This window comes from Pseudomonas coronafaciens pv. oryzae str. 1_6, from assembly GCF_000156995.2.
GTDB lineage: Bacteria > Pseudomonadota > Gammaproteobacteria > Pseudomonadales > Pseudomonadaceae > Aquipseudomonas > Aquipseudomonas tremae.
In genome coordinates this window covers 3,283,300-3,340,395 of sequence record NZ_CP046035.1, presented here as the reverse complement: position 1 = coordinate 3,340,395, position 57,096 = coordinate 3,283,300, and the positions used below count along the sequence as shown (strand labels likewise).

Here is a 57,096-nt window from a genome sequence, read left to right as displayed (position 1 = left end):
CATTCTGCATCAGCCTTGATCGTGAGCTGGAGCGGCGTCAGGCCAGTCCCGGGCACAACCCCAGCCTGGAAGAGCTGCTCGAAATCCTCGTCGAGCAGGCACTCGTCGTGCAGCCGCGCAGTGGTAATGACCTGTCGATTTTCATGCGTTTGCTGGGGCTTGCCTTCAGCCAGAGCCAGGGCCACTTGCGCCGCTACCTGGAAGACATGTATGGCAAGGTATTCCGTCGCTACATGACACTGGTCAATGAAGCGGCTCCGCGGATCCCTCCGATCGAGCTGTTCTGGCGCGTGCATTTCATGCTTGGGGCTGCTGCGTTCAGCATGTCCGGCATCAAGGCCCTGCGCGCTATCGCCGAGACTGATTTTGGCGTCAACACCTCCATAGAACAGGTCATGCGCTTGATGGTGCCGTTTCTGGCAGCAGGGATGCGCGCCGACACCGGCGTCAGCGACCCCGCTATGATTGCCGCCCAGCTCAAGCCGCGTATCAAGAGCAGCGCCAACGCTCCTGCGCCTGCCAAGGCCTGAACCGCTACTGCCCGGCTGCATTGCGTCAGGCCTCAGGATCAAGCACCATGCGCGGATTGAAAACAGGCACTGGTGTGTAAGGGTTTTTCTATGAGTTCTGGCCTGCAAGGCTCCCTGATGGTTGATGTCGCCGGCACATGGCTGACCAGCGAAGACCGTCAGTTTCTGCGCCAGCCCGAAGTGGGCGGCTTGATCATTTTTGCTCGCAATATTGAGCATCCACGTCAGGTTCGGGAGCTGAGCGCAGCCATACGCGCCGTTCGCCCCGACCTTCTGCTGGCAGTGGATCAAGAGGGCGGTCGGGTCCAGCGGCTGCGTCAAGGCTTTGTGCGTCTGCCGCCGATGCGTACCATTGCCGAAAAGCCCGATGCTGTCACGCTGGCTGAGCACTGTGGCTGGGTAATGGCGACCGAAGTGCTGGCGGTCGGGCTCGACCTGAGCTTTGCGCCGGTGCTGGACCTGGATTACCAGCGCAGTGCTGTCGTGGGCACGCGTTCCTTCGAAGGCGATCCCGAGCGTGCGGCGTTGCTGGCAGGTGCCTTCATTCGTGGCATGAACTCGGCAGGCATGGCGGCGACTGGCAAGCATTTTCCCGGTCATGGCTGGGCCGAAGCTGATTCTCATGTGGCCATTCCGACTGACGAGCGCAGTCTGGAGCAGATTCGCGCCAATGATCTGCTGCCGTTTGCGCGCTTGAGCCAGCAACTGGCGGCGGTGATGCCAGCCCACGTCATCTACCCGAAGGTCGATTCGCAGCCCGCCGGTTTTTCAAGGCGCTGGCTGCAGGACATCCTGCGCGACGAACTGAAATTCGACGGTGTTATCTTCAGCGACGACCTGTCGATGGCCGGTGCTCACGTCGTTGGCGATGCTGCCAGCCGTATTGAGGCAGCGCTAACGGCCGGCTGCGACATGGGCCTGGTCTGCAATGATCGTGCGGCCGCAGAACTCGCGCTTGGCGCGGCGCAACGCATGAAGGTCAAACCGTCGCCGCGCATTGCCCGCATGCGTGGGCAGGCAACCGCCGGCACCGATTATCGACAACACCCGCGCTGGCTGGCGGCGCTTCAGGCGCTGCGCGCTGCTCAACTGATCGATTAAGGATTTGCGATGACTGTTTACGCGATTATTGGCGGTACCGGCCTGACCCAACTGGAAGGTCTGAACATTCGGCAGTCATTGCCGACCAACACGCCATACGGCGCGCCTTTCGGTGAGATCCAGATCGGCGACTATGCTGGCCGTGAGGTCATGTTTTTGGCGCGTCATGGCCATCCGCACCGTCTGCCGCCGCATCAGGTCAACTACCGGGCCAACATCTGGGCCTTGAAGCAGGCGGGCGCCGAAGCGATTCTGGCGGTCAATGCGGTGGGCGGTATCCACCCGGAAATGGGCACCGGGCATTTTTGTGTGCCACATGATCTGGTCGACTACACCAGCGGTCGCCAGCACACGTTCTTTGCCGATGACCTGGAAACGGTTACCCACATCGATTTCAGCTACCCCTACAGCGAAGCACTGCGCGCGCGACTGATTGCAGCGCTGGCGGCAGAAGGTTGCGCATTCTCGGACCGGGGTGTCTACGCCTGCACTCAGGGACCACGCCTGGAAACCGTTGCAGAGATCATCCGCCTTGAGCGCGATGGCTGCGATATCGTCGGCATGACCGGCATGCCGGAGGCTGCGCTGGCACGTGAACTGGAGCTTAAATATGCCTGCCTGGCGCTGGTGGTGAACCCGGCGGCAGGAAAGTCGACCACGGTCATTACCATGGCTGAGATCGAACAGGCTCTGCGGGACGGCATGGGCAAGGTGAAAGCAACACTTGCCCGGGTTCTTTCCGCGTCCTGATTCACAGCATGCGTTTGAGGGTGTTGTCCTTGCGCACCAAGTGATGCCAGACCGCGGCAATCACATGCAGCCCGATGACATAGTAGAAGATCGAGCCCAGCAACTTGTGCAGGTCTTCGAACGTCTCGGCGGTGCGGTCAGAGGTCGGCAGCGGCCAGGGAATCTGCAGGTCGGTCAGCGGAACAGGCAGCGCGCCTTTTTCCACCATGACCGTCAACAGGCCAAGCACCGGTTGCGCGAACAGAAACGCATACAGTGCGTAATGTGAAAGGGAGGCTGCCAGGCGCAGCACACCTTCCAGCGGTGGTGTAATGCCGGGCGGACGATGGCGTCGACGCTCGGCGACACGAAAGAACGCCATGACCAGAATCAGAATGCCTACCCAGAAATGGCTTTGTACGACCAGCAGGCGGTACTCGGAGCCTTTGCCGAACTGGGTGCGGCTCAGAATCAGCGTGTACGCAAGCACAATCAGGACCGCCATGATCCAGTGCAGCCATCGTGCTCTAGGGCTGTAACGTTGAGAAGTCGGTGCATCCACGGTTGAATTCCTTGTTGCTTTTACAGGCTTGGTAGACAGCTTAGGCCGCAGGTCGGGGCATGCGTTGCATTATGGCCCGATTTATTGCAGCTCCGCTGCGTGATGCATTGAATGTTGAATATGGCAATTAAGCAGCAGGGGCGTGACGGGATGGAACCTGTGCTCATGGGTGGCTTCATATAACGTGACTATTCACCCAGGAGCGAGTCTTGACCAGTGCCAATACGCCCTTCGGCCCGGCGACGCCGGTGTCGGCAAGTGTTTCATTGAATGTACTGACCATGAATATGCACATGGGCTTTGGCATTTTCAATCGCCGCTTCATTCTTCCGGAGTTGCGCGAAGCTGTGCGCAGTGTATCGGCCGATATCGTATTTCTTCAGGAAGTACATGGTGAACAACAGAGCCATGCCCGCAGTGTCAAAGGCTGGCCAACGATTTCGCAATACGAGTTTCTCGCCGACGCCATGTGGAGCGATTTTGCCTACGGCCGCAATGCGGTGTATCCGGACGGCGATCACGGTAACGCGCTGTTATCCAAATACCCGATCATCCAGCACGAAAACCTCGACATATCCATCGATGGCACCGAGCAGCGAGGCTTGCTGCACTGCATTCTGGATGTGCCGAACCATGGCCACGTGCATGCTGTCTGCGTCCATCTAGGGCTGTTTGAAAGCCATCGGCGCCAGCAATTGAAACTGCTCGCCGAGCTGATGGCACGTCTCCCAGAGGGCGAACCGGTGATTGTGGCCGGAGACTTCAATGACTGGCGCCAGCGCGCCGATGCACTTCTGCACGGCACGGGGTTGCATGAAGTGTTTGTAGAGCGCTTCGGCGCGCCAGCGAAAAGCTTTCCGGCGCGCTGGCCGTTACTTCGGCTTGACCGGATTTACGTCCGCAATGCGACGTCCCACAGCCCGAAAGTGCTGTCCAGCCGGCCGTGGTCTCATCTTTCCGATCATGCACCCCTGGCAGTGGAGTTGACCTTATGACCAACAAGACAGGGCAGTGGCGCGACGGCAACTCCGTGGAGTTGCTGATTAACGGCGAAGACTTTTATGCCCGCGTATTCGAGTGTATCCGCGCTGCTCGCAAAGAAGTGTTGATCGAGACGTTCATTATTTTTGAAGACCGGATCGGCGAGGGGTTGCAGCAGGCATTGCTCGAAGCTGCCGGCAATGGTGCGAAAGTGGTGGTCACGGTTGATGATTACGGTACTTCGGACCTGAGTTCGACGTTTGTCAGAACCATGATCGATGCCGGTATCCAGATTCAGCTGTTCGACCCGCGCCCGCGTTTCATGGGTATGCGTACCAACCTGTTCCGGCGTCTGCACCGCAAGGTAGTGGTTATTGATGGCGAACTGGGTTTTATCGGCGGCATCAACTACAGCGTCGATCACATGACCGACACCGGCCTTACCGCCAAACAGGACTACGCCGTTCTGGTGCGCGGTCCGATTGTCGGCGACATCCACAAGAGCGCCATGAGCATGCTCAGTGACGCGGTCCGGTCGAAGCTGACGCCGATACCGCTCAAGCTGGATCGTGCAGGCAATGCCAGTATGCTGCTTGCCGAACGCGACAATGGCGAGCACACCACTGACATCGAAGAGCAGTACCTCGAGGCGATTCGTGGCGCGACCCAGCGGATTACCCTCGCCAACGCCTATTTCTTCCCAAGCTATCGGTTTTTGCGCGAGCTGCGCAATGCCTCGCGACGCGGCGTGAAGGTCACGCTGATTCTGCAAGGTCAGCCGGACATGCCGTTCGTGCGGGTCTGCTCGCGTCTGACCTACACCTATCTGTTGCGCGACGGGGTGGTCATTCACGAGTACAAGCAGCGTGCGCTGCACGGCAAGGTCGCGTTGATCGACGGAGAATGGCTGACGGTGGGTTCCAGCAACCTCGACCCGTTGAGCCTGGCGTTGAACCTGGAGGCCAATCTGGTCATCCGTGACCCTGAGCTCAATCAGCGTCTGCAGGATCATCTGATGGAGCTTGCCGCAGCGCACAGCACCCAGATGAGCCTGAAAGGGGCTGCTCGTGGCCAGTGGTGGCGTGCGCCGATGATCGTGCTGAGCTTCTTTTTCCTGCGCCGTTTTCCGGCGATTGCCGGGCTGTTTCCGGTTCACGGGTTACGTCTCAAACCGCTGCGCGCTGGCGATGTAGTGCCTGAGGCCAAGGCTATCGAACAGCATCAGAACCTTCATGAACTGGATCAGGAGAAAACGTCATGACCCAGGCCGCAAGCGCTGCGCCGCAGAGCGCGCAGAAGACCAAATGGAAATGGGCAAAACGGATCTTCAATCTGTTTTTCTTCATTGCGGTGCCGGTATTGCTGTTCATGCTGGTCAGGAACCTCGACTGGCAAGAGGTCAAGAAAGCGCTGGCATCCTACAAGGCCAGCACCCTGGTCATCGCCTCTGTCGTCGCGTTTGCCAGCTACGCCACCTATTGCGGGTTTGACATACTGGCGCGTTACTACACGCGGCATAAATTGTCGATCAAACAGATCGTCCCGGTCACGTTCGTCTGCTATGCGTTCAATCTTAACCTCAGCTCATGGGTGGGCGGGATTGCCTTGCGTTATCGGCTGTATTCCCGACTGGGGCTGGAAGTTTCGACCATTACCCGAATTCTGAGTCTTAGCCTGATTACCAACTGGCTGGGTTACATGCTGCTGGCCGGTTTTGTGTTTTCAATGGGCTTTCTGGAATTGCCCAAAGAATGGTCCGTCGGTTCCACGACCTTGCAACTGATCGGCTTTGGGCTGTTGGCAGTGTGCTTTGCCTACTTGCTGGCTTGCCGGTTTTCCAGGCGGCGCTCGTGGACGATCCGTAAACAGGAATTCAATCTGCCTTCGTTGAAGCAGGCGTTGATGCAAGCCAGCCTGGGTGCCCTGAACTGGTCGTTGATGGCCGCGGTGATCTACACCCTGTTACCCGACAGCGCGTTTTACCCCGCCGTCCTTGGGGTACTGTTGATCAGCAGCATTGCAGGTGTCATTACTCACATCCCGGCCGGGCTCGGGGTGCTGGAGACAGTGTTCATCACCTTGCTGGCGCACCAGTTTTCCAAGGGCAGCATGCTGGCCGCACTGATCGGCTACCGCGCTATCTACTTCCTGCTGCCTTTGTTGCTGGCGCTGGTGGTTTATCTGGTGCTGGAAAAACGTGCGAAGAAAATGGGCGAGAAGAACCAGCAACGCATGGGCGAAGAAGCCAAGTCCCAAAGTTGAAGTCAGGCTTCTGCCCGGAAGGTGTGGGCATTGCGGTTAGCTGTCGTGGTTACTTCCTTCCGGGCCTGTATTCAGGCGGATCCCAGCCCTCAATCGTCAAACCCGACCTGCTCGTGGATTTCGTCCACCTTCAGCTCCAGGCGATACGCCACTGCGATGAACAGCGCCTGACACAGGCACAGGGTTGCGCTCAGTGATCGGAAGGCAAACGAGCTGCCTTCGTTGACCAGCAACACCGAATTGGCGCGTTTGGCCAGTGGCGACAGATTGCTGTCGGTGATGATCAGTGTCTTGGCCTGGTGATGCTGGGCGATGCGCAGGCAATGCTGGGTTTCCTTGCCGTAGGGCGTGAAACTGATCGCAATCACCAGATCATTGGCGCGCACGCTGCGCATCTGCTCGCGGTAGCTGCCGCCCAGGCCTGAAATCAGGTGAATACGCTTGTTGGTGTGCTGCAGGTTGTAGACCAGGTAGTCCGCCACCGCAAATGAACGCCTTACTCCCACCACATAGATGTTGTCGGCATTGACCACCAGGTCTACGGCCTTTTCGAACTCGACGTCATCCAACTCTGCGCTCAGGCGTTCGAGCCCGGACAGCGTTGCATCGACGCATTCACGTGCCAGGTCGCCCGCGCTGGCTTTTTGCGACTTGTTGGCAATCATGCTGCGAATACGCTGCTGGTAGTTCTGCACCGGCGTGGTCTTGTGGGTGTAGGCCTCACGAAACAGCGCCTGCATTTCACTGAAGCCACTGAACCCGAAACGCTGGGAAAAGCGCACGATGGCTGAAGGATGAACCTCACATTCACGCGCGATATCGCTTATGCGGTCGACCATGATGCGGTCGCTCTGCTGGCTCATGTAGCTGGCAATGCGCTTTAGCTGGCGAGGCAGACCGTCGTACTCATCGGTAATCATGCGCAGCAGGGCTTCGGCGCTGGTCGGCGGAACGTCGACGCTCGTCTCGGACAGAGTGGGCTGGTCGGCGCTGGTCATAGTCACATCCTTTCTGCTTGTTCGTTCAGAGCACCGGGTCGAGACCGCGCCCTGCTGATGGAGCTGCTTCTGGCAGGCAACAGCGACTATATCCTACCTGTCCTTACACCGCGCCAGCAGTTGCGCCAACCTATAGAAAAAATATTCCACAAAAAATAAATATAGAATAAATATTGATTGATGCCCCGCGACGTTTTAGGCTGCATTCACACAGGCAGATCGTGCATCCCATGCATGCGCTGCAGGCTGATAAAAATAACAGGAGTCACCATGGGCCAGACTCGCTTTGCCACCGGGCGTCAGTTGGATCTGATCTGCCTTGGACGCCTGGGCGTCGATCTCTATGCGCAGCAAGTGGGCGCACGACTTGAAGATGTCTCCAGTTTTGCCAAATACCTCGGTGGTTCGTCCGCCAATATCGCGTTTGGCACCGCCAGACTTGGCCTCAAGTCAGCAATGCTCAGCCGGGTAGGCGATGACCACATGGGTCGTTTTCTGGTCGAGTCGCTGGCGCGGGAAGGCTGTGACGTCAGCGCCATCAAATGCGACCCCGAGCGTCTCACCGCGATGGTGCTGCTTGGCTTGAAGGACCGCGAAACCTTTCCGCTGGTGTTCTACCGCGAAAATTGCGCCGACATGGCCCTGCGCGCCGAAGACATAGACGAGCAGCAAATAGCATCTAGCAAGGCGTTGCTGATTACCGGCACGCATTTTTCAACTGATCAGGTGTTCCAGGCCAGCAGCCAGGCGCTGGATTATGCCGAGAAACACAACGTCAGACGGGTTCTGGATATCGACTATCGGCCGGTACTCTGGGGGCTTGCAGGCAAAGCCGATGGCGAGACGCGGTTCGTCGCCGACAACAGGGTCAGCCAGCATGTGCAGCGTATCCTGCCGCGTTTCGACCTCATCGTCGGCACCGAAGAAGAGTTTTTGATTGCCGGTGGCTCGACCGATTTGCTCGGCGCACTGCGCACCGTGCGTGAATTGACTGCTGCAACGCTGGTGGTCAAGCTCGGCCCGCAAGGTTGCACGGTCATTCACGGAGCCATTCCAGCACGTCTCGAAGACGGCGCGATTTATCCCGGTGTGCGAGTGGAGGTGCTCAATGTCCTGGGTGCCGGTGACGCGTTCATGTCCGGTTTTCTGAGTGGCTGGCTCAAGGACGCCAGCGATGAGCGTTGCTGCCAGTTGGCCAATGCCTGCGGCGGGCTGGTGGTCTCGCGCCATGCCTGCGCCCCGGCAATGCCCACGCTTGCCGAACTCGACTACCTGTTCAGCAGCACTGAACCCGTTACCCGCCCTGATCAGGACGTCGTTCTGCAGCGCCTGCACCGGGTCAGCGTGCCGCGCAGGCAGTGGAAACAACTGTTCATCTTCGCTTTTGATCATCGCGGTCAGTTGGTCGAACTGGCGCAGCAGGCCGGGCGTGACCTGGACAGTATCAGTCAGCTCAAGCAACTGTTTGTGCAATCGGTCGCACACGTCGAGGCGGATCTGCGCAAGCGCGGTATCGAAGCCGATGTCGGGCTGCTTGCCGATCAGCGCTTTGGCCAGGACTCGCTCAACGCCGCCACCGGTCGTGGCTGGTGGCTGGCGCGCCCGGTGGAGGTGCAGGGCTCAAGACCGCTGGCATTCGAGCACGGCCGCTCCATCGGCAGCAATCTGATCAACTGGCCGCAGGAACAGATCATCAAGTGCCTGGTGCAATACCATCCAGATGACGAACCCATGCTGCGTCTGGAACAGGAAGCGCAGATCAAGGCGCTGTATGACGCATCGAACGTCAGCGGCCATGAGCTGCTGCTTGAAATCATTCCGCCCAAGGAGCACCCGTCGCCTCATCCGGATGTGATGGTCCGAGCGATGAAGCGCTTGTACAACTTGGGCATTTATCCGGCGTGGTGGAAAATCGAGGCGCAGAGTGCCGCTGTCTGGCAGCAGCTGGACGAATTGATTGAGCAGCGTGATCCGTACTGTCGCGGCATCGTGCTGCTCGGGCTCAATGCCCCGGTCGAAGAACTGGCGGCCGGCTTTGCCCAGGCTCGCAACAGCCGCGTCTGCAAGGGGTTTGCCGTTGGCCGGACGATCTTTCGTGAGCCAAGCCGGGCCTGGATGGCTGGGGAAATCGACGATGCAACGCTGGTCAGCCGGGTGCAGAGTACTTTCAACTGGTTGATCGAGTCCTGGCGCGAAAGCCGCGCCTGAATTTATTGATGCAGCGATAACAACAAGAAAGGTGCAGCCATGCCTGTTTCAGTTTCCACGCCCAAGATCCGCATTGGTATCAACCCGATCTCCTGGAGCAACGATGATTTGCCGGCCTTGGGGGGAGAAACGCCCTTGAGTACCGCGCTGAGCGAAGGTAAAGACATCGGCTACGAAGGTTTTGAGCTCAACGGCAAGTTCCCGAAGGACGCCAAGGGCGTCGGTGATGTGCTGCGGCCCTACGACCTGGCGCTGGTGTCCGGCTGGTATTCGAGTCGTCTGGCACAGCGTTCTGTGGCTGAAGAAATCGAGGCCATCAGCCCGCATGTGCACTTGCTCGCCGAAAACGGCGCGTCGGTGCTGGTGTACGGCGAGGTGGCCGATTCCATTCAGGGGCAACGCATCCCGCTGGTCGAACGACCGCGCTTTCACACCGATCAGGCCTGGCGCGAATACGCTGACAAGCTTACCGAGCTGGCGCGCTACACGCTCTCCCGAGGAGTGCGTCTGGCCTATCACCACCACATGGGGGCCTACGTCGAATCGCCTCAGGATATCGACAAGCTGATGGCGCTGACCGGCAGCGAAGTCGGCCTGCTGTTCGATTCGGGGCATTGCTATATGGGCGGTGGCGAGCCTTTGCAGGTGCTGAGCAAGCACATAAAACGGGTCTGCCACGTGCATTTCAAGGACGTGCGCAAACCGGTCGTGCAACTGGCCCGCAACAACCTCTGGAGCTTTCCGGACTGCATCATCAACGGCACGTTTACTGTGCCAGGTGACGGCGACATCGATTTTGCGGCACTGCTCGACGTGTTATTGCAGGCCGGCTATAGCGGCTGGCTGGTCGTCGAGGCTGAACAGGATCCGGCGGTTGCGCCCAGTTACGCGTATGCCAAAAAAGGTTATGACACCTTGCGCCAATTGCTGGCCGATGCCTGATAAGGAGGATTGATTCATGAGTCTGCTGACCAAAAGCAAACCTGCCGGCCGAGACATTGTTGCACTTGCGCCGGGCACCCTCGAATACGTGGGCTTCAAGGCTTACCGTCTGGAGAGTGGAGAACGCCTGCCGTTGAACACCGAACAGCATGAAGTGTGCGTGGTAGTGCTTGCCGGGCACGTCAGTGTGAGCGGCGAGGCGCCGGGGCAGGGCGCGTTCAATTGGGAAGATATCGGCGACAGGCAGTCAGTGTTCGAAGAGAAATCACCGTTTGCGGTCTACCTGCCGCCGCACAGCCGGGCCGAATTCGTCGCCCGTGGGTCGGTTCATCTGGCTGTGTGCAGCGCCCCTGGCGATGCCGGCAAGCAGCTTGCGGCCCGGTTGATTCAGCCTGCCAGCATGAAACGCAGCGTGCGCGGCAAAGGGGCCAATACCCGATACGTGTGCGACATTCTGCCCGACAGCGAGCCGGCCCATTCGCTGCTGGTGGTCGAGGTGCGCACGCCTTCGGGGCATTCCTCCAGCTACCCGCCGCACAAGCACGATAAAGACAACCTGCCGCACGAGAGTTTTCTCGAAGAAACCTATTACCACATGGTCAACCCGCCGCAGGGCTTCGTCTTCCAGCGCGTCTATACCGACGACCGCAGTATTGATCAGGCCATGGCCGTGGAAAACAACGACCTGGTGACAGTGCCCAAGGGCTATCACCCGGTGTCCGTGCCTTACGGTTATGAATCGTATTACCTGAACGTGATGGCCGGCCCGACGCGTGCCTGGCAGTTCCATAACGATCCGCAGCACAGCTGGCTGCTGGATCTTTAATCCCCCTTTTCTTTGGAGTCATGCAGATGAGCGAGTCACCGGTGATCGGCCATTACATCAACGGGCACGTGAATGACGGCGATGGCGAGCGTTTCAGCGACGTCTTCAACCCGGCAGTCGGCACGGTTCAGTCGCGCGTCGCGCTGGCCAGTGTCAAGACAGTGGATGAAGCAGTTACAGCAGCCAGGGCGGCGTTTCCGGGCTGGGCCGATCAGTCTTCTTTGCGCCGAGCGCGGGTGATGTTCAAGTTCAAGGAATTGCTCGATCGACACCACGACGAGCTGGCGCAGATAATCTGCCGGGAACACGGCAAGGTGCTCTCCGATGCGCGCGGTGAAGTGGTGCGCGGCATCGAAATCGTCGAATTTGCCTGCGGCGCGCCGAGCCTGCTCAAGAGTGACTTCAGTGACAACATCGGTGGCGGTATCGATAACTGGAACCTGCGCCAACCTCTGGGCGTCTGCGCCGGGGTCACGCCGTTCAACTTCCCGGTCATGGTGCCGCTGTGGATGATCCCCATGGCGCTGGTGACTGGCAACTGCTTTATTCTCAAACCGTCCGAGCGTGACCCTTCAGCCAGTCTGTTGATGGCGCGGCTATTGAAAGAGGCCGGGTTGCCCGACGGCGTGTTCAATGTGGTGCAGGGTGACAAGGTGGCGGTCGATGCCTTGCTCCAGCACCCTGATATCGAGGCGATTTCGTTCGTCGGTTCTACCCCGATTGCCGAATACATCTATCAACAGGGCACTGCCCGCGGCAAGCGCGTGCAGGCGCTTGGCGGGGCCAAGAATCACATGATCGTGATGCCCGATGCCGATCTGGATCAGGCCGCCGATGCCTTGATCGGCGCTGCCTATGGTTCGGCTGGCGAGCGATGCATGGCCATTTCCGTTGCCGTGGTAGTGGGCGACGTGGGCCAGCGTCTGATCGACAAGCTGCTGCCACGCATCGAACGGCTCAAGGTCGGCAACGGCATGCAGGCCGATTCGGATATGGGGCCGCTGGTCACCGCCGTACACAAGGCCAAGGTCGAGGGTTTCATCGATCAGGGTGTGAAAGAAGGTGCCACGCTGATTGTCGATGGTCGCAATTTCAGTGTGCCGGGCGCCGAGCAGGGCTTCTTTGTCGGGGCAACGCTGTTCGACAACGTCACGCCGCAAATGCAGATCTACAAGGAAGAAATCTTTGGCCCGGTGCTGGGCATCGTGCATGTAGCGGATTTCGCCAGCGCAGTAGAGCTGATCAACGCGCATGAGTTCGGCAATGGCGTGTCGTGCTTCACTAGCGATGGCGGCGTGGCCCGTGCATTTGCCAGGACCATCAAGGTCGGCATGGTCGGGATCAACGTGCCGATTCCGGTACCTATGGCCTGGCATTCGTTTGGAGGCTGGAAGCGTTCGCTGTTCGGCGATCACCATGCCTACGGCGAAGAAGGGCTGCGCTTCTACAGCCGCTACAAAAGCGTCATGCAGCGCTGGCCGGACAGCATCGCCAAAGGGCCGGAGTTCAGCATGCCGACCGCCAAATAGTTTTCACCCATCAATGGAATGTGCGGAGAACAATAACAATGAGTCATCCACTGCGTTTCGCCCTCAATAGAATGGTCGCACCGCGCCTGTCGCTTGAGGCATTCGTCGATCTGGCTGTAAAGCTGGGTGCCGACGCCATCGAGATCCGCAACGACCTTAAGGGCGTCGAGATCGAGGACGGCACTGCGCCAGAGGTCGTTGCTGATCTTTGTGCTGCCAAAGGCGTACAGGTTCTTTCGATCAATGCGCTGTACCCGTTCGATGTCTGGAATGACGAGCGCAGTGCCCAGGCGACAAAACTGGCGCAGTACGCTCGCGCCTGCGGTGCGAAGGGGCTGGTGTTGTGCCCGCTCAACGACCATGCCGACACGCGCAACGGGGCGCAGCGTGCTTCCGGGTTGCGCACCGCGCTGACCGCGCTGGCGCCGATTCTTCGTGAGTACGGAGTTCTGGGTTTCGTCGAGCCGCTGGGCTTCGAGGAGTGCTCGCTGCGCTTCAAGCGTCAGGCAGTGGATGCAATCAAGGCCGTTGGCGGGCTGGATGTCTACCGTCTGGTTCACGACACCTTTCATCACCATCTGGCGGGTGAGGTCGAGCTGTTTCCGGAGCTGACCGGGTTGGTGCATATCTCCGGTGTCGAGGACGCGCAGGCACCGCTCAACAGCATTCGCGACGGTCACCGCGTGCTGGTTGGCGAGGCTGACATTCTTGGCAACGTTGCACAGATCGAAAGGTTGCTGGACAGCGGCTATTCAGGACATCTGTCGTTTGAACCGTTCGCCGAAAGCGTTCATGCGCTGGACGATATTCCCCAGGCGATCTCGGTAAGCATGGCGCATTTGTCACAAGCCGTTTCCCAGCGCCATTGATTTTCTGCCTATTCAGGCCACCTCAAACAAGAACAAGGTGCCAACATGAGTACAACCCGACTGACCATGGCCCAGGCCCTGGTGAAGTTTCTAGATAATCAGTATGTCGAAGTCGACGGCGTACAGAGCAAGTTCGTCGCGGGCATTTTTACCATCTTCGGCCACGGCAATGTGTTGGGCCTCGGCCAGGCGCTGGAGCAGGACAGCGGTGATCTGGTGGTGCATCAAGGCCGTAACGAGCAGGGCATGTGCCACGCTGCCATCGGTTTTGCCAAACAGCATCTGCGTCGCAAAATCTACGCCTGCAGCTCTTCGGTAGGGCCGGGGGCGGCCAACATGATCACTGCGGCTGCAACGGCGTCTGCCAACCGGATTCCGCTGCTGCTGTTGCCCGGCGATGTCTACGCCAGCCGCCAGCCTGACCCGGTGCTGCAACAGATCGAGCAATTTCACGACCTGAGCATCAGCACCAACGATGCCTTCAAGGCCGTGAGCAAGTACTGGGACCGTATCAACCGCCCCGAGCAACTTATGAGCGCCGCGCTCAACGCCATGCGCGTGCTGACCGACCCGGCCGAGACAGGTGCAGTGACCCTGGCTCTGCCCCAGGACGTTCAGGCCGAAGCCTACGATTACCCGGACAGCTTTCTGCAAAAACGCGTACACCGTATTGATCGTCGTCCGCCAAGCAAGGCGATGCTCGACGATGCGCTGGCCTTGCTCGGCAGCAAGCGCAAGCCCTTGCTGATCTGCGGTGGCGGGGTGCGTTATTCAGGCGCAGCTGCAGCGTTGCAAGCCTTTGCAGAGCGCTTCGACATCCCGTTTGCGGAAACCCAGGCAGGTAAAAGCGCCATCGTCTCGGCGCACCCGTTGAACATGGGTGGGATCGGCGAAACCGGCACGGTGGCGGCCAATCAACTGGCAAAGGAAGCCGATCTGATCATCGGCGTAGGCACCCGCTACAGCGATTTCACCACCGCGTCGAAATGGCTGTTCCAGAACCCGGATGTACAGTTTCTCAACCTCAATGTTGGCGCTTTCGATGTACAGAAACTGGACGGCGTGCAGTTGTTGGCCGATGCGCAGGTGGCCTTGCAGGCACTGACCGAAAGCCTGCAGGCCAGCGGTTATCGTGCTGCGTGGGGCGATGCGCCGCGGACCGCGCGTGCGCAACTGGATGCCGAAGTGGATCGGCTGTATGCGGTGGAGTATCAGAGCGAAGGCTTCGTGCCTGAAATCAACGACCACATGGACCCGGCCGTGCTGCGCGACTTCATTGAGCTGACCGGTTCGTGCCTGACCCAGAGCGGCGTGCTGGGCATTCTCAACCGCAACCTGCCGGCCGACGCGGTAATCGTTGCCGCCGCGGGCAGCCTGCCGGGGGACTTGCAACGCGCCTGGCGCAGCACCGGGGTCGATACCTATCACGTTGAATACGGCTACTCGTGCATGGGCTATGAGGTCAATGCTGCGCTCGGCGTCAAGCTCGCCGAGCCGCACCGGGAAGTCTTCGCACTGGTCGGCGATGGTTCTTACATGATGCTCCATTCGGAGCTGGCGACCTCGATTCAGGAGCGCCGCAAGATCAACGTTGTGTTGCTCGACAACATGACCTTCGGTTGCATCAACAATTTGCAGATGGAACACGGAATGAACAGTTTCGGCACCGAGTTCCGTTTCCGCAACCCGGAGACCGGCAAGCTCGATGGCGACTTCGTACCGGTGGATTTTGCCATGAGCGCGGCGGCTTATGGCTGCAAGACCTACAAGGTGAGCACTGCCGAGCAGTTGCATCAGGCGCTCGCCGATGCCCGGCTCCAGACGGTCTCGACGCTGATCGATATCAAGGTGCTGCCCAAGACCATGATTCACAAGTACCTGTCGTGGTGGCGGGTCGGTGTCGCCGAAGTATCCACCACAGGTACCACCGCTCAGGTGTACGAAAAACTCAACCGCGAGCTGGCCAAGGCGCGCCAGTACTGATCACTTTTTAGCGTTCATGGCCCGTGACCTGCTCACGGCAACATCCAATAACAAAAAGGAATACGAACATGGCATTGAAACTCGGCGTGATTGGTACAGGCGCAATCGGTCAGGATCATATCCGCCGTTGCAGCAAGACATTGGTCGGCAGTCAGGTGGTGGCCGTCACCGACATCAATCTGGAGCAGGCTGCAAAAGTTGTGCGCGACCTCGACATCAGCGCCGAAGTGTATGCCGACGGGCACGCTTTGATCGCGGCGCCCGATGTCGAGGCAGTGCTGGTTTGCTCGTGGGGGCCTAGCCATGAAGAGTACGTGCTGGCGGCCATCGCTGCAGGTAAGCCGGTGTTCTGCGAAAAGCCGCTGGCAGTGACGGCTCAAGGCTGCCGGCATATTGTCGAAGCCGAGATCGCCAGTGGCAGGCGTCTGGTGCAAGTGGGTTTCATGCGGCCTTATGATCAGGGCTATCGCGCCCTCAAGGCGGTGATCGACAGCGGCCAGATCGGCGAGCCGCTGATGCTCCATTGCGCCCACCGCAACCCGCGCGTAGGCGAGAATTACAAGACCGATATGGCCATCACTGACACCCTTATTCACGAACTCAATGTGCTGCGCTGGCTGCTCGACGATGATTATGTGTCTGCACAGGTGGTTTTTCCGCGCAAGACCGGCAAGGCCCTGGCGCACATGAAAGACCCGCAGATCGTGATGCTGGAGACCGCCAGAGGCACGCGCATCGACGTCGAGGTCTTCGTCAACTGCCAGTATGGCTACGACATCCAGTGCGAGGTGGTCGGCGAGAGCGGCATCGCCAGACTGCCCGAGCCTTCTCAGGTGCAGATGCGCAGTGAAGCCAAATTGTCCAACGCGATTCTGATGGACTGGAAAGACCGGTTCATTGCTGCCTATGACGTCGAGCTGCAGGACTTCATCGACGGCGTCAAGGCAGGAACGATCTACGGCCCTTCTGCCTGGGACGGCTATGCGGCTGCCGTAGCGGCCGATGCCTGCGTGCTGGCGCAGAACAACGGCGCAGTTGTGCCGATTGCCCTTGAAGTACGTCCGGCGTTCTACGCCTGACAGATTTTTCAGCCACGGGAACATCTCTCGTCAAAAGTAACAGGGAGGCATCATGCGGATCGCACTGGACCCATACATGTACCGCCATCTGCCCTTGGGGGCGATGGTCGATAAAACCGCGGAGCTGGGTTACGACTATATAGAACTGTCGCCGCGTGAAGATTTCATGCCGTTTTACAAGTATCCCCGCGTGGATCGCGCACGCATCAGGGAGTTTCGCAAAGCCCTTAGCGATGCAGGTGTGAAACTTTCTTCGCTGTTGCCGCTGTATCACTGGGCAGCGCCCGACGAAGACTTGCGTATTGCTGCAGTGCGCAACTGGAAACGTGCCATTCAGGTTGCGGTGGAAATGGACTGTGACCTTATGAATACCGAGTTCAGCGGGCAGTCGGATCATGCGCTGATCTGCGAGAACCAGTTCATGAAGTCGATGGACGAGCTTATGCCGCATTTCGAGCGCGAAGGCATCAAGCTCGATATTCAGGCGCATCCTTATGACTTCTGTGAGCGCAACAACGAGTCGGTGGACATCATTCGCGGGCTTGATCGTGACTGGATCAACTACCTGTATGCCGCGCCCCATACGTTTTTCTACGATGACGGCGTGGGAGATATCGCCTCCATGCTGCGCTATGCCGGCGACAGGCTCACCCACCTGATCATTGCCGACACCTATAATCACCGCGCCTCTTCCAGCCTGCGTTACATCGTCAACCCGCCCGGCGTGACGGCGACGGTGCATCAGCACCTTGATATCGGTCAGGGCGAGGTGAACTGGGAGGCGTTTTTCTCGACGTTGAGAGACATGAAGTTCGACGGCATCGCCACGGTGGCCGTATTTGCCTGGGAAGAGCGCGCCGACGAGTCGAGCCGGTTCATGCTCGAGCGGGTCAAAAGCGAGTTGCTGCGCTGATACGGTTGCACCGAACACACAACCGATGGCTGCGGCCTGAGGATCATGGACCACAGGAGATATCCATGCGAGCAGGGCTGGTGGGCTACGGCAAAGGGGGGCGTTACTTTCACGCGACGCTGATTTCAAGTGTGCCCGGTGCCACGTTTGCAGGCGTCGTTACCCGTTCGCCTGAACGAAAGCAGGGCGTGGCCAAGGATCATCCCGGCGTGGCGACGTTCGACACGCTTGCCGAACTGGTGACCGCCGGGGTCGATGTGGTGGTTATTTCAACACCGCTGGCATCGCGGCGAGCGCTGATTCTGGAGGCTATAGAGCTGGGCGTGGCGGTGGTCAGCGATAAGCCTTTCGCCGCCGATGCCGCGCAAGCGCGTGAGCTGGTGGAGGCTGCCGAAAGGCGTGGAGTATTGCTCAGCGTTTATCAGAACCGGCGTTGGGATTCCGACTTCCTCACGGTGCGTAAATTGATCGACAGCGGCGCGCTGGGCGAGATCAGCCGGTTCGAGTCAAGTATCGAGCGCTATTCGCCGCGCTCCGTCGGCAAGGCCAGCGGTGGTGGCATGTTGCGCGACCTGGGCAGTCATCTGGTGGATCAGGCGCTGGTGCTGTTCGGGCCGGTCGAGCGGGTATATGGCGAATTGCGCTTCGCCAGCGCGGACGACGAGCTGGATCACACGTTTTTCGTCGTACTGACCCATGCCAACGGCGTGGTTTCGCACCTTTCCGGGAGTTGCCTGCAAAGCAGCCCGAAGCCGCGTTTTCGAGTTAGCGGATCGAAAGGCTGCTACAGCGTCGACGGCCTTGACGGTCAGGAGGAGGCGGCGTTTGCCGGTCTGACGCCGCGCTCCGAGGGCGAGCGCTGGGGCGTTGAAGAGCACAGGCGTTGGGGCTGGTTCGAACACGGTGATCATCGTGAACGAGTGCCCTCGGAGCGCGGCTGCTGGCTCGAGTTCTACCAGCAATTGCAGCGTGCAATAGACGAGCAGGGTGCCAACCCGGTCGATCCTCATGACGCGATAGCATCAGCGCGGGTAATGGACGCCGCACGCCTGAGCGCAAAGGAGGGACGGATTGTGGCGCTGTAGCAACTGCGATGGTAATAGCTATGGACTCGCCTGCTGTCGCGCAATCCCGCCACTGAAATTTCCGCTCACGAAAGCCTGACGCCTGATACCCGTCAGGCTTTGTCATTTTCGGCCCGACAATAAATGAAATGGAATAAAATTCTAAAATTGGTTGAATTGGAAAATATTTTCCAATAGAGTCTTTTTCAGGTTACCGACTATCGAATCACCCGGGTCTGAAATCATTTTCAGGCCATGGGAAACACGCCAACAAAAACAAAACAAAAGATAGGTACTGTCGATGAAAACCCCTGCCTCTGGCCTCACCGCCAAGCGTTCTGCCACCCCGTCATGCTGGATTCGGACCATGGAGCACTTTCTTACGATCGTTGCCCGTGGCATGTGCGTGCAGCACAAGGACGCGCAATTGTTCTGCATTCCCGGTGCGACCGGAGTTCGCCTGCCCCGTTGACGGGTTGCACCGTTCTACGTCTTTGCCAAGCCCCGACAACAACAAGAATTTGGAGATAGACCCTTATGAATACCAAGGTTCGCTTTACCTCCCTCGCGCTGGCCCTGATGCTCGGCAGCAGTGCGGCACTGGCTGATATCAAGGTCGGGGTTGCCATGTCGCAGTTTGACGACACCTGGCTGACCTACCTGCGCGAGGACATGGGCGCCAAGGCCAAAACCATGCCCGGAGGCGTGACGCTGCAATTTGTCGATGCCCGTGCGGACGTCAACAAGCAGCTCGATCAGGTCAAGGAACTCATCAACAAGAAGGTCGATGCCCTGATCGTCAACCCGGTGGACACGGCAGCGACCGCCAGCATCACCAAGGCTGCAGTCGCTGCCGGTATTCCGCTGGTCTACGTTAACCGCCGCCCTGATCAGGTGAAACTGCCTGAAGGCGTCGCAACGGTCACCTCGGACGATACCGAGGCGGGCCGACTGCAAGCGCAGTTCATCGCCGACAAAATGGGTGGCAAGGGTAGCGTCGTGATTCTGTTGGGTGATCTGGCCAACAATTCCACGCTGAACCGTACCAAAGGCGTTAAGGAAGTGCTGGCGAAATACCCGGATATCAAGATAGATCAGGAGCAGACCGGCACGTGGCTGCGTCAGAAGGGTATGGACCTGACCAATGACTGGCTCACTCAAGGCCGCAAGTTCAATGCGGTACTGGCCAACAACGACGAAATGGCCATTGGTGCCGCGCTGGCGCTGAAGCAGGCGGGTGTCAAGCAGGGCACTGTATTTGTCGCCGGAGTCGACGGTACGCCAGACGGGATCAGCGCCATCGAAAAAGGCGACCTGACAGCGTCCGTTTTTCAGGACGCCAAGGGCCAGGCCGATGGTGCAATCGATGCAGCGGTGAAAATGGCCAGGAAGGAAAAGGTCGAGCCCCAGGCAATTGTCATTCTTTATCGCCTGATTACGCCTGAAAACGTCGCCACCTTCAAATAACAACAGCCGGCAGGCCAGGGAGGCGCTTGAAATGCCCTCCCGCAGGCTGCCGCTTGAGGAGTTGTGATCATGTTCGGTTCTGCCACTGTCAGTCCGCCTGCGTCCGGCGACCTGCCGTCCATCGATGTGCATGGCGCCACGCCGGATACCCAGCACCCTTATCTGCTGGAAATCAGCCATATCAGCAAGGCTTTCCCCGGCGTCATTGCGCTCGATGACGTGCAATTGCGAGTGCGCCCTGGCAGCGTGCTGGCGCTGATGGGCGAGAACGGAGCCGGAAAGTCGACGCTGATGAAAATCATCGCGGGCATCTACCAGCCGGACTCGGGCGAGATCCGCTTGCGTGGCGAGCCGGTTAGCTTTGAAACGCCACTTTCGGCCCTGCAGGCCGGCATTGCCATGATCCATCAGGAGCTCAACCTGATGCCGTTCATGAGTATTGCCGAGAATATCTGGATAGGCCGCGAGCAGCTTAACAGCCTGCACATGGTCGATCACCGGGAGATGCACCGCTGCACTGCCCAATTGCTGGAGCGCCTGCGCATCAAGCTTGATCCCGAAGAGCTGGTGGGCAACCTGAGCATCGCCGAGCGGCAGATGGTGGAGATTGCCAAGGCGGTTTCCTACAACTCGGACGTGCTGATCATGGACGAGCCGACCTCGGCCATTACTGAAACCGAAGTGGCTCACCTTTTTTCGATCATTGCCGACCTGCGCTCGCAGGGTAAAGGCATCATCTATATCACTCACAAGATGAGCGAAGTGTTCAAGATCGCCGATGAGGTTGCCGTGTTTCGCGACGGGGCCTACATCGGACTGCAGCGCGCCGACAGCATGGACGGCGACAGCCTGATCTCGATGATGGTCGGTCGTGAATTGACCCAACTGTTCCCCCAGCGTGACCAGCCGGCAGGCGATGTAAGGCTTTCTGTCAAGGGCCTGGGTTTGAAAGGCATCTTCCAGGGCGTAAGTTTCGACCTGCGCGCCGGTGAAATCCTTGGCATTGCCGGCCTGATGGGGTCGGGACGAACCAATGTGGCCGAGACCTTGTTCGGTATATCCCCCGCCGACAGCGGCGAGATTCTCTTCGAGGGCAAGACCGTGCGAATTGGCGATCCGCACCAGGCCATCGAACTGGGGTTTGCCCTGCTGACTGAGGATCGCAAGTTGACTGGCCTGTTTCCGTGCCTGTCGGTGATGGAAAACATGGAGATGGCGGTGCTGGCCAACTACGCAGGCAATGGCTTCGTGCAGCAAAAGGCCTTGCGTACCCTGTGCGAAGAGATGTGCAGGAAGCTGCGGGTAAAAACCCCTTCGCTGGAGCAGTGCATCGACACGCTCTCCGGCGGCAACCAGCAGAAAGCGTTGCTGGCGCGCTGGCTGATGACCAATCCCAAAGTCTTGATTCTCGACGAGCCCACACGCGGCATCGACGTAGGAGCCAAGGCGGAAATCTATCGGCTGATCTCGCTGCTGGCCAGCGAGGGGATGGCGGTGATCATGATCTCTTCGGAGCTGCCAGAAGTGCTGGGCATGAGTGACCGGGTCATGGTGATGCATGAGGGAGAGATGATGGGGATCCTTGATCGCAATGAGGCAACCCAGGAAAAAGTCATGCACCTGGCCTCTGGGCATCGGGTTCATTGAGTTCGCGATATGGCGCTCGGTAAAAGAAGAACAAGAGGGTAACGAACATGAGCAACGCGATTCTGCAAAATAAACCAGCTCTGGCGCCTGCCAGAGGCAAACGACGTCTGCCGACGGAGCTCAGTATCTTTCTGGTATTGATCGGCATCGGGCTGGTTTTCGAGATGTTTGGCTGGATCGTCCGCGACCAGAGTTTTCTGCTCAATTCCCAGCGCCTGGTACTGATGATTCTTCAGGTTTCGATCATCGGGTTGCTGGCCATCGGCGTGACCCAAGTGATCATCACGACAGGCATCGATCTGTCTTCCGGCTCGGTGCTGGCGCTGTCGGCGATGATTGCCGCGAGCCTGGCACAAACCTCGGATTATACCCGCGCAGTCTTTCCGTCGCTGACCGACCTGCCAGTGTGGATACCGGTGGTGGTCGGGCTGGGGGTGGGGCTGTTGGCTGGCGCGATCAACGGCAGCATCATTGCGATTACCGGGATCCCGCCATTCATCGCCACGCTGGGCATGATGGTCTCCGCGCGCGGCCTGGCGCGCTTCTATACCGAAGGCCAGCCGGTCAGCATGCTCTCTGATTCCTACACGGCCATCGGGCAGGGCGCGATGCCGGTGCTTATCTTTCTGGTGGTCGCCGTGATCTTTCACATTGCCCTGCGCTACACCAAGTACGGCAAATACACCTATGCCATCGGCGGCAACATGCAGGCGGCTCGGACTTCCGGAATCAACGTCAAGCGACACCTGATCATTGTCTACAGCATCGCCGGGCTTCTGGCCGGACTGGCGGGAGTCGTTGCTTCTGCGCGTGCTGCCACAGGGCAGGCGGGGATGGGGATGTCCTATGAGCTGGATGCGATCGCCGCAGCGGTCATCGGCGGTACCAGCCTTGCCGGCGGGGTGGGCAGAATCACTGGCACGGTGATTGGCGCACTGATTCTGGGAGTGATGGCCAGCGGTTTCACTTTTGTTGGCGTGGACGCCTATGTTCAGGACATTATCAAAGGCCTGATCATTGTAGCGGCGGTAGTAATCGATCAATATCGCAACAAGCGCAAGACCAAGCGCTGAGCTCCGATGCTGTATGAAAAGGCCTGTTTCAGGCCTTTTTTTGCTTTGAATATTGCCGGAACCGATGAGTCGTCCACGGGTCAGAGCCTCGTCAGGGCGCGTGCGCGGCAAGGTTTGTACCCGCATTTAAAGGGGGGTTCGTACGATTGTTGTACGAAAACCCTTCAATTGTGTTGCCGAGCCCGCTAGCCGGCCTTAGACTGCCGCCCCTCGTAAATTGAGTGCCAGGTGGCGCTTGGAGATTATTGGCTTGCACGGCAACGTCGAGCTGCTCCTCAATGCACGTTTTTTTATAGAGAAATAAATGACAAAGGAAAAGTTGCTGGCCATGCCGGCCGATGACTACATGAACGCCGAGCAGCACGCTTTCTTCGTCGAGCTGTTGCAGGGCATGAAGGTCGAGATCCACGAGCGAATCGAGCAGAGCCGTATTGCCATCGAGAGCCTGGACACGCCTGCGGATCCGGCTGACGCTGCTTCTGTCGAAGAAGAGCGCCACTGGCTGGTCAATGTAATTGACCGCGATCAGCGCATGCTGCCTCAGCTGGAAATGGCCCTCTCGCGCATTGCCGATGACACATTCGGCTGGTGCGATGACAGCGGCGAGCCTATTGGCCTCAAGCGTCTGCTGATCAGCCCGACCACCAAGTACTGCATCGAGGCGCAAGAGCGCCACGAGCAGATCGACAAGCACCAGCGCCAGGCCTGATACGCAGGCAACCGCAGCTGAGTGAAAACACCGGGAGGCAAGAAATTGCCTCCCGGTTTTGTTGTGCCCGGAATTTGTCGAAAGCCTCACGCTGTTCGCTACGACCAACAGCGCATGGCACTTAGCCGTTATCTAGCGTTTAATGGATCCCATAACGATAAATAGCGATGGGGTGACGAAGTATGGCCGAGAACCTTTCAATGGCAGCCGGACTGCCGCTGTCCGACGCACCTGATGCACAGTCGGGGGTGTGGGTGCCGGCGGCGCAGACCGTTGCAATGTGTCTGCTACTGACCGCCATGAGCGCTACTGGTCTGTCTCTCTATATTGTGGTTCCGATAACGCTGCTGGTGGTCTGGCTGCCCCGCCTGATGCGCGGGCGGAGGCCGGTTTTGCAAGCCGAAGCAGGGGCCAGCGATATTGTGTCTCTGGCTCGCGACCTGTCTCGCACCACCAGTCACAACGCGCTGTCGGCTGCTCAGGTAGCGTTTTCCGTCGGCCAACTGGCAGGCAAGGTGCAGTCGCAGTTGAGTGCTGCCGAGCAGATCGTCAGCAGCGCCGATCAGATGATCGCGACCGAACAGCAGACTGCGCAGTTGAGCCAGCAAGCCCTGGTGGCTGCCAGCGAGGCGCGTCAGCGCAGTGAGTCGGGCAGCAGCGTTCTGAACGAGTCCATCGAGCGCATGCACCAGTTGAGCACCCGTGCCATTAACAGCCGCCAGTTGATCGAGGCCCTCAGCCAGCGCAGTGAAGAGATCCAGAGGGTGACGCTGGTCATTCAGTCGATTGCCAGCCAGACCAACCTGCTGGCGCTCAATGCCGCTATCGAAGCCGCTCGGGCTGGCGAGTACGGGCGCGGCTTTGCGGTGGTGGCTGATGAGGTTCGCGGGCTTGCGGGGCGCACGGCCAGCGCTACGGGGGAAGTCGGTCAGATGGTGGCCGATATCCAGCAGCGTACTGCGCAGGTGGTCGAGCAGATTCGTGAATTGTCGTCCGGGCTGGACGCCGGGGTCGGGCAGGTCGAGCTGGCTGGTCAGCATCTGGGCAACATTGCACGTCTGGCCGTCGAAGTGGAGAGTCAGGTCAGCGAAATCGCTCAGGGCGCCAGAAGCAATCAGGATCAATTGGCGAGCCTGTTCGACGCCGTCGAAAACATGCGCAGCGATCTGGCGGTCAGTGATGAGCAGACTCGGCAACTGGCGAAGTCCGCGGTGCAGATGGAGGGCCAGGCAGAGACCATCAGTCAGCGGCTGGCCCAGGTCGGCCTGGATGACTATCACCAGCGTGTCTACGATCTGGCGCGCGAAGGTGCACGGCTCATCGGCGAAAAGTTCGAAGCTGATATCGACCAGGGACGGGTCAGTCTGGATGACTTGTTCGATCGCACCTACAAGCCGGTTCCCGATACCTCGCCCACCCGCTTCACGACGCGGTTTGATCGCTACACCGATCAGACATTGCCGGGGCTGCAGGAACCTTTGCTGCCCCGCCATGAAGGCCTGGTGTTTGCCATCGCCTGTACGCAACAGGGCTATGTGCCGACTCACAACAACGCCTTCAGCCTGCCGTTGACTGGCGACCGGGCGGTGGACAACGCGCGCAATCGCAGCAAGCGCAAGTTTGATGATCGAACCGGCATTCGTTGCGGCAGCCATCAGCAGCCCGTATTGCTGCAGACCTACACCCGAGACACCGGCGAACTGATGCATGATCTTTCGGTGCCAATCATGGTCAAGGGACGGCATTGGGGTGGCCTGCGTCTGGGCTACAAACCGCAAGGGCGTTCATGACTGTAAGGACGTATATACGACGCGTTTCGGCCGGCTGATCAAGATGTTTATCAAAGCGTGTACAACTATAAGATACTGAACGCCAACTGTCGGTACTTATTGATCGTTTGCTGGTTTATAGCGACTGGGCGTGTAGGGGGTTTCTGAAAAGATCGTGTATGACTTGACTGTTCGGTGCCGTTGAGCAAGCTGTTTAAATCAACTTTATTTAAAGCTGGTTTAAATGCAGCCTTTTTGATGGGCTGCCTCTACGGACGGAAAAGTTATGAACCATGAATGGAATGTTCAACCCGCAACGCCAACGCCCTACGCAGTTTCCCGCCGGCTGACCGCCCGCATAGGGGTTTTCTTTGATGGCACGGGAAACAATCGCGTCAACAGTCAGATCGGGGCTGATTGCCAGGCGTTGATTGAAGTCAATAATGGGCAGCACATAAAAGAGTGTGCAGGGCGTCATGTTCATCCTGGCAGTAGTTACAGTAACGAGTTGAGCAATATAGCCAGGCTGGTCGGTTTATATCGACAACAAACGCTGGCCGACAATGACGGCACCGGTCTGATGGTGTACTGCCCGATCTATATCAGCGGTGCTGGCACGACCTCTGGCGGGCGCGATTCGGTATGGCCCGGACAGAGTTTTGGCCGAGGGACGACCGGCGTTATATCCAAAGTCGAAAACGCGTTCAGGAAACTGGAATCGGCGTTAAAGAAACTCCCTCGGGACAATCCGGATTGCGTGTTGGAAACGCTCGAACTGGATGTGTTCGGCTTCAGTCGCGGCGCAGCTTCTGCCAGGCATTTTGCCAATGAAATCCTGAAGCAGGGCGCGGGTATGCTCGCCCCGATACTTGAAAGCCGCAAAGTACGTCTTGGAGAGGGGTTCGCGTGGAAGAACGACAGCGTGCGGCTCAAGGTGATCGGCCTGTTCGACACGGTCGCAGCAATCGGCAGCTTCAAGGACTTGGGTAATACCAGAGATGCGAGTAACCGGCGGGTGAACCTGTACCTGCCGCCCGGATGCGCCCAGCAGGTGTTGCATCTGGTGGCGCGTGACGAGTCCCGGCGCAATTTTGCGCTCAACAGTGTGCAGCCGGCATGGCCCAGGGAGATTATTCTGCCTGGCGCGCATTCCGACATTGGCGGTGGTTACCCACCGCAGATGGAAGAAAGCGTGATGCTGACCCGGCCTCGCATCAGCACCATAAGCCGCTGCAGTCCGGCTGAAACAGCGGCGAGCTGGCTGGAGGCGCAACTCGAGTTGGACAACCTGGACCCTGAGCGGTGGATCGATCCGTCTGACACTCAGGCATCACTGCAGGTCCAGGCACGCGAAAGCGGAGGGTGTCCGCGTGCGCATTCGATGAAAGGCATGAGGGCGATTACCGCAGCCGTCTGCATGAACCGCCAGGTGTTCGGGCATCTGGCGCGCGTGTCGCTGAGGATCATGCACATTCTGGCGTGTGACGAAGGCGTGCCGTTCGATGCAATACCGCCAGGCCCTGAATTCCAGATTCCTCCCGAGCTTGAAGGCATTGCCCTCAAGCTGATCGATTATGCAAGAGGTGGCCCTTATAGGCTGAGCACACAGGAAGAACAGATATTGCGCTGGCGCTACATACATCAGTCAGCACACTGGAGCGCGGTGGTGGGCAGACTGGGCACCTTCGGCGACGCTGTCTTCGTTCACGCTCCGCAACCGGGTGGTCGCATACTGCATCCCAACGTTGGTCAGCCCGGTTATCCGCAGTAATGCCCGACGTCCGAGTGGCTTACTCGGGCTTTTTGTGCAACCGCACATTGAGTTCGTCCACCACGATTGCCCATTCGGCGTCCTCATGCAGCTGTTCTTTGAGAAAGTCAGCCTGGCGCGGTGTCCAGAAATCCGCATCGATCAGCTTCACGTCGTCAGGCAGCTGGTGGCTGATGATGAACGTTTCGATGCTCTCATCGTCCGAATCCAGCGCCAGTTGAGCAAACAGGTCGTTGATGGTCGTTGTAGTCTGTTCCATGTCATCTCCTCAACGAGGGATATCCCCGTTTTCATCAGTTCTTTATGGGAGTGACCGAGGGACACAAGAGTTCGATGCATTTGGACCGGTAGAAAAGATGGCCTTTTGTACCATGACGACAAGTGATATGTTTCAAGCATCGCTCGATGCGCACTGATCGTCAGGGCCGAAGCCCGTCCGGCGTCTGATTCGTGTTCTGGCTGCCGGTTTACCGGCAGCGACGCCTCTGTGACACTGCAGTGTACAAAAGGTATATATCCCGTGGCCGCCCTGTACCGGTAGAATCCGCCACCCGCCTGCACACGATTTGCGGCAGCGCTGCCCAGCGCTCTTGCGTGCAGCGTGCCGGAAGCTTTCCGGTCGCTCCGCGCGGTCTATGGGTTAATCACTTTCTTGACTGCTCTGATATCGGGCAGTCTCGTTTTCATGTTTGAGGGTTTGTACTTTGGCTGTAAGTAATCTGGATACCCATGCTTTATTCGTGCTCGGCGACCTCCGCGCACAGTTGGTCAAGCAGTTTCAATCCCGTTTTGTCTACATCACCGAACAATCAGCCGAAGGCATTTATATCGCTGAAATCGACACCGAAAGCGCATTGGTGGTCGACGACAAGCCGCGTCTTGAACTCAAGGTCGGCGATCACTTCCGGGCGTCTGTTCTGCCCAGCCGTGAAGGCGGCAAGCTTGAATTGAAATTTCGCGACATCAAGATGACCGTGTATGGACTGGGCGAATATGCGTTCGTCGACGTCCCTGAAGGCCACGGCATCGTCTTCAAGGAAGGTCAGGCCGTGTTCATGGTCTTTGCTGCGAAAGAGCAGTTGCAGACCGGCATGAGCAAGCTTCTGAAGGGCGCCGTCGGCAAGGCCGCCAAATGGCGCAAGGGCGAACTGAGTTTCAAGGCCAGCGAGTAACACTGGCCTGGCACTTGGGTCAGCCTCCGCTCGACTCTCCGTCGGCGAGGCCGCTGCTGACCTCCGCAGGAACATCGTCACCGGCCATGCGCTTGCGAAACAATGCCGTGCGCGCCAGCAGCAGGGTGGTTACGGGCACGGTGATCGCCAGCAGCACCGGAATCAGCCATGCGTGAATCACTGGCTCTGATTTCAGCGCAGAGAAGTAAATGATAGAGGCCAGCGCCACGCACCAGGCGCCCAGTGTCGAAGCCAGGGCCGGTGGATGCATACGCTGGAAAAAGTCTTTCAGGCGCAGCAGCCCGAGCGCCCCGGTCAAGGCAAACAGGCTGCTGGCGATCAGCAGCCCGGCGGTGAGTATTTCAGCCCAGAAGGGCACAGTGTTCGGCAGTCCGGTCATTCGATCACCTCTCCGCGCAGCAGGAATTTTGCCAGTGCAAACGAGCCGACGAAGCCGAACAGTGCAATCAGCATTGCCGCTTCGAAATACGTGTCACTGGCATAACGGATACCCAGTACCAGCATCATCAGCATGGCGATGATGTACAGGTAGTCCAGCGCCAGTACCCGATCCTGAGCTGACGGCCCCTTGATCAGGCGCAGGAGGGTGATCACCATTGCCAGGGCAAAGATCAGCAGGCTGATCAGAATCGCGTTGTCGAGCAATGCACTCATTGGAAAATCTCCATCAACGGTCGCTCATAGGTGGTCTTGAAGTGCTCGATGAACTGCGCTTCGTCCTCCAGATCGAAGACGTGCATCAGCAGTACGCTGCGATCCAGCGCCAGCTCTGACCAGACCGTGCCGGGCACGACCGTTGTAACCATCGCCAGCGCGGCGAGGCCGTGGGCGTCGTGCAGTTCCAGCGGGATGAGTACAAATGCCGAACGTGGCGGGCGGCCTTCGAGTCGCCACACGCTGAGGCCGACCTGAAAGTTGGAAATGACCACGTCCCTTCCTACCCGCCATAGAAACTTCAGGATGGTGCCTGGTTTGCGGATGCGCACCGGCAAGGGCCGCAATGGCGCCATTAGGATCGGTGCAAGGAAACCCAGTACTGCGCCCAGCAAGATATGGCCAGGGCTGATCGACAGGTTCAGCACCAGCCACAGTACCCAGAGTGCCAGCGAGAGAATCGGGGCTGGAAGCAGACGCTTCATGGTTGCGCCTCCGAACTCACTTCCCGGCTGGTCGGGCCGGGTATCGGCCGTGTGGCGAGTACCGATTGCACGTACTGTTTGGGCTCATGCAGCGCAGCAGCGGTATCCTGGGTATAGCGCAGCAATGGCTCAGCCTTGAAGGTCAGCGCGATGCACAAGCCCAGCAGAATGATGATCGGCAGGCATTCATTGCGTCTCAGCAGTGGCGAAGGGCGCTCGTGAGGCGTCCAGAAACGCTGGGTGCCCAGTCGGGAAAATGCAATCAGTGAAGCCAGTCCGGAAAAGATCAGCAGGCCGATGAGCATCCAGGATTTGGTCGACAGCGCTTCATCCTGCGCGACATCCAGCCCCAGCGGATTCATGAGGGCACTCAGCAGGGTGAGCTTGCCGATGAACCCTGACAAGGGCGGCATGCCGATGATCAGCAGGGCGCAAGCGATGAAGCTCAGGCCCAGGAACGCCATTGTCATGGGGATCACCTGACCTACCACGGCTTTCTGCTCGTCATCCAGGTTGGTGCCGGGCGGTGGATGCAGTGATTCGAGAGTGCGTGGTAGCTGATCCAGGTCATCTTCCAGCGGGATCTCGTTGGCCGAACGAGAACGTTCGATCAGTTCGCCCAGCAAAAACATCGCGCTCAGCGCCAGGGTCGAGCTGACCAGATAGAACAGTGCGCCCGATGTCAGGCTTGGCTGCGCAAAACCGATGGCCGACAAAAGTATGCCTGCCGATACCAGAATGCTCAGGCTGGCGAGCCGCTCCAGACGCTGGGCTGCAATGATCGCGATGGCTGCGGTGAAAATCGTCGCCATGCCGCCGTATATCAGCCACTCGCCACCAAAGAATGCAGATGCGCCCGCCTGGCCGGAAAACAGCAGCGTCCATAGTCGCAGCAGGGTGTAGATGCCTACTTTTGTCATGATCGCAAACATCGCCGCTACCGGCGCGCTGGCGGCAGAGTAGGCCGGGACCAGCCAGAAGTTCAGTGGCCACATGCCCGCCTTGGCGAGAAAGGCCGTGGCCAGAATGGCGGCGCCTGCGTGCAGCAGTCCCAGATCGGCTTCCGATACCTGCGGAATCTTGATCGCAAGGTCGGCGAAGTTGAGCGTACCGGTTACCCCGTAGATCAGCGCGGCACCGATCAGGAATAGCGACGAAGCCAGCAGGTTGATCGAAATGTAGTGCAGGCCGGTGGACACTCTCGCCCGACCGGAGCCGTGCAGCATCAGGCCATAGGAGGCTGCGAGCAGCACCTCGAAAAACACGAACAGATTGAACAGGTCGGCTGTCAGGAATGCGCCGTACAGGCCCATTAGCTGAATCTGGAACAGTGCATGAAAGCTGGCACCGGCCCGGTCCCAGCGTGCCAGCGCGAACAGCAGGGCGCAGACGCCGACGATGCCGGTCAGTACCAGCATCAAGGCCGACAGGTGATCGACTACCAGCACTATGCCGAAGGGAACGCCCCAGTTGCCCGGCAGGTAGACGCCGATGGAACCGCTGCTGCCGGTCTGTTGCACCCAGAAAAACAGCACCACCGAGATGCCCAGCCCGAGCATGCTGGAAAACAGATTGATGCGTCCCTTGAGCGGCCGATGCTTTTCGCCCAGCCAGAGCATCAATCCGGCCGTCAGCAGCGGCAGCAGAATCGGCGCGATGATCAGTTGATTGATCCAGCTCATGCCTTGGGCTCCCGGCCATCTACATGGTCGGTGCCGGTCAGGCCCCTGGAGGCCAGCAATACCACCAGAAACAAAGCCGTCATGGCGAAACTGATCACGATGGCCGTCAATACCAGCGCTTGCGGCAGCGGGTCAGTGTAATTGAGCAGGTCCTGCGGAATGCCGTCCTTGATGATCGGCTCTCTGCCAATGAACAGGCTGCCCATGCTGAAGATGAACAGATTGACGCCGTAGGACAGCAGACACAGCCCCATGACCACCTGAAAGGTCCGCGGGCGCAGAATCAGCCAGACACCCGAGGCGGCCAGCACGCCGATGGCGGTTGCAATGACTTCTTCCATCAGAGGACTCCTTGCGGGTTGGCAACAGGCTTGGGCAGTTGAGTCGGACGATGGCTGCGCACCGACTGGTGGGCCAGCGCGGTGAGAATCAGCAGCGTCGACCCGACCACCACGGCATACACGCCGACGTCGAAGAACAGCGCGCTGGCGATGTGGATGTCACCCAGAATCGGTAAATCGACATGCGCGGTATGGGTGGTCATGAAGGGATAGCCCAGCAACATCGAACCGGCCCCGGTCAATACGGCACAGAGCAGACCGGTGCCCATCCAGCGTAACGGTCGCAGGCTCATCTGCGCCTCGACCCACTGAGTACCGGCGACCATGTATTGCAGAATGAATGCCACCGACATCACCAGACCTGCCACAAAACCGCCGCCCGGCTGGTTATGACCGCGAATGAACAGGTACATCGAAATGATGAAAGCAATCGGCAACAGCAACCTTACCAAGGCTGCCGGAACCATCATGAAGCCAAGCGCGGTGTCACTGGCACCACGCGGGTTGACCAGATCAGTCACCACGTCGCGAGCGAGCAGGCGCTGTTGTGCTGGCAGCAGAATGCTTTCCTTCGGTGGACGGAAGCGTCGCAGCAGAGCGAATACGGTCAGCGCGACCGCCCCCAGCACGGTTATTTCGCCGAACGTGTCGAAGCCACGGAAGTCCACCAGCATGACGTTGACGACGTTGCTACCGCCGCCCTGGGGCAGCGCGCGGCTCAGGTAAAAGGACGAGATGGCGTTGGGCGTCTGACGGGTCAGCATGGCGTAGGAAAGCGTCGCCATCCCCAAGCCGACCAGAACCGCGAGCCCGAAGTCGCGGAACCGCCTTGTGCGAGCACGCAGACGGGCGCTGAGAGGTGCGACATCTTCATTGCGGCGCGGCAGCCAGCGCAGGCCGAGCAGAATCAGCACGGTGGTCACCACTTCTACCGCCAGTTGGGTCAGCGCCAGGTCAGGGGCCGAGAACCAGACGAAGGTGATGCAGGTCATCAGCCCGCAGACGCTGACCATGACCAATGCCGCCAGGCGGTGATATTTACCCTGCCATGCAGCGCCTATCGCGCAGGCAATTGCGATCAGCCATAAGGTGACAAACACCCCGGAGCCCGGAATTTTCGGTCGGTCGCCCCAGGTCAGGCCACTGAAATACATCGGAATGAAGCCGCTCAGTACTGCGGCCAGCACCAGTAGAAACAGCTGAGGCTGCAAGCGGCGAGTGCTGACCTTGCGCTCGAAGCGCCTTGCCCAGTGCATCATCACCACCTGGCTGCGCTCGAAGAAACGCTTGCCGTTGAGTCGTCCCACCAGCGGCGGGGCAGTGATGCGCTCCTGTTTTAGTGGCTTGCGCAGCAATAGATACAGAATGATACCGCCAGCCATCGCGACCAGGCTCATCACCATCGGCAGGTTCCAGCCATGCCATATCGCCAGGCTGTACTCGGGCAACGTCCCGCCGACCACCGGACGCGCAGCCGCTGCCAGCAATGGGGCAACCGACTGCGCGGGGAAAATACCCACCACCAGGCACGTCAGCACCAACAACTCGACGGGCGCGCGCATCCAGCGCGGCGGTTCATGCGGCAAGTGCGGCAGATCCTTGGCTGCCGGTCCAAAAAACACGTCGACGGTGAAACGCAACGAATAGGCGACACTGAATATCCCGGCGATGGTCGCGATCACGGGGAGCGCGATTTCTACCCAGGCGGTGGCCGAGATGAATACGGTTTCGGCGAAGAACATTTCCTTGGACAGGAACCCGTTGAGCAATGGCACGCCAGCCATCGACGCGCTGGCGACCATCGCCAGGGTCGCGGTATAGGGCAGCAGCTTCACCAGCCCGCTGAGCCGCCGGATATCCCGGGTTCCGCTTTCATGATCGATGATGCCGGCGGCCATGAACAACGAGGCCTTGAAGGTGGCGTGATTGAGAATGTGAAACACCGCGGCGACTGCCGCCAGCGGGCTATTCAGGCCCAACAGCAGGGTGATCAGGCCGAGGTGGCTGATGGTCGAGTAGGCCAGCAAGCCTTTAAGGTCATTCTGAAAAATCGCGGCGTAGGCGCCCAGTATCAGTGTGCAGGCACCCGCACCGCTGACAATCCAGAACCACTGCTCGGTGCCGGACAGCGCGGGCCACATCCGCGCCATGAGAAAGACCCCTGCCTTGACCATGGTCGCCGAATGCAGATAGGCCGAAACCGGCGTCGGCGCGGCCATGGCGTGCGGCAGCCAGAAATGGAACGGGAACTGAGCGCTTTTAGTCAGCGCGCCAATCAGGATCAGGGTCAGCAACACAGGGTAAAGGGCGTGGGCGCGGATCGCCTCACCGGAGGCCAATACGCGGTCCAGGTCATAGCTGCCCGCCACATGCCCGAGAATCATCATGCCTGCTAGCAGCGCAAGGCCGCCCGCGCCTGTGACCATCAGTGCCATGTAGGCGCCGCGTCGAGCGTCGGCACGATGGTGCCAGTAGCCGATCAGCAGGAACGAGAACAGGCTGGTCAGCTCCCAGAAAAATACGATCTGAATCAGGTTGCCGGACATCACCAGGCCGAGCATGGCGCCCATGAATGCCAGGAAAAATGCGAAGAAGCGCGGTACCGGGTCGTCGGGCGACATGTAATAGCGTGCGTAAAGCGAGACCAGCGCACCGATGCCCAGCACCAGCATCGAGAACAGCCAGGCGAAGCCGTCGATGCGTAAAACAAAGTTCATTCCCAGACTTGGCAGCCAAAAATACTCCTCGCGTATAACGCCGCCGTCGGCAATCTGCGGGAACCACAAAGCCATCTGAACAGCGCCGATCAAGGCAACTGCGCCGGCCAGAAGAGATTCTGCATTACGCGCGTTATGCGGCAAAAAGGCCGCCAGACAGCTGCCGATAAAAGGCAGAAGCAGGAGAACTATCAGGGACATAGGCTTCTAATCTGCAGGGGAATGTCAAGCATCATACGTGCCAGACATCCCGATACCAAAGAAAGGGTTTCCGAAATTTCCTACAAAAAGTGTCTGCTGATTTCACGTCTTCACCGGGCTGCTGAAACCAGTGTGCGTGGCAGCAAGCATCACGTACCAGTCATTCGGCGGCCCGTACGCCTTTTTCATCGAGGCCTGCCTGCTCATCGGAGACGGGGCGACGTTTCATTTCGCTGACGATCACCCCGATCACGATCAGTGCCGCCCCCAGCAGGGCAATGCCTGGCAGGCGCTCACCAGCCAGTCTTCCGACAATCCCGGCCCACACCGGTTCACCTGCATAGATGACCGTTGCGCGCGTGGGCGAGACGCTCTTCTGTGCCCAGTTCATGGCGATCTGGATGGCCGCGCTCATTGCGCCCAGCCCGACCGCGCTGGCTGTCAGTAACCATGAGAACTCCGGCAGAGGTTCCTGGGTGGGCACGATCATCAGAAACGCCAGGATAGACGCCGTTGCCAGTTGCACGACGGTGACCCTGCGCACGTCGACTTTGCCAGCATAGGCGCTGATCATGATGATTTCGGCGGCGATGGCCACGGTGCTGATCAGCGTCACAATCTCGCCGGTGCTCAGATTCAGGGAAGCACCTTGCGGTCCTGACACCAGCATCAGGCCAAGAAAGGCGAGGATGATGCCCAAAGTTGGCATCAGCCCAGGCCGTTGCCCCAGCACCAACCATTGCAACAGCGGCACGCACGGCACGTACAGTGCCGTGATGAATGCGGACTGGCTGCTGGGGATGGTCTGCAGTCCTACAGTTTGCAGGCCATAACCGAGCATGATCGCGGTGCCGATGAAAACACCGGCCCTGAGCTCAAGAAAGGTCAGTCCGCGCAGCACCTTGATTGAAAACAGCGCTACGATGAGCGCCGCAGCGGCAAAGCGAAGCCCGACGAAAAACATCGGCCCGCTGACCGTCATGGCATGCTGCACCAGCAGAAACGTGCCTCCCCAGAGCATGGTGATCAGGATCAGAACGGCCTCTGCCTTGCTGATACGGGGTATGCGGCTGATAGACTTCATGTCAGCTCCGGGCTCCTGTGAATTGCGCTGTGGCGACGATGAATGCGACGTAAAGATGAGTACGCCAGGAGCGTCCTCGAAGTGGGCAGTATAATGCGCAACGGTTTGATGTGAGCACTACCATGCACAAAGAAAATTCCGGGCGCCCGCCCGTGCTGCAGCACGTGAGCCAGAATGTACGGCGTTTGCGTAACGCCGCAGACCTCAGTCAGACGGCTCTGGCCGACAAGTCGGGGGTCAGCCGCCGCATGCTGGTGGCGATTGAGGCGGGCGAGAAAAATGTCAGCCTGGCGACCCTGGACCGAGTGGCCGAGGCGCTGGAAGTGGCGTTCAGCGACCTGATTCAGGCCCCTGAAAACCGCGATCACAGCCGTATCAACGAACTCGCCTGGGCGGGTGCGATTGTCGGCAGCAAGGCGGTGCTGCTGGCCAAGGCGGTGGCACGTCGCGAGGTCGAACTATGGGAATTCTGTCTGGAACCCGGCGACGCCTACGCTTCTGAAGCCGATCCCGATGGCTGGAGCGAGCAGGTCTATGTCGTGGAAGGGCATTTGACGCTGCGTTTTTCCGAGCCTGTTGCCGAACAGCAAATCGGCCCGGGCGAGTTCTTCATGTTCCCCAGCAATCAGCCGCATCGTTACTGCAATGAAGCAGGCATGACCCTGCGCTTTGTGCGTAACGTGGTGCTCTGAGATTTTTTATTACCCCCTTTCTGCAACCTGCCGAGGCGCTGTTCGATGACTGACAACCCTGACCGGAGCGCTGACATTCTTATCATTGGTGGCGGTTTGAGCGGCACCCTGCTGGCCGCGCAGTTAGTGCGCAGGCCGGGCCGGCGGCGCATCCGGATCATCGAAACCCGCAGCGAGCTGGGCAGGGGCGAGGCTTACAGCGCTACAGAACAAGGGCATACGCTCAATGGCAACGCGGCGCGCATGAGTGTCGACCCTGACAACCCGGATGACCTGACCCAGTGGCTGGCGGGTTATCTGGCCGAAGGCGGCTGGCCTGAAGCGGCAGAGCAAAAAGTACCGGTTGCCGAACTGTTCCCGCCGCGCGGTGTGTTCGGGCTCTATGCACAGCAGCGCTTGCGCGAAGCTTGTGCCGCTGGCAAAACCTTTGGCTCGACGGTCGAGCACGTACAGGGGGAGGCGGTGGACATCCAGATCAATGAGCAAGGCGCGCGCGTTACGCTGGCCGATGGTCGTGAGCTGCTTGGCAACCAGGCTGTGCTGGCGACCGGCATGTACGCCGCATCACGTACACCGCAGCGCGAGTCGAACGGGCTGAATGCTGCAGCGCTGGACCCTTGGGATGTGAGCGTCATGCGTCAGCTCGAGCCTCATGCCAGGGTCTTGATCATCGGCTCCGGGCTAACGATGGTCGATGCGGTGGTTTCTCTGGAGAAGTCCGGGCATCGCGGGCCGATTCAGGTATTTTCCCGTCACGGCTTGTTGCCGCACGTGCGTCGTCAACCCCCGGAGTGGGCTGACTTTCTGGCGCAAAACCCAGGCATTCGCAGCCCGTTGCAACTGTTGCGCAAGGTACGCGAGCAATGTGAACTGGCCATCGAAAGCGCTATTGACTGGCAGGCCCCGCTGGACACCGTGCGCGCCAACGTCGGCAGGCTGTGGAGTCAAGCCACCGACAGGCAGCGACGTCAGTTTGTGCGCCATGTGCGACCGTGGTGGGAAAGCCACCACCATCGTTCACCACCGCTGGGTGCAGCCTTGCTGGCGCGACTGGTCAAGCAGGGGCGGCTGAGTATCGCTGCAGCTTCGTTGCAAGGTGTTGAACGCCTGGTTTCAGATGAGGTGCAGATCAGCGTACGTCGGCGTGGCGACAGTGAGACTACCCATATCGTGGGGGATGCCTTGATCAACTCCACTGGCATTCAGTACGACTGGCGCCGTGTTGACCGCCCGTTGCCCCGCCAGTTGCTGGCACGCGGGCTGATCCAGCCCGGACCATTGGCGTTGGGTATCGCCGCCGACGTCGATGGCGCGGTGCTCGACGCACAAGGCCAACGTTCCCCATGCCTGTTCGCCATGGGGCCGCCGTTGCGCGGCATGTGGTGGGAAAGCACTGCAGTGACCGACGTGGCTATTCAGGCCAAGGCGCTGGCGCTGCGTCTGGCCTCGCTGAAAAGCTGAGGCCACAAGGCCGGACACGCAGCGAACACGAGCGCCAGACGCCGTTTCACACCGACAAATGCAACATCCTGTCACCCTGTACGTTCTCGCCCGGTCTGCGTTTGTTGACCGCCAGTTCGCCGATTCTGATCAGCCGGGTGCGAGTGACGTTGCGTGTCAGGCCCAGCAGGCTGGCAGTGTGAACCTGATTGTGATGGCAGAAGCGATAAGCCGCTCTCAGCAATGTGTCCTCGACCTTCTCGTGCAGTGCCCCGGCCTGTTCCTCGAACAGCTTTTGAAACGCGCGGTTGAGCAACTGCTCGGCGGACTCGTCCGATGGGCTCTGTTCGTCAGACCTCTCGATCCGCAGGTTGGACATGCGCAGGTCATCACGCTGGATGACGCCATCGCGGCAGACCAGCAGCGTGTGGTGAATGACGTTCTCCAGTTCACGGATATTGCCTGGCCAACTGTAGGTCTTGAGCTTGTGCTCGGCTTCGGCGCTGACCCGCACCGGGGCGTGCCGCAGTCGCTGGCTGTAGACGTCGATGAAATGCCGGACCAGCGGCAGGATGTCGCCGGGACGGTCGCGCAGCGGGCTCAATTCCAGGTTGACCACGTCCAGTCGGTAATAAAGGTCTTCGCGGAAATGCCCGGCGTTGATGGCCTTTTCCAACTGCACATTGGTGGCTGCCAGAACCCGCACATCGATCGCAATACTCTTGCGCGAGCCCAGTCGGACCACTTCGCGCTCCTGAAGCACGCGCAGCAGTTTGACCTGCAAGGTCATGGGCAGGTCGCCGATTTCATCGAGAAACAGCGTGCCGCCGTTGGCCTCTTCGAACCAGCCAGCCTTGGCGCTGATCGCTCCGGTGAAAGCGCCTTTCTCATGGCCGAACAACTCGGCCTCGATCAGGTTCTCGGAGAACGCACCGCAGTTGACTGCCAAAAACGGCTTGTCGCGGCGGGCGCTCAACTCATGCACATGCCTTGCAACCAATTCCTTGCCGGTACCGGTTTCTCCGATGATCAGTACGCTCGCGTCACTGGGCGCAACCTGACGCACGTGGGCCAGCAAGGCTTTGGACCTGGGGTCTTCGAAAACCTGCGCGGTGGCTCTGATCGATGTCGCCAGTGCAGGCGAGTGGGGTAGAGTCAGCAGTTGCCCTGACATCACTTGGCCTGCGGGGGCAGATCGTTGGCGATCATTTCGCCGAACGGCCCTGTCAGATTGGTGATGCCGCGCCCGGCCAGGCTGGCGTAAGGTTCAGGCAGCAGCGGAAAGACCAGTTCGGCAAAGCGGTAGGCTTCTTCCAGATGCGGATAGCCCGAAAAAATGAAGCTTTCGATGCCCAGGTCTGCGTATTCCTTGATGCGTTCAGCCACTTCCTGCGGGTTGCCGACCAGCGCTGTGCCTGCGCCACCGCGAACCAGGCCGACGCCTGCCCACAGGTTGGGGGCGATTTCCAGATTGTCGCGACGCCCGTCGTGCAGGGCGGCCATGCGCCGCTGGCCTTCTGAATCGAAGCGCGAGAAAGATTTCTGCGCAGCGGCGATGGTGTCATCGCTGATGTGTTCTATCAGGGTACTGGCGGCTTTCCAGGCCTCTTCGCTGGTTTCGCGCACGATGACATGCAGGCGAATGCCGAACTTCACGATACGACCCTTGCGCGCTGCACGCTCACGTATATCGGCCAGCTTTTGGGCAACGGCTGCGGGAGGCTCGCCCCAGGTCAGGTAGACGTCCACCTGATCGGCAGCCAGATCGTGTGCCGCGTTAGAAGAGCCTCCGAAATACAGCGGTGGGTAGGGTTTCTGAATGGGCGGATAAAGCGCTTTGGCGTTTTGCACGCGCAAATGCTTGCCTTCAAAGTCGACAGCTTCGCCTTGCAGCACGCGACGCCAGATTTGCAGAAACTCATCAGTGACTTCATAGCGCTCGCTGTGGTCGAGAAAGCTGCCATCGCCACGATTTTCGTCGGGATCGCCACCAGTCACTACGTTGATCAACAGGCGGCCGCCGGAGAGCCGATCCAGCGTGGCAGCCATGCGTGCCGAGACGGTAGGGGAAATGATGCCGGGGCGGATCGCCACCAGGTATTTCAAACGCTCAGTCAATGGCACCAGTGCAGAAGCGATCACCCACGAGTCCTCGCAGGAGCGGCCGGTAGGGATCAATACCCCGTAATAGCCCAGATCGTCGGCGGCCTGTGCCACCTGCTTGAGGTAGTTGAGCGTGACCGGACGTGCGCCCTTCGTCGTGCCCAGATAATGGCCGTCGCCGTGAGTCGGAAGAAACCAGAAAACGTTCATGACAAATCCTTGGGAGTGATCAGCGATCAGCGCTGACGGGACCCGCTGTTGCGTCATAGACAACCCGCCAACAGCGTACGAGGTGAGCCATTTATAGAACGTCTGGTTTATTCCGTAAAAGAACGTTAAACCATATTTTTAGATCCTAAAAGAATATGTGTATTGTTCTGCTCTGCGTGTGTGGGGCAAAAGGTCTTCATATGCGGTTGCAAAAGCGCTCGTCAGGCTGTCGAAACTTTTACTCGGCCTGCCCGGTCACCTGTTGACGATCATCAGGAGTCAGACCATGGCAAGGGCAATCTGGAAAGGCGCGATCAGCTTCGGGCTGGTACACATCCCCGTGGCACTGGTTTCCGCGACCACGTCAAACAGCGTTGACTTTGACTGGCTCGACAAGCGCAGCATGGAGCCGGTCGGCTACAAACGGATCAACAAGGTCACGGGTAAGGAAGTCACCAAGGAAAATATCGTCAAGGGCGTGCTGTACGAGAAGGACCGTTACGTGGTGCTCAGCGAGCAGGAAATTCGTTCCTCGCACCCCAAGTCGACCCAGACCATCGATATCTTCGCTTTTGTCGACAGCCAGCAGATTCCGTTACAAAACATCGACACGCCCTATTTTCTGACCCCTGACAAGCGCGGCGAGAAGGTCTACGCGCTGTTACGCGAAACCCTGATCGATACCAAAAAAGTCGCACTGGCCAACGTCGTGCTGCACACCCGCGAGCACCTGGCAGCGGTGGTGCCGCTGGAGTCGGCACTGGTCATGGTTATCCTGCGCTGGCCCGCCGATGTGCGTGAGCTTGACGCACTGGAACTGGGCGAGGCGGTGACTGACGCGCAGTTGAACAAGAGTGAACGCGACATGGCCAAGCGACTGGTCAAGGACATGAGTGCCGACTGGGAACCTGAAAAGTACCGTGACACGTTCCAGGACAAGATCATGAAACTGGTTGAGACCAAGGCCAGTGAAGGCAAGATCGAGGATGTCGAGACTGATCCGGCCGAAGAAGAGCGCAAGAGTGCTGACGTGATCGACCTTACCGACCTGCTGCGTCGCAGCCTGGCGGGCAAGGGCGGGGCAGGCAAGGCCAGAACAGGCAAGCCTTCGACGAAAGCCGCTGACAAGCCTGCTGCCAAGGATGAACCCAGACCCGAGCGGCCCGCTGCGCGCAAAAAGACCAGCAAAGCCTCTTGAGTCAAAAGCCTCTTGATCCATAGGGAGAACACCGGCCATGGCCAAGCCAGCCAGTGAGTACACGCGCAAGCGCAATTTTGACGTTACCTCTGAACCCGCCGAGAGCCAGCGCAAAGGCAAGACGAAGCCCGGCGCGCTGAGTTTCGTGGTTCAAAAACATGACGCGCGCAACCTGCACTATGACTTTCGACTGGAGCTGGATGGCACGCTCAAAAGCTGGGCAGTGCCTAAAGGTCCGAGTCTGGATCCGAAGCAAAAACGTCTGGCTGTGCATGTCGAAGATCACCCGCTGGATTACGCAGGTTTCGAGGGCAGCATTCCAAAAGGTCAATATGGCGGAGGTGACGTCATCGTCTGGGACAGGGGCATCTGGCAGCCTCATGGCGATCCGCAAAAGACCTATTCGGAAGGCAAACTCAAATTCACGCTGGTCGGTGAAAAGCTCACTGGCGAATGGGCCTTGGTGCGCACTCGCCTCAAGGGCAGCGGCAGCAAGGAGCAATGGCTGCTGATCAAGGAAAAGGACGCGATCGCCCGCCCTGCTGACGAGTACGACATTACACAGGAGCAACCGCAAAGCGTGATCAGCGGCGCGCATGTCGGAGCAGGTCGTTCAACGCCTGACCCTGCGAAAGGTAAAGCCAAGGCTGCTGCACCGAAGGCCGCAACGAAGAAGAAACCAGTCAAATCGAAAACGGTTTTCCCGGACGCGCTTTCTCCTCAGCTTGCGACATTGGTGGACGCCCCGCCTGCAGGTGAATGGCTGTACGAGATCAAGTTCGACGGCTACCGCATGTTGACGCGAATCCAGAAGGGTGAAGTGTGTTTGTTCACCCGTAACGGCAACGACTGGACCGAGCGTCTGCCAGAACTGGTCAAGGCGCTCGGTGCCTTAAAGTTGCAGGACAGCTGGTTCGATGGTGAGGCTGTGGTTCTGGACGAGCAAGGGCTGCCTGACTTTCAAGGCCTGCAGAATGCCTTCGACGAAGGGCACAGTAAAAAGATCCTGTATTACCTTTTCGACATGCCGTTTCTGAGTGGCGAAGACTTGCGCGAGTTGCCGCTGGAGCAGCGTCGTGATGCGCTGAAACAAGTGCTCGATAGCCAGCGCAGCCGCTTGTTGCGTTACTCGGATGACTTTCAGGCCGGGCATCAGGACATTGTGGCCAGCGCCGCCGCGATGGGGCTTGAGGGCGTGATTGGCAAGCGTGCCGGCAGTGCGTATGTCGGCAAGCGCAATGCCGACTGGATCAAGCTCAAGTGCCGCTTGCGTCAGGAGTTCGTGATCGTTGGCTATACCGCGCCCCAGGGCAGTCGCTCGGCGTTCGGCGCTTTGCTGCTGGCAGTCAACGACGATAAACAGGGTCTGGTATACGCCGGGCGTGTAGGCACCGGTTTCACTGAGCAAACCCTGAAGCAGTTGCAAAAAAAGCTGCAACCGCTGCAGCGCGAAGGTTCGCCACTGGGCAGCAAGCTGAGCTCGGCGCAGGCGCGCGGGGTGCAATGGGTGGAGCCGCAGCAGGTCTGTGAAGTTGAATTCGCTCAGTGGACGCGTGAGGGTATATTGCGTCAGGCCGCTTTTATCGGTTTGCGCAGTGACAAGCCAGCCAGCGACGTGGTGCGCGAAGAGGCGCAGCCGGCGAAGGTCGCCGATCACACCAAGGCTGCATCCACTGCGCCACGCACCGGAAAAAAAACTGCCAAGGGCAGGGTGGACGTGGCGGGCACGGGTATCAGCCATCCGGATCGTGTTATCGACAGCAAGACCGGCACGAAGAAGGTTGAGCTTGCGCAGTTTTACCAGTCCATTGCCGAGTGGATTCTGCCGCACCTGAACAAGCGTCCGGTGGCCCTGTTGCGTTGTCCGGAAGGCATCGACGGCGAGCAGTTTTTTCAAAAACACGCCGAACACCTGGCCATCCCGCACATCCGGCAACTGGATCGCACCCTCGACCCCGGCCACGCTGCCCTGATGGAAATCGATTCGCCCGAGGCGCTGGTCGGTGCAGTGCAAATGGGCACCATCGAGCTGCACACGTGGGCCGCGACACGCGACAGGATCGAGACCCCCGATCATTTCGTGCTGGACCTTGACCCTGACCCTGACCCTGACCCTGCGTTGCCTTGGCGCAGCATGATCGAAGCCACGCAGATGGTTCTGGCGGTGCTGGAAGAGCTCGGGCTCGAGGCCTTCCTCAAGACCAGCGGTGGCAAAGGCATGCACATCATCGTGCCATTGGCACGCCAGGCTGACTGGGGCACTGTCAAAGCGTTCTCAAAAGCTATCGCCGAGTTTGTCAGCCGCCAGTTGCCCGAGCGCTTTACTGCCACGATGGGGCCGAAGAACCGGGTCGGGAAAATCTTCATCGATTACCTGCGCAACACTCGCGGCGGCAGCACGGTCACCGCCTATTCGGTACGCGCCCGGCCAGGCTTGCCGGTTTCGGTGCCGATTGCGCTGGATGAGCTGGCCGGGCTGACGTCGTCTGCGCAGTGGGACATCAACAATCTTGAAGCGCGTCTGAATCAGCTCAAGGACGATCCGTGGGCGGGTTACAGCAACCGCCGCAAGATCACCCAGAAGATGTGGAAACAACTGGGTGCCAAGCGGCCTTGAGGGCGATTGACGAGCAAAACTAGAGAATCCGGTACAACAAGCGCTCGACCCTGACGCGACTCACCCTGCGCAAGAATTTGCGTACGCCCTCGGGGTAATTGGCCAGCGTATCGAGTTCGTCGTATTGATTGACTCGTTGCGTATTGCGCATCAGATGGGCAATTTCGGCTTCCCGCGGATCGCTCCACTGCGCCTGCGGATCATCGATCAACAGACCGTTTTCCAGGTCCAGATTGAAGGCGCGCGGGTTCAGATTGTTGCCGGTCAGCAAGGTGTAGCGCTGATCGACCCAGATGCCCTTGAGGTGGAACGTGTTGTCCCCATGCTTCCACAAGTGCACGTTCAGACGATGCTGGGCGATTGCCTTCTGGTGTTTCTGGGCGAAGCGCCGAAGGCTGATCTCATACAGATAGGGCAGGGCCGATATCACCTTGAATGGCTCGTCGGGGTCGATGAAGAAGTCATTGGCGGTCTTGTCGCCAATGATGATGTCGACATGCACGCCACGCTTGAGTGCCCGGTTGATCTCGCGAGTCACTGCCACCGGCAGGTTGAAATACGGCGTGCAGATGGTCAACTGGATCTTGCTCGAGGCAATGAGGTCGCAGATCACCCGATTGAGCCTGTTGCGCGGGCCGACGCCCAGCAGCGGGATCACTCGCAGCTGGCCGTTTTCCTTGTCGCCCGCGGATGTATCGTAGGCAGCACGCTTCAGATCACCGCGAAAGGCGCGAATTTCACTGCGCAAGCTGCGAGAGGTCGGCGGTGACTGCAGGTCCAGACGATGCACGGCAGGGGACGGCAGGATTTCCTTCTGCACTAGTTGCTGGAAGGAGTCGGCTAGCGGCGCGCTTTCTATCAGGTGGTAGCGGTCAAGGCGGTACTTGTCGAGCTTGTGCAGGTAAACGTTGTTGATGCTTGCGCCGGAATAGATCACGCAGTCGTCGATAACGCTGCCTTTGAGGTGCAATACACCGAACAACTCACGGGTCTGCACCGGCACGCCGTAGATCGGCACCTCTTCGTCGTATTCCAGGTTCTGCGCCTGATACCAGGTCGAGTTGCCCGGCTGGCGTCCGGCACCGATCAGGCCACGCTGCGCGCGGAACCAGTCGACCAGCACTACTACATCCAGCTCTGGACGGGCTTTCTTGGCAGCATACAAGGCGTCAAGGATTTCCTGGCCGGCCTCATCCTGCTGCAGGTAAAGAGCGATTATATAGATGCGGCGAGTGGCCGAAGCGATCTTCTCCAGCAGACAGCGCCGGTAGTCGGCGGCAGAAGGAACGATGGAGATTGCATCGCTCGGCAAGGCAAAACCGTGAAGCGCTGCCAGGGTCGAGCGTCTGAAAGTGGACTGCATAGGCCTCTCGATGGGAAAACCAACAGGGTACGAGCTTACACGAGAGTCGCCTGCAGGTGGCTGTCGTCAACCTGTTTCAAGGCATTGCAGTGCGATGGGGGGCTCTGGTCGTTGTCTGCGACCCTGTAATGCCAGCGATGGAAAAGCTCCATCGAATGAAGGCCTATGGCCAGACTTGCAACTTCCTGTATGAAATAAACGATAACCATTCCCACTAACATCTGATAGCATTTCGCATTCCCTTGAGTCGGTCATTTCCAGGAAGGTTTCTTCCGATCTCGCTCATCTCGTCAGCAGGACCTTTTAATGCACACCCCATCGTTCCCGATGCGCCTTACTTTGCTCGCGTTTTGCTGTTCAGTTGGTTCTCCGGCCTGGGCAGCCTCGGCCACGGCTAGCCCACAAAGTGGCCCAATGGTGCTTGGAGAAACCGACATCAGCGCCGACAAGACTGCCCCGCATGACCTTCCGCCAGTATACGCAGGCGGTCAGGTTGCCCGTGGCGGGCAGCTTGGGGTGCTGGGCAATGCCGACCTGATGGACGTGCCGTTCACCATGTCGAGCTACACCGAGCAACTGATCGAAGACCAGCAGGCCGAGGACGTCGGGGACGTGCTGTTCAATGATGCGTCGGTGCGCCAGTCAAGCGGCTACGCCAACGCTTCGAAGATATTTGTCATTCGCGGCCTGAAACTGGCCACCGATGATATTTCCTACAACGGCCTCTATGGCGTACTGCCGCGCCAGATCATATCGACCGATGCACTGGAGCGGGTCGAGGTCTTCAAAGGGCCGAACGCTTTCATCAACGGCGTTACGCCAACCGGCTCGGGCATCGGCGGCGGCGTCAACCTGCAACCCAAGCGCGCGAAGGACACACCGACGCGCCGGTTTACCACCGACATCAGCAGCGACGGCCGGGTCGGCGAGCATCTCGACCTCGGCCAGCGCTTCGGCGAAGGCAATCAATTCGGCGCACGCCTGAACCTGTCTCAACGCGAAGGTGAAACCGGGGTCGAAGATGAAGAGCATCGCAGCAAGCTGTTCGCCCTTGGGCTTGATTATCGGGGTGACGACTTCCGCATTTCCGGCGACTTCGCGTATCAGAAACAGCGCATTAACCAGAGCCGCAACGCGGTGTTCGTCGCCAGCGGGCTGACCCGCGTACCGCATGCGCCAGACTCCGACACCAACTACGCGCCGAACTGGACCTGGACCGAAATCGAAGACACTTTCGGCATGACTCGGGCCGAGTACGACCTGAACGATGACTGGACGCTGTACGCCGCAGCTGGCGCCAAGCACACCCGTGAAAACGGTATCTACGGCTCGCCGACCATCATTGACGCAGCTGGCAACACCACAGCTTCGCCATCTTCGATACCGCACGACGAAGACAACAGGACCGCGATGGCCGGGATCAACGGCAAGCTGCAGACCGGCTCGGTCAGCCACAAGGTCAACTTCGGCCTGTCCGGTATATGGACCGAGCAGCGCGGTGCGTATCTGTTCGGCAGCACGTCCGGCAACAACCTTTACGACCCCGTTTCCCAGGAGCGCCCGGCACTCGACAGTTTCACCGCAGGCGATATGAACGATCCCGGTATCACGGGCAAGAGCCGGATGCGCAGCGTAGCGTTCTCCGACACGCTGGGCTTTTTCGACGATCGCCTGCTGCTGACGGCAGGCTTGCGTCGCCAGCAACTGCGGGTTCAGGGCTATGACTACAACAGTGGCTCGCGCAATGCTCTGTATGACCAGGCAATCACCACGCCAGTCTACGGCGTGGTGTTCAAGCCCTGGCAGTACGTGTCGTTCTACGCCAACCGCATCGAAGGTCTTGCTCAGGGGCCGACTGCGCCGAGCACTGTGACGATCAACCCCGGCCAGGTTTTCGCACCTGCACGTTCCAAGCAGATAGAGGCAGGTGTGAAACTGGATATGGGCACGTTTGGCGCTAGCCTGGGCGTGTATCGCATCGAGCAACCGACTGACGGGTATCAGATTCAGGACGGTCTCGGCACGCGCTATGTCCGCGACGGTGACCAGCGTAACCGCGGCGTCGAAATGAACGTCTTCGGCGAGCCGGTCGTCGGCTTGCGTTTGCTGGCTGGCCTGACCCTGATGGACACCGAGGTGAGTGGTACTTCAGGTGGCAGCGATGACGGAAACAGTGCGATCGGCGTGCCGACCTTCCAGTTTAATGCTGGCGCCGACTGGGACGTGCCGGGTATCGAGGGCGCGGCCATCAGTGCGCGCATGCTGCGCACCGGTGGGCAGTATGTAGATGCGGCAAACACCCTGAGCATTCCGACCTGGAACCGCTTCGATCTGGGCGCACGCTACACCTTCAACGTCGCACAGAAGGACGTCACCCTGCGTGCCAACGTCGAAAACCTGATGGACAAGGATTACTGGGCGTCGGCCAACGGCGGCTATCTGACTCAGGGTGAACCACGCACCTTGAAACTCTCGGGTACTATCGATTTCTGATGACTGACTGAACGGCCGCATCGTCGGATGCGGCCTGCCTTCGGTCAATAGCCGTTGCGCTTCAGAATCGCATCAATGCTTTCTTTCGCTGGCCGCCCGTAGAACTTCAACAGTTCGGCGGTGCGGTTAGTGAAAAAGCCGTCTGCGCCATCGTTGCGGATCCGCTTGAAGTCCTCTGCATCGTCCACCGTGTAAGGGTGAATGACCATGCCTTTCTCGTGGGTCAGGTTGTTCATCCAGGGTTTGACCAAGTCCATGTAGCTCTGGTCACCACCCTTGGCCAACTGCGACGAAGGGCCTGTGCCGATGGCACCGTGGGCTTTGGCCCAGTCAATCCAGTTTTCGAATTCCTGCGGCGATTTGACTTCCTGTGCCGCGTAATAGCTGGCCTTGTCCTTGAACCCCGAGTCCTTGAAGGCAACGTTGGATTTCGGTTCTATCGAGCCTTCGCCAATCCACAGCAACAGTACCTTGGGGATGTTCGGCATTTCTTTTTGCAGCAGTTCCAGGCTCTGTTTCTCGAACGTCTGCAGGACCACACGGCCCGGCATATGCGCGACGTTGACCTGGCCGGCGGCGGCAGCAGGTCGCTCGCTCAGCCAGCCACGCTTGGTCAGGACCTTTTTCAGGTCGGCTTCGACACCGGGAAATTTGTTCGGCACCTTGGTCTCGATATACAGCCCTGGCTTGTTGGCGCCGCCCTCGGCGATATCGATCACTTCGTCCAGCGTGAGGATTTGCAACCCGGCGTAACTTGAGCGAGCGCGGTCAGGGTAAGCCTTGTTGAACCATGAACCTGCGTCCAGTTGCTTGAGTTCCGCCAGCGTGAAGGTGCTGACCGGGTCCTTGACCCGCGTCGGGAACACTTCGGCAACGTTGGTGGTGCGTTCCAGCACGTCATCGTGCAGGGCGATCAGCACGCCATCCTTGGTGCGCTGGATGTCCATCTCCAGGTAGTCCGCGCCCAGGTCGCGGGCCAGGGTATAGGCCGGAATGGTTTCTTCGGGTGCGTCGAACGAGGCACCGCGATGGGCGATCGCTGCGGGCCAGGGCAGGCCGTATTTTTCGCTCAACACTTTGCCCGGAGTATCCGCCGCCGCTGCCATCCCGGATGACAACATCAGGCTCGACATGACAGCCGCAGCCAGGAGTGTACGTGTTGACAGCGTGATGGAAAATCCTTGCATGGGCGTATGGTTCCTAGTCTGGAGAGGGCGTCCGAGTGCGTCAGTCGATGGTGCCGCTGGCACGTCGCTGCGAGCAACGATAGCGCACAATCGGATTGCCGAGGTCGGTTGTCACTCAGTCTGTCCGGCAAATGCGTCCGCTTCATGAACGTGTGGCCTTATCGCGAACGCTTTTTCAAACGAACCTCATTGACGCTGCACAAATGCGTCGAGTCGCGTTACTGTCAGCGTTTTACAGATCGAGCGAGAGCGTACATGACAACGGTATTGGTGCTGGTCGAGAACCTGGACACGTATTTGCCGATTCTGGAAAACAGTGGCTTTCAGCTGATTCGTGCTCCTACGCCAGAGAAGCGTGCCGAGGCGATAGCCACCCATGGTCAAGCGATCAGCGCTGTTGTGACACGCGGGCCATTGGGTTTCTTTGCCGAGGAAATGGATGCGTTGCCACACCTGCGCATTATTTGCGTGAGCGGGGCAGGTTACGAGAAGGTCGACCTGCCTGCCGCCAAAGAGCGCGGTATTACCGTCACCAACGGCGCCGGCGTCAACGCTGACACGGTGGCCGATCATGCGTTGGCACTGCTGTTGTCGCTGGTACGCGATATTCCTCAGGCGGACGCCTCCGTAAGGCGCAGCGAGTGGCGCAAGGCCGTGCGACCATCAATGGCAGGCAAGCGCCTGGGCATCATCGGGCTCGGGGCCGTGGGGCTGGCCATCGCCAAACGTGCGGCGGCTTTCGACATCGTCATCGGCTACCACAACCGCAAGCCGCGCAACGAATGCCCTTACACCTGGCATGCTACTGCGCAGGCGCTGGCTGCCGAGTCGGATTTTCTGGTGGTTGCCACGCCCGGTGGCAACAGCACCCTGCATCTGGTCGATGCTCAGGTGCTGGAAGCGCTGGGCGCCGAAGGTTTTCTGGTGAACATTGCCCGGGCCAGCGTTGTAGATACTCACGCGCTGGTCAATGCGCTTCAGACCGAGCAGATCGCCGGGGCTGCGCTGGATGTTTTCGACGATGAGCCCAACGTGCCGGATGTCTTCAAAACGCTGAACAACGTCGTGCTGACGCCTCATGTGGGAGGTTTGTCGCCCGAGGCGTCGAGAGACAGCGTGCAAAAGGTCAACGATAACCTGTTGGCGTTCTTTTCCGGGCAGCCGGTGCTCACGCCGGTCAGCGAATGAGACCTTGCAGCGCTGCATGCAGTGTCTTGCCGAGCCGCCCATTCTGATTGCACTTTTGCCTGTTTATAGTCCGTTCCGATTGCATATAAATGGACAGGGAGCAGGGCATGGGCGTTGCGGCTAAAGCGGTCAGAAGCATGCATATCGGGCTGGTGGGGGATTTTATCGCCGAGGTGCCAGCGCATCGGGCGATCCCTCTGGCTTTGCAGATGGCAGCCGATGTATTGCAGGTTCAGGTTGATATTGAGTGGCTGCCGACGCCACAGATCGGCGACGGTTCGGGTCTTGGCCGGTTCGACGGTTTGTGGTGCGTGCCCGGCAGCCCGTATCTGCAGATGCAGGGTGCGCTGACTGCCATTCGCTTTGCCCGGGAGAGGCGGGTGCCGTTCCTGGGGTCCTGCGGCGGTTTTCAGCATGCATTGGTCGAGTACGCAAGAAATGGCCTGGGCTGGGCAGACGCCGAGCATGGCGAAACCTCGCCTGGTGCCGCAAACGTCATCATCGAGCCGCTCGACTGCTCGCTGGTCGATGCGCTGGCACCGATTCATCTGCAACCCGACACGCTGATTGCTCAGGCTTACCGCACGCTCGATATCGAAGAGCGCTATCACTGTCGCTACGGTCTGCGTCGCGAGTTGGAATCGTCGCTGTTCGGCGCTGCCCTCAAGGTCAGCGGGCGAGGGCCGGAGGGCGATGTGCGCTGCATGGAATTGCAAGGCCACCCATTCTTTGTGGCCACGCTGTTCCAGCCGGAGCGGGCTGCGTTGTCGGGCAGGAATGCACCTCTGGTCGATGCATTTCTTCGCGCCTGCCTCACGGCTGCACAGAGCAATGAATCGTGATTGCGGCACGGTTCCCCACACCATACTTTGCGGTGGTGTTCACCTCACTGCGTAAATCTGATGAGCATCAGGCATATGCGTCGGCTGCGCTACGAATGGTCGAACTGGCCAGCCGGCAGCCCGGTTTTCTTGGCGTGGAATCGGCACGCGGTGAAGACGGGCTGGGAGTGACGGTGTCCTACTGGACCGACGAAGCAGCGATTCTGGCCTGGAAACAACAGGCCGAACATACAGAGGTTCGCGAGCGGGGTCGCGCGCAGTGGTATCAGGCCTTTACCACGCGTGTCTGCAAGGTCGAGCGTGACTACTCGTTCGGTCAGCTTTGACGTCAGGGCATGACCGGTGGCGTGTACTTCAATGTCGTGCCCAACGCCCATAGCAGAAACAGTACCAGCGGCGCATGGACCAGCAACTGCACGAACGAAAAGCCGATAAGGTCCCGCGCTTTCAAGCCCAGGACACCCAACAGAGGCAGCATGTAGAACGGGTTGATCAGGTTTGGCAGGGCTTCGGCAGCGTTGTAGATCTGCACCGCCCAACCAAGGTGGTACTGAAGGTCGTTGGCCACTTGCATGACATAAGGGGCTTCGATGATCCACTTGCCGCCCCCTGACGGGATGAAGAACCCCAATATGGCCGAGTAGATGCCCATCAGGATCGCATAGGTGTCGTGAGAGGCAATGCTGGTGAAGAAAGTCGAGATGTAATGCGCAAGGGTTTGCGCATCGCTACCTTTGACGGTCGTCAGCAGAGCGGCGATCGAGCCGTACAACGGGAACTGGATCAGCACGCCGGTAGTGGTGGGTACGGCTCGCGCCACTGCATTGAGGAAGCTGCGTGGCCGCCAGTGCAACAGCGCGCCGAGCATGATGAACAGGAAGTTATAGGTGTTCAGGCCGGAGATCGCGGTGATCGCCGGTTTGCTGGAAAACTCGCTGAACAGCCAGCCTGCGCCCAGCAGGACCATCAGGATAATCAACAGCGGGCTGTATTCGAGCCACTCGCCTGGTCGGGTTCTGGCAGGTAGAGGTGGCAGATTGAACGCCGGGTCTATGCCACATGCCTTGGCGTCGCGAGCACTATTCGGGCCCGGGGCGGTGGCGTAGGCGACGATCAGCGAGACCACCACCAGTGCTGCAAGCATGACGCCGGATTGCCAGAGAAAGATGGTTTCAGTGAAGGGAATGACGCCGGTGATCGAAAGGATCGACGGCGGCAGGCTGGCAGGGTTGGCCTGCAACTGCGCGGCAGAAGATGACAGCCCCAACGCCCACACGGCGCCCAGCCCCAGGTAAGCGGCTGCACCGGCAGCGCGATAGTCCATGCGCAGGTTGGTGCGACGGGCGAGGGCGCGAACCAGCAAACCCCCGAATACCAGTGACAGCCCCCAGTTGAGCAGCGAGGCCAGCATGGAAATCAGCGCCACCCATGCCACCGCAGAGCGGCCGTTGCCGGGTACTCGTGCCAGACGGTCTATCAGACGCACGGCGGGCGGCGAGCTGGCGACCACATAACCGCCGATAACCACGAAAGCCATTTGCATGGTGAACGGAATCAAGCTCCAGAACCCGTCTCCGAATGCCTTCGCGGCCTCTGACGGTCTTGCCCCGATGGCGAGCGTCGCCAGCGTGACGATGACCACCGCCAGTGCGGCGAATACCCATGAGTCGGGAAACCAGCGTTCAGCCCAGGCGGCGCATCGCAGGGCAAATCGGGCGGAACGGCTTTCTTCGATGTTGGCGGCCATCAGAGGCACCTCTTTTTGTAATTATTATCAGGAAATATCTAAACACCCGAAGTGGACGCAGAGCGTCCAGAACGGCGCTCCCACGCCGGAGCGTGGGAGCGATAGTGTCTCTCGGCCACCCTTAAAAGCTCATCTCGATCACGTCATCCGGCACGATCAATTTGCCTGCGGTTCTGGCAATGATTTCTTCCACGCTGACCCCGGGGGCGCGTTCGCGCAGGATAAAGGCGCCATTTTCTATTTCCAGATACGCCAGGTCGGTCAGCACCTTGCGTATGCAGCCCGCGCCGGTCAGCGGCAAGTTGCAGCGCGGCAGCAGTTTGGATTCGCCGTCCTTTGAAGCATGGGTCATGGTCACGATGATGTTGTCGGCTCCCGCCACCAGGTCCATCGCGCCGCCCATGCCCTTGATCAGCTTGCCGGGGATCATCCACGAGGCGATATTGCCCTCGACGTCCACTTCGAAGGCGCCCAGCACGGTCAGGTCAACATGCCCGCCACGGATCATGGCAAAGGATTCGGCCGAAGAGAAAATCGATGCACCGATACGTGCGGTTACGGTCTGCTTGCCAGCGTTGATCATGTCGGCGTCGATGGTTTCCTCAGTCGGAAATGCGCCCATGCCCAGCAGACCGTTCTCTGATTGCAGCATGACGTCGATGTCGTCCGGCACGTAGTTGGCAACCAGCGTTGGAATGCCGATGCCGAGGTTCACGTAATAGCCGTCCTTGAGTTCGCGGGCGACGCGTTGCGCCATTTGTTCGCGGGAAAGTGCCATGGTCTGAAATCTCTTTGTTGTATGTCGAAGAAGCCGCGCAATCAGGATTTTCTGACGGTGCGCTGCTCGATACGTTTCTCGAATGTGCCCTGTATGATGCGGTCGACGTAGATCCCCGGGGTGTGGATCTGAGTCGGCAGCAGTACACCAGGCTCGACAATTTCTTCGACTTCGACCACCGTGATCCGGCCTGCCGTGGCCACCACCGGATTGAAGTTCTGCGCGGTATGACGATAGATCACGTTACCGAAGTGGTCGGCTTTCCAGCCTTTGACCAATGCGAAATCGCCCGTGATGGCTTCTTCCAGAATCACGTTGCGACCATTGAACTGACGGGTTTCCTTGCCTTCTGCCACCGGTGTCCCGTACCCAGTCGCGGTGTAGAACGCAGGAATACCGGCGCCCCCTGCACGCATTTTTTCAGCAAGCGTGCCTTGTGGGGTCAGCTCCACTTCCAGCTCGCCGCTGAGCAGCTGCCGTTCAAACAAGGCGTTCTCGCCCACGTAAGAGGAAATCATCTTTCGGATCTGCCGGTCTTCCAGCAGGATGCCGAGCCCGAAGCCGTCGACACCGCAGTTGTTGGAAACAACCGTAAGGCCCTTGATGCCCATGCGTTTGATCTGTGCGATCAGGTTTTCCGGGATACCGCACAGGCCGAAGCCTCCACAGAGTACCGTCATGTTATCGGTCAGCCCGGCAAGGGCTTCTTCGTAGGTTGCTACCCGTTTATCGAGTCCAGCCATGATTGATCCGCCTTTTATAGTTGTTGACCATCAGTCGCGCTGTTTGAAGATCTAATGGCTTGCATCTTCACCCTGTAGCACTGATTTGTTAATTTTGTTTTTATGATCAATTGATAAGAAAAATAAATATATGAACGTCAAACAACTCCGGGCTTTCGTTGCGGTGGCGCAGTACCTCAGTTTTGCTCAGGCCGGTGAGCGGCTGAATGTCTCGCAGCCAGCGCTGAGTCTGACCATCAAGGGGCTGGAGGAGGATCTTGGCGGGCAATTGTTGACGCGCACCACGCGCAGTGTCGGTTTGACGCCTGAAGGCGAAACCCTGCTGCCACTGGCTCGCCAGCTATTGGCAGACTGGGACAACACCGAAGAGCTGCTGCGCCAACGGTTTACGCTGCAAATGGGGCGGGTTTCGATTGCCGCCATGCCATCGTTCGCGGGCAATATGCTGCCTGGAGCGCTGAAGGTGTTCCGCGGTCGCTACCCGAGGGTCAATGTCGCGGTGCATGACGTGATCAACGAGCAAGTGTTGGAAATGGTCCGCCATCGCCGCGTTGAACTGGGTATCGGTTTCGAACCGGAATCGAGCAGCGCCTTGTTGTTCACGCCATTTTATGTAGATCGCTTCGTGGCGGTGGTCGCCAGCGACTCGTTGCTGGCCGAGCGCGCCGAGGTGTCCTGGGCCGAACTGCTGCGTGAAGATTTCATTGCGCTGCAACGGCCCTCCGCCGTGCGCTTGTTGCTGGAGCAGGCCATAGAACCTGGGCACGGCAAACTTTCGGTGGCGTTCGAAAGCCATCAGTTGTCCACTATCGGTCGGATGGTGGCCAACGGCTTGGGCGTCAGTGCGGTGCCATCGCTGTGTATCGGGCAGATGCAGGAACTGGGCGCGCGCTGCATTGCGCTGGTCGAACCGCGAATCGAGCGGCGTATCGGGCTGCTGATGCTGGCCGACCACAAGCTGTCAGCCGCTGCGCAAGCCTTGCGCGAGGTGCTGATCGAGAATGCTCGGAAAAGTCGATAGACACTATCACGGCGGTTGATTTTTGCTGCAGCAGGGGCAGGCGTAACCTTGCTTCATTGCCGAAATGAAGCCCGACCGGAGGCCCCCAGATGAACCATAAAATTGCCCTTGCGCTTGCCCTGACATTTACCGTTGCGCTGGTCTCCGGCTGCTCCACTCATCATGCGACCGAGCAGCGTCCATTTAGCACTGAGGAAAGCCATCAGCTCGCGCTGGAAGATTTGAACCGTCGCGGTTTGTCATTTGACGAATACCAGGCGCGCAAGGCGCAATTGCTTGCAGACCCTCAGATCCAGCAAGCGCGTGAGTTCGATGACGACGGCGAAACCAGCGTTGATCTGGGTGCCATCACTCAACCCCCGCAAGGCTGACAGCCTGCTTGATAAGCCTGCTGCGTGAAACTGTACGGTAATAATGATCAGCCAACTGTCCGTTTGTTTCTGACAACGTCTCCGATAGGGTGAGCGCCTGACTCACTGCTACGGACAGGCTTCATGGTGCTCTCTTTCGATTTACTCCTCGCTTTTGCACTGTTCGCCTTCGTGACGTCGGTGACCCCCGGGCCGAATAACATGATGCTGCTGGCTTCCGGCGTTAATTTCGGTTTCAGCCGAACCCTCCCTCATATGCTGGGCATAACCATCGGCTTTTTTGTTCTGGTGCTGGCGGTGGGCTTTGGACTGGGCGGTGTGTTCAGGACCTGGCCGATGCTTTACACGATCCTGCGCTATGTGGGCGCTGCCTACCTGGTGTATCTCGCCTGGAAGATTGCGACATCGGGGCCTGCTTCCGAAAACGTCGAAAGCAAAGGCAAACCGTTCAGCTTCATTAACGCCGCGCTGTTCCAGTGGGTCAATCCCAAGGCCTGGATCATGGCGATCGGGGCAATCAGCACGTACACGCCCATGCAGGGCTACTTTTATAACGTGGTGGTGATCTCGGCGGTTTTCGCGTTGATCAACCTGCCCAGTGTCGGGATTTGGGCAGGCTTTGGCAGCCTGCTGCGCAATGTGCTTCGCGATCCCCTTGGGCTGAGGATTTTCAACGGTGTGATGGCCGCCTTGCTGGTGGCCTCACTGTACCCGTTGTTCGTCGAGCACTGAGCCTGTCGTTACAACGCCAGTTGCAGATGCCCGCCTGCCTGTTTGTGACGCGCCTGCAGCCTGCGCTGCAGGCCATGGTAGAAGTGTTCCAGCCCTTCATGCAGCCGTTCGGTGAGCGTTTCGTCGAGCGTGCCGCCTTGTTCGTTGTCGCCGTAGGTTATCTGAGTATCGATGGCGAAGATGCCGTGCAGCACTTCCTGTGATTTGAGGGTCGAGAGCACCGGTTTGAGGGCGTAATCGACGGCCAGCATGTGTGCAATGCTTCCACCCGTTGCCAGTGGCAAGACCACCTTGCCGTGCAGGGCACGTTCCGGGAGCAGGTCGAGCAGGGTTTTCAGTGCGCCTGAAAACGACGCCTTGTAGACCGGCGTGCCGATCAGAACACCATCAGCCTGGCTGACCGCTTCTATGAAAGCCAGCACTTGAGGACTGTCGAAGCGGGCGAACAGCAGGTCCTCGGCATTGAAGTCGCGAATGCGCAATGTCGTGACTTCAACGCCTTGTTCTTGCAACCAACTGCTTGCGTGGGCCAGGACTACCCCAGAGCGGGATTTGGGAGACGGACTGCCTGAGAGTGAAACGACGAGCATGCGGGAATTCCTTGCGATAAGCGTCCCTCTGCAAAGCAGCTTGTGTGCCAGCCCCGTAAAATCGTCTCGCAGCCTCTGAAATACAGGGGTTTCCCAACGCCCGCAGTGTGGCTGGAATGGCCGATTGCTGACGCTTTTGCAAACAACTGTTGCAAGGCTGTTGCTTCAGCAACAGTCAGGCTTCGCTGACTAAGACAAAAAAATCCCCGCAACGCGGGTTGCAGGGACAGTAAGCGACGTCGGCGAGAGGTCAGCGGCGAAAGGCGGCACCGGTCTGCACGACGCTGGCCGAACCCAGCAACTGACTGATGAAGCGACTCCAGCGAGTAATGTCAGCCGGGCCGACGAAAACTACGTCCTGGGCCTTGAGCTCGAATTGCCCGGCCAGCAGGTACGCAGTGGGTTTTTTGGC

52 protein-coding genes (2 of these 52 cut by a window edge) are annotated in these 57,096 nt (G+C 59.2%); 33 read left to right on the top strand and 19 right to left on the bottom strand.

Annotated elements, in window-relative coordinates; translation table 11 throughout:
- The 3 genes from psrA to POR16_RS14955 all read left to right on the top strand — a co-directional run.
- Positions 1 to 530, top strand: the 3' portion of a protein-coding gene (gene psrA / locus POR16_RS14965; protein WP_005890477.1) for a transcriptional regulator PsrA. 187 nt of this gene lie to the left of the window's left edge; only the last 530 of its 717 coding nucleotides appear in the window; its start codon lies beyond the left edge, outside the window; the stop codon is at positions 528 to 530.
- Positions 531 to 620: 90 nt separating this feature from the next.
- On the top strand, positions 621 to 1,631 hold the full coding sequence (gene nagZ, locus POR16_RS14960) for a beta-N-acetylhexosaminidase (protein ID WP_122381249.1): 1,011 nt from the start codon (positions 621 to 623) through the stop codon (positions 1,629 to 1,631).
- 9 nt (positions 1,632 to 1,640) lie between these two features.
- Positions 1,641 to 2,381 carry an S-methyl-5'-thioinosine phosphorylase gene (locus tag POR16_RS14955; protein WP_122381250.1) on the top strand — a complete coding sequence of 247 codons (741 nt, stop codon included), beginning with the start codon at positions 1,641 to 1,643 and terminating at the stop codon, positions 2,379 to 2,381.
- A 1-nt stretch (position 2,382) separates the two neighbouring features.
- Here the strand turns inward: POR16_RS14955 and POR16_RS14950 are convergent, their stop codons facing one another.
- On the bottom strand, positions 2,383 to 2,922 hold the full coding sequence (locus tag POR16_RS14950) for a cytochrome b (RefSeq protein ID WP_024671019.1): 540 nt from the start codon (positions 2,920 to 2,922) through the stop codon (positions 2,383 to 2,385).
- Between the two features lie 209 nt (positions 2,923 to 3,131).
- Between POR16_RS14950 and POR16_RS14945 the strand changes: the two genes are divergently transcribed.
- From POR16_RS14945 to POR16_RS14935, 3 genes are read left to right on the top strand one after another with little or no spacing between them, the layout of a single operon-like run.
- Positions 3,132 to 3,917: an endonuclease/exonuclease/phosphatase family protein gene (locus POR16_RS14945; RefSeq protein WP_005890487.1), complete on the top strand. Its 786-nt coding sequence runs from the start codon at positions 3,132 to 3,134 to the stop codon at positions 3,915 to 3,917.
- A complete protein-coding gene (gene clsB / locus POR16_RS14940) occupies positions 3,914 to 5,164 on the top strand; it encodes a cardiolipin synthase ClsB (protein ID WP_005890489.1) in 1,251 nt (416 codons plus the stop codon). Before POR16_RS14945 ends, clsB begins: the two co-directional genes overlap by 4 nt.
- Positions 5,161 to 6,165: a lysylphosphatidylglycerol synthase domain-containing protein gene (locus POR16_RS14935; protein WP_005890491.1), complete on the top strand. Its 1,005-nt coding sequence runs from the start codon at positions 5,161 to 5,163 to the stop codon at positions 6,163 to 6,165. The genes clsB and POR16_RS14935 overlap by 4 nt, the downstream gene beginning before the upstream one ends.
- Positions 6,166 to 6,254: 89 nt before the next feature.
- On the opposite strand, the gene POR16_RS14930 is transcribed toward POR16_RS14935, so the two are convergent.
- Complete coding sequence (locus POR16_RS14930; protein WP_005890493.1) at positions 6,255 to 7,163, bottom strand: MurR/RpiR family transcriptional regulator; 909 nt, start codon at positions 7,161 to 7,163, stop codon at positions 6,255 to 6,257.
- Between the two features lie 270 nt (positions 7,164 to 7,433).
- Between POR16_RS14930 and POR16_RS14925 the strand changes: the two genes are divergently transcribed.
- From POR16_RS14925 to POR16_RS14855, 15 genes are all read left to right on the top strand, one after another.
- Positions 7,434 to 9,371, top strand: coding sequence for a bifunctional 5-dehydro-2-deoxygluconokinase/5-dehydro-2-deoxyphosphogluconate aldolase (locus tag POR16_RS14925; protein WP_005890495.1), 1,938 nt, complete (start codon positions 7,434 to 7,436; stop codon positions 9,369 to 9,371).
- Positions 9,372 to 9,410: 39 nt separating this feature from the next.
- A complete protein-coding gene (iolE, locus tag POR16_RS14920; protein WP_005890497.1) occupies positions 9,411 to 10,313 on the top strand; it encodes a myo-inosose-2 dehydratase in 903 nt (300 codons plus the stop codon).
- A gap of 16 nt (positions 10,314 to 10,329) precedes the next feature.
- Positions 10,330 to 11,139, top strand: a complete 810-nt coding sequence (gene iolB, locus POR16_RS14915; protein WP_005890499.1) for a 5-deoxy-glucuronate isomerase — start codon at positions 10,330 to 10,332, stop codon at positions 11,137 to 11,139.
- Between the two features lie 26 nt (positions 11,140 to 11,165).
- Positions 11,166 to 12,668 (top strand): CoA-acylating methylmalonate-semialdehyde dehydrogenase, encoded by a 1,503-nt coding sequence (locus POR16_RS14910; protein WP_005890501.1) that lies wholly within the window; start codon positions 11,166 to 11,168, stop codon positions 12,666 to 12,668.
- A 38-nt stretch (positions 12,669 to 12,706) separates the two neighbouring features.
- A complete protein-coding gene (locus tag POR16_RS14905; RefSeq protein ID WP_053932435.1) occupies positions 12,707 to 13,537 on the top strand; it encodes a TIM barrel protein in 831 nt (276 codons plus the stop codon).
- 45 nt (positions 13,538 to 13,582) lie between these two features.
- Positions 13,583 to 15,520 (top strand): 3D-(3,5/4)-trihydroxycyclohexane-1,2-dione acylhydrolase (decyclizing), encoded by a 1,938-nt coding sequence (gene iolD / locus POR16_RS14900; RefSeq protein WP_122381251.1) that lies wholly within the window; start codon positions 13,583 to 13,585, stop codon positions 15,518 to 15,520.
- Between the two features lie 68 nt (positions 15,521 to 15,588).
- A complete protein-coding gene (gene iolG / locus POR16_RS14895) occupies positions 15,589 to 16,599 on the top strand; it encodes a bifunctional inositol 2-dehydrogenase/D-chiro-inositol 1-dehydrogenase (protein WP_024671012.1) in 1,011 nt (336 codons plus the stop codon).
- 52 nt (positions 16,600 to 16,651) lie between these two features.
- On the top strand, positions 16,652 to 17,512 hold the full coding sequence (locus POR16_RS14890) for a sugar phosphate isomerase/epimerase family protein (RefSeq protein ID WP_005890506.1): 861 nt from the start codon (positions 16,652 to 16,654) through the stop codon (positions 17,510 to 17,512).
- 65 nt (positions 17,513 to 17,577) lie between these two features.
- Positions 17,578 to 18,597, top strand: a complete 1,020-nt coding sequence (locus POR16_RS14885; RefSeq protein WP_024689745.1) for a Gfo/Idh/MocA family protein — start codon at positions 17,578 to 17,580, stop codon at positions 18,595 to 18,597.
- Positions 18,598 to 19,113: 516 nt separating this feature from the next.
- On the top strand, positions 19,114 to 20,043 hold the full coding sequence (locus POR16_RS14880) for a sugar ABC transporter substrate-binding protein (protein WP_005890511.1): 930 nt from the start codon (positions 19,114 to 19,116) through the stop codon (positions 20,041 to 20,043).
- A 69-nt stretch (positions 20,044 to 20,112) separates the two neighbouring features.
- Positions 20,113 to 21,690 (top strand): sugar ABC transporter ATP-binding protein, encoded by a 1,578-nt coding sequence (locus POR16_RS14875; protein WP_005890513.1) that lies wholly within the window; start codon positions 20,113 to 20,115, stop codon positions 21,688 to 21,690.
- 47 nt (positions 21,691 to 21,737) lie between these two features.
- Positions 21,738 to 22,763 (top strand): ABC transporter permease, encoded by a 1,026-nt coding sequence (locus POR16_RS14870; protein ID WP_024671008.1) that lies wholly within the window; start codon positions 21,738 to 21,740, stop codon positions 22,761 to 22,763.
- A gap of 304 nt (positions 22,764 to 23,067) precedes the next feature.
- The gene (locus POR16_RS14865; protein ID WP_002554078.1) at positions 23,068 to 23,472 is read left to right on the top strand and encodes a TraR/DksA family transcriptional regulator; all 405 of its coding nucleotides are present in this window, start codon (positions 23,068 to 23,070) and stop codon (positions 23,470 to 23,472) included.
- Between the two features lie 182 nt (positions 23,473 to 23,654).
- A complete protein-coding gene (locus tag POR16_RS14860; protein WP_005890519.1) occupies positions 23,655 to 25,262 on the top strand; it encodes a methyl-accepting chemotaxis protein in 1,608 nt (535 codons plus the stop codon).
- Positions 25,263 to 25,527: 265 nt separating this feature from the next.
- Complete coding sequence (locus POR16_RS14855; RefSeq protein ID WP_122381252.1) at positions 25,528 to 27,012, top strand: T6SS phospholipase effector Tle1-like catalytic domain-containing protein; 1,485 nt, start codon at positions 25,528 to 25,530, stop codon at positions 27,010 to 27,012.
- Positions 27,013 to 27,031: 19 nt separating this feature from the next.
- On the opposite strand, the gene POR16_RS14850 is transcribed toward POR16_RS14855, so the two are convergent.
- Positions 27,032 to 27,271 (bottom strand): DUF2789 domain-containing protein, encoded by a 240-nt coding sequence (locus POR16_RS14850; RefSeq protein ID WP_005890525.1) that lies wholly within the window; start codon positions 27,269 to 27,271, stop codon positions 27,032 to 27,034.
- Between the two features lie 445 nt (positions 27,272 to 27,716).
- On the opposite strand from POR16_RS14850, the gene POR16_RS14845 reads away from it, so the two are divergent.
- Positions 27,717 to 28,184: a hypothetical protein gene (locus POR16_RS14845; protein WP_005890527.1), complete on the top strand. Its 468-nt coding sequence runs from the start codon at positions 27,717 to 27,719 to the stop codon at positions 28,182 to 28,184.
- A gap of 19 nt (positions 28,185 to 28,203) precedes the next feature.
- Here POR16_RS14845 and POR16_RS14840 read toward each other — a convergent pair whose 3' ends face one another.
- The 7 genes from POR16_RS14840 to POR16_RS14810 form a co-directional block, all read right to left on the bottom strand.
- Positions 28,204 to 28,584 (bottom strand): Na+/H+ antiporter subunit G, encoded by a 381-nt coding sequence (locus POR16_RS14840; protein WP_005890530.1) that lies wholly within the window; start codon positions 28,582 to 28,584, stop codon positions 28,204 to 28,206.
- Positions 28,581 to 28,859, bottom strand: a complete 279-nt coding sequence (locus POR16_RS14835; protein WP_005890532.1) for a K+/H+ antiporter subunit F — start codon at positions 28,857 to 28,859, stop codon at positions 28,581 to 28,583. The genes POR16_RS14840 and POR16_RS14835 overlap by 4 nt, the downstream gene beginning before the upstream one ends.
- Complete coding sequence (locus POR16_RS14830; protein WP_024671005.1) at positions 28,856 to 29,344, bottom strand: Na+/H+ antiporter subunit E; 489 nt, start codon at positions 29,342 to 29,344, stop codon at positions 28,856 to 28,858. The genes POR16_RS14835 and POR16_RS14830 overlap by 4 nt, the downstream gene beginning before the upstream one ends.
- Positions 29,341 to 31,026 (bottom strand): monovalent cation/H+ antiporter subunit D, encoded by a 1,686-nt coding sequence (locus POR16_RS14825; protein ID WP_005890535.1) that lies wholly within the window; start codon positions 31,024 to 31,026, stop codon positions 29,341 to 29,343. The genes POR16_RS14830 and POR16_RS14825 overlap by 4 nt, the downstream gene beginning before the upstream one ends.
- On the bottom strand, positions 31,023 to 31,367 hold the full coding sequence (locus tag POR16_RS14820; RefSeq protein WP_003380836.1) for a Na+/H+ antiporter subunit C: 345 nt from the start codon (positions 31,365 to 31,367) through the stop codon (positions 31,023 to 31,025). Before POR16_RS14820 ends, POR16_RS14825 begins: the two co-directional genes overlap by 4 nt.
- A complete protein-coding gene (locus POR16_RS14815) occupies positions 31,367 to 34,285 on the bottom strand; it encodes a monovalent cation/H+ antiporter subunit A (protein WP_122381253.1) in 2,919 nt (972 codons plus the stop codon). The genes POR16_RS14820 and POR16_RS14815 overlap by 1 nt, the downstream gene beginning before the upstream one ends.
- A 160-nt stretch (positions 34,286 to 34,445) precedes the next feature.
- Entirely contained in the window at positions 34,446 to 35,369 is a 924-nt protein-coding gene (locus tag POR16_RS14810; protein WP_024671003.1) for a DMT family transporter, read from the bottom strand.
- Between the two features lie 122 nt (positions 35,370 to 35,491).
- On the opposite strand from POR16_RS14810, the gene POR16_RS14805 reads away from it, so the two are divergent.
- Together POR16_RS14805 and POR16_RS14800 are read left to right on the top strand one after the other, a co-directional pair.
- Positions 35,492 to 36,061, top strand: a complete 570-nt coding sequence (locus tag POR16_RS14805; RefSeq protein WP_024671002.1) for a helix-turn-helix domain-containing protein — start codon at positions 35,492 to 35,494, stop codon at positions 36,059 to 36,061.
- Between the two features lie 45 nt (positions 36,062 to 36,106).
- Positions 36,107 to 37,522 carry an FAD/NAD(P)-binding protein gene (locus tag POR16_RS14800; protein ID WP_005890539.1) on the top strand — a complete coding sequence of 472 codons (1,416 nt, stop codon included), beginning with the start codon at positions 36,107 to 36,109 and terminating at the stop codon, positions 37,520 to 37,522.
- 46 nt (positions 37,523 to 37,568) lie between these two features.
- Here POR16_RS14800 and POR16_RS14795 read toward each other — a convergent pair whose 3' ends face one another.
- Positions 37,569 to 38,675, bottom strand: coding sequence for a sigma-54 interaction domain-containing protein (locus tag POR16_RS14795; RefSeq protein WP_053932429.1), 1,107 nt, complete (start codon positions 38,673 to 38,675; stop codon positions 37,569 to 37,571).
- Entirely contained in the window at positions 38,675 to 39,814 is a 1,140-nt protein-coding gene (gene ssuD / locus POR16_RS14790) for an FMNH2-dependent alkanesulfonate monooxygenase (protein ID WP_024689740.1), read from the bottom strand. The genes POR16_RS14795 and ssuD overlap by 1 nt, the downstream gene beginning before the upstream one ends.
- Positions 39,815 to 40,100: 286 nt before the next feature.
- On the opposite strand from ssuD, the gene ku reads away from it, so the two are divergent.
- Together ku and ligD are read left to right on the top strand one after the other, a co-directional pair.
- Positions 40,101 to 41,012: a non-homologous end joining protein Ku gene (ku, locus tag POR16_RS14785; protein WP_005890544.1), complete on the top strand. Its 912-nt coding sequence runs from the start codon at positions 40,101 to 40,103 to the stop codon at positions 41,010 to 41,012.
- Between the two features lie 37 nt (positions 41,013 to 41,049).
- The gene (ligD, locus tag POR16_RS14780) at positions 41,050 to 43,629 is read left to right on the top strand and encodes a DNA ligase D (RefSeq protein WP_154897060.1); all 2,580 of its coding nucleotides are present in this window, start codon (positions 41,050 to 41,052) and stop codon (positions 43,627 to 43,629) included.
- 19 nt (positions 43,630 to 43,648) lie between these two features.
- On the opposite strand, the gene pssA is transcribed toward ligD, so the two are convergent.
- Positions 43,649 to 44,992 carry a CDP-diacylglycerol--serine O-phosphatidyltransferase gene (gene pssA, locus POR16_RS14775; RefSeq protein WP_005890550.1) on the bottom strand — a complete coding sequence of 448 codons (1,344 nt, stop codon included), beginning with the start codon at positions 44,990 to 44,992 and terminating at the stop codon, positions 43,649 to 43,651.
- A gap of 306 nt (positions 44,993 to 45,298) precedes the next feature.
- On the opposite strand from pssA, the gene POR16_RS14770 reads away from it, so the two are divergent.
- Entirely contained in the window at positions 45,299 to 47,485 is a 2,187-nt protein-coding gene (locus POR16_RS14770; RefSeq protein WP_122381254.1) for a TonB-dependent receptor, read from the top strand.
- 44 nt (positions 47,486 to 47,529) lie between these two features.
- On the opposite strand, the gene POR16_RS14765 is transcribed toward POR16_RS14770, so the two are convergent.
- A complete protein-coding gene (locus POR16_RS14765; RefSeq protein ID WP_005890558.1) occupies positions 47,530 to 48,672 on the bottom strand; it encodes a glycerophosphodiester phosphodiesterase in 1,143 nt (380 codons plus the stop codon).
- A gap of 255 nt (positions 48,673 to 48,927) precedes the next feature.
- Between POR16_RS14765 and POR16_RS14760 the strand changes: the two genes are divergently transcribed.
- From POR16_RS14760 to POR16_RS14750, 3 genes are all read left to right on the top strand, one after another.
- Complete coding sequence (locus POR16_RS14760; protein ID WP_024670993.1) at positions 48,928 to 49,860, top strand: 2-hydroxyacid dehydrogenase; 933 nt, start codon at positions 48,928 to 48,930, stop codon at positions 49,858 to 49,860.
- Positions 49,861 to 49,967: 107 nt separating this feature from the next.
- Positions 49,968 to 50,702 (top strand): CTP synthase C-terminal region-related (seleno)protein, encoded by a 735-nt coding sequence (locus POR16_RS14755; protein ID WP_005890562.1) that lies wholly within the window; start codon positions 49,968 to 49,970, stop codon positions 50,700 to 50,702.
- Positions 50,699 to 51,028: an antibiotic biosynthesis monooxygenase family protein gene (locus tag POR16_RS14750; protein WP_024670991.1), complete on the top strand. Its 330-nt coding sequence runs from the start codon at positions 50,699 to 50,701 to the stop codon at positions 51,026 to 51,028. The genes POR16_RS14755 and POR16_RS14750 overlap by 4 nt, the downstream gene beginning before the upstream one ends.
- A 2-nt stretch (positions 51,029 to 51,030) precedes the next feature.
- Here POR16_RS14750 and POR16_RS14745 read toward each other — a convergent pair whose 3' ends face one another.
- From POR16_RS14745 to POR16_RS14735, 3 genes are all read right to left on the bottom strand, one after another.
- Entirely contained in the window at positions 51,031 to 52,449 is a 1,419-nt protein-coding gene (locus POR16_RS14745; RefSeq protein WP_053932425.1) for a short-chain fatty acid transporter, read from the bottom strand.
- 121 nt (positions 52,450 to 52,570) lie between these two features.
- Positions 52,571 to 53,227: a CoA transferase subunit B gene (locus tag POR16_RS14740; RefSeq protein ID WP_005890568.1), complete on the bottom strand. Its 657-nt coding sequence runs from the start codon at positions 53,225 to 53,227 to the stop codon at positions 52,571 to 52,573.
- Positions 53,228 to 53,268: 41 nt separating this feature from the next.
- The gene (locus POR16_RS14735; protein WP_005890569.1) at positions 53,269 to 53,970 is read right to left on the bottom strand and encodes a CoA transferase subunit A; all 702 of its coding nucleotides are present in this window, start codon (positions 53,968 to 53,970) and stop codon (positions 53,269 to 53,271) included.
- Positions 53,971 to 54,100: 130 nt separating this feature from the next.
- Here POR16_RS14735 and POR16_RS14730 point away from each other — a divergent pair, with 130 nt between their 5' ends.
- From POR16_RS14730 to POR16_RS14720, 3 genes are all read left to right on the top strand, one after another.
- Positions 54,101 to 54,991, top strand: coding sequence for a LysR family transcriptional regulator (locus POR16_RS14730; protein WP_005890570.1), 891 nt, complete (start codon positions 54,101 to 54,103; stop codon positions 54,989 to 54,991).
- An 89-nt stretch (positions 54,992 to 55,080) separates the two neighbouring features.
- Positions 55,081 to 55,362 (top strand): hypothetical protein, encoded by a 282-nt coding sequence (locus POR16_RS14725; protein ID WP_005890571.1) that lies wholly within the window; start codon positions 55,081 to 55,083, stop codon positions 55,360 to 55,362.
- A 123-nt stretch (positions 55,363 to 55,485) separates the two neighbouring features.
- Positions 55,486 to 56,094 (top strand): LysE family translocator, encoded by a 609-nt coding sequence (locus POR16_RS14720; RefSeq protein WP_005890572.1) that lies wholly within the window; start codon positions 55,486 to 55,488, stop codon positions 56,092 to 56,094.
- Between the two features lie 8 nt (positions 56,095 to 56,102).
- On the opposite strand, the gene ssuE is transcribed toward POR16_RS14720, so the two are convergent.
- Both ssuE and POR16_RS14710 read right to left on the bottom strand, forming a co-directional pair.
- A complete protein-coding gene (ssuE, locus tag POR16_RS14715) occupies positions 56,103 to 56,684 on the bottom strand; it encodes an NADPH-dependent FMN reductase (RefSeq protein ID WP_024670989.1) in 582 nt (193 codons plus the stop codon).
- Between the two features lie 250 nt (positions 56,685 to 56,934).
- Positions 56,935 to 57,096 carry the 3' end of a polysaccharide biosynthesis/export family protein gene (locus tag POR16_RS14710; RefSeq protein WP_005890574.1) on the bottom strand. The gene runs 927 nt beyond the window's last position, so the window shows 162 of its 1,089 coding nt (coding positions 928-1,089); its start codon lies off the right edge, out of view; it ends in the stop codon at positions 56,935 to 56,937.

Coding starts and splice junctions, on each gene's coding strand:
- nagZ (WP_122381249.1), top strand. CDS start 621: ATGAGTTCTGGCCTGCAAGGCTCCCTGATGGTTGATGTCGCCGGCACA.
- POR16_RS14955 (WP_122381250.1), top strand. CDS start 1,641: ATGACTGTTTACGCGATTATTGGCGGTACCGGCCTGACCCAACTGGAA.
- clsB (WP_005890489.1), top strand. CDS start 3,914: ATGACCAACAAGACAGGGCAGTGGCGCGACGGCAACTCCGTGGAGTTG.
- POR16_RS14935 (WP_005890491.1), top strand. CDS start 5,161: ATGACCCAGGCCGCAAGCGCTGCGCCGCAGAGCGCGCAGAAGACCAAA.
- POR16_RS14930 (WP_005890493.1), bottom strand. CDS start 7,163: ATGACCAGCGCCGACCAGCCCACTCTGTCCGAGACGAGCGTCGACGTT.
- POR16_RS14925 (WP_005890495.1), top strand. CDS start 7,434: ATGGGCCAGACTCGCTTTGCCACCGGGCGTCAGTTGGATCTGATCTGC.
- iolE (WP_005890497.1), top strand. CDS start 9,411: ATGCCTGTTTCAGTTTCCACGCCCAAGATCCGCATTGGTATCAACCCG.
- iolB (WP_005890499.1), top strand. CDS start 10,330: ATGAGTCTGCTGACCAAAAGCAAACCTGCCGGCCGAGACATTGTTGCA.
- POR16_RS14910 (WP_005890501.1), top strand. CDS start 11,166: ATGAGCGAGTCACCGGTGATCGGCCATTACATCAACGGGCACGTGAAT.
- POR16_RS14905 (WP_053932435.1), top strand. CDS start 12,707: ATGAGTCATCCACTGCGTTTCGCCCTCAATAGAATGGTCGCACCGCGC.
- iolD (WP_122381251.1), top strand. CDS start 13,583: ATGAGTACAACCCGACTGACCATGGCCCAGGCCCTGGTGAAGTTTCTA.
- iolG (WP_024671012.1), top strand. CDS start 15,589: ATGGCATTGAAACTCGGCGTGATTGGTACAGGCGCAATCGGTCAGGAT.
- POR16_RS14890 (WP_005890506.1), top strand. CDS start 16,652: ATGCGGATCGCACTGGACCCATACATGTACCGCCATCTGCCCTTGGGG.
- POR16_RS14885 (WP_024689745.1), top strand. CDS start 17,578: ATGCGAGCAGGGCTGGTGGGCTACGGCAAAGGGGGGCGTTACTTTCAC.
- POR16_RS14880 (WP_005890511.1), top strand. CDS start 19,114: ATGAATACCAAGGTTCGCTTTACCTCCCTCGCGCTGGCCCTGATGCTC.
- POR16_RS14875 (WP_005890513.1), top strand. CDS start 20,113: ATGTTCGGTTCTGCCACTGTCAGTCCGCCTGCGTCCGGCGACCTGCCG.
- POR16_RS14870 (WP_024671008.1), top strand. CDS start 21,738: ATGAGCAACGCGATTCTGCAAAATAAACCAGCTCTGGCGCCTGCCAGA.
- POR16_RS14865 (WP_002554078.1), top strand. CDS start 23,068: ATGACAAAGGAAAAGTTGCTGGCCATGCCGGCCGATGACTACATGAAC.
- POR16_RS14860 (WP_005890519.1), top strand. CDS start 23,655: ATGGCCGAGAACCTTTCAATGGCAGCCGGACTGCCGCTGTCCGACGCA.
- POR16_RS14855 (WP_122381252.1), top strand. CDS start 25,528: ATGAACCATGAATGGAATGTTCAACCCGCAACGCCAACGCCCTACGCA.
- POR16_RS14850 (WP_005890525.1), bottom strand. CDS start 27,271: ATGGAACAGACTACAACGACCATCAACGACCTGTTTGCTCAACTGGCG.
- POR16_RS14840 (WP_005890530.1), bottom strand. CDS start 28,584: ATGACCGGACTGCCGAACACTGTGCCCTTCTGGGCTGAAATACTCACC.
- POR16_RS14835 (WP_005890532.1), bottom strand. CDS start 28,859: ATGAGTGCATTGCTCGACAACGCGATTCTGATCAGCCTGCTGATCTTT.
- POR16_RS14830 (WP_024671005.1), bottom strand. CDS start 29,344: ATGAAGCGTCTGCTTCCAGCCCCGATTCTCTCGCTGGCACTCTGGGTA.
- POR16_RS14825 (WP_005890535.1), bottom strand. CDS start 31,026: ATGAGCTGGATCAATCAACTGATCATCGCGCCGATTCTGCTGCCGCTG.
- POR16_RS14820 (WP_003380836.1), bottom strand. CDS start 31,367: ATGGAAGAAGTCATTGCAACCGCCATCGGCGTGCTGGCCGCCTCGGGT.
- POR16_RS14815 (WP_122381253.1), bottom strand. CDS start 34,285: ATGTCCCTGATAGTTCTCCTGCTTCTGCCTTTTATCGGCAGCTGTCTG.
- POR16_RS14810 (WP_024671003.1), bottom strand. CDS start 35,369: ATGAAGTCTATCAGCCGCATACCCCGTATCAGCAAGGCAGAGGCCGTT.
- POR16_RS14805 (WP_024671002.1), top strand. CDS start 35,492: ATGCACAAAGAAAATTCCGGGCGCCCGCCCGTGCTGCAGCACGTGAGC.
- POR16_RS14800 (WP_005890539.1), top strand. CDS start 36,107: ATGACTGACAACCCTGACCGGAGCGCTGACATTCTTATCATTGGTGGC.
- POR16_RS14795 (WP_053932429.1), bottom strand. CDS start 38,675: ATGTCAGGGCAACTGCTGACTCTACCCCACTCGCCTGCACTGGCGACA.
- ssuD (WP_024689740.1), bottom strand. CDS start 39,814: ATGAACGTTTTCTGGTTTCTTCCGACTCACGGCGACGGCCATTATCTG.
- ku (WP_005890544.1), top strand. CDS start 40,101: ATGGCAAGGGCAATCTGGAAAGGCGCGATCAGCTTCGGGCTGGTACAC.
- ligD (WP_154897060.1), top strand. CDS start 41,050: ATGGCCAAGCCAGCCAGTGAGTACACGCGCAAGCGCAATTTTGACGTT.
- pssA (WP_005890550.1), bottom strand. CDS start 44,992: ATGCAGTCCACTTTCAGACGCTCGACCCTGGCAGCGCTTCACGGTTTT.
- POR16_RS14770 (WP_122381254.1), top strand. CDS start 45,299: ATGCACACCCCATCGTTCCCGATGCGCCTTACTTTGCTCGCGTTTTGC.
- POR16_RS14765 (WP_005890558.1), bottom strand. CDS start 48,672: ATGCAAGGATTTTCCATCACGCTGTCAACACGTACACTCCTGGCTGCG.
- POR16_RS14760 (WP_024670993.1), top strand. CDS start 48,928: ATGACAACGGTATTGGTGCTGGTCGAGAACCTGGACACGTATTTGCCG.
- POR16_RS14755 (WP_005890562.1), top strand. CDS start 49,968: ATGGGCGTTGCGGCTAAAGCGGTCAGAAGCATGCATATCGGGCTGGTG.
- POR16_RS14745 (WP_053932425.1), bottom strand. CDS start 52,449: ATGGCCGCCAACATCGAAGAAAGCCGTTCCGCCCGATTTGCCCTGCGA.
- POR16_RS14740 (WP_005890568.1), bottom strand. CDS start 53,227: ATGGCACTTTCCCGCGAACAAATGGCGCAACGCGTCGCCCGCGAACTC.
- POR16_RS14735 (WP_005890569.1), bottom strand. CDS start 53,970: ATGGCTGGACTCGATAAACGGGTAGCAACCTACGAAGAAGCCCTTGCC.
- POR16_RS14730 (WP_005890570.1), top strand. CDS start 54,101: ATGAACGTCAAACAACTCCGGGCTTTCGTTGCGGTGGCGCAGTACCTC.
- POR16_RS14725 (WP_005890571.1), top strand. CDS start 55,081: ATGAACCATAAAATTGCCCTTGCGCTTGCCCTGACATTTACCGTTGCG.
- POR16_RS14720 (WP_005890572.1), top strand. CDS start 55,486: ATGGTGCTCTCTTTCGATTTACTCCTCGCTTTTGCACTGTTCGCCTTC.
- ssuE (WP_024670989.1), bottom strand. CDS start 56,684: ATGCTCGTCGTTTCACTCTCAGGCAGTCCGTCTCCCAAATCCCGCTCT.